The sequence below is a fragment of the Streptomyces sp. NPDC059454 genome, assembly GCF_042749965.1.
Classification (GTDB): Bacteria; Actinomycetota; Actinomycetes; order Streptomycetales; family Streptomycetaceae; genus Streptomyces.
Map to the genome: position 1 here is coordinate 1 of NZ_JBHYVC010000005.1, position 54,476 is coordinate 54,476.

Annotated in this window: 56 protein-coding genes and 1 pseudogene (1 of these 57 running past the window's edge); 25 read left to right on the forward strand and 32 right to left on the reverse strand. The window is 72.1% G+C overall.

The window, feature by feature from the left end; all coding sequences use genetic code 11:
- The first annotated feature begins 32 nt into the window (after window positions 1-32).
- Together ACFXAE_RS04685 and ACFXAE_RS04690 are read left to right on the forward strand one after the other, a co-directional pair.
- Complete coding sequence (locus tag ACFXAE_RS04685; protein WP_384707953.1) at window positions 33-458, forward strand: CBS domain-containing protein; 426 nt, start codon at window positions 33-35, stop codon at window positions 456-458.
- Window positions 459-479: 21 nt separating this feature from the next.
- A complete protein-coding gene (locus tag ACFXAE_RS04690) occupies window positions 480-1,025 on the forward strand; it encodes a type 1 glutamine amidotransferase domain-containing protein (RefSeq protein ID WP_384707956.1) in 546 nt (181 codons plus the stop codon).
- 18 nt (window positions 1,026-1,043) lie between these two features.
- Here the strand turns inward: ACFXAE_RS04690 and ACFXAE_RS04695 are convergent, their stop codons facing one another.
- The gene (locus ACFXAE_RS04695; RefSeq protein WP_384707959.1) at window positions 1,044-1,331 is read right to left on the reverse strand and encodes a DUF6158 family protein; all 288 of its coding nucleotides are present in this window, start codon (window positions 1,329-1,331) and stop codon (window positions 1,044-1,046) included.
- A gap of 61 nt (window positions 1,332-1,392) precedes the next feature.
- Here ACFXAE_RS04695 and ACFXAE_RS04700 point away from each other — a divergent pair, with 61 nt between their 5' ends.
- Window positions 1,393-2,505, forward strand: coding sequence for a Vms1/Ankzf1 family peptidyl-tRNA hydrolase (locus ACFXAE_RS04700; protein WP_384707962.1), 1,113 nt, complete (start codon window positions 1,393-1,395; stop codon window positions 2,503-2,505).
- A gap of 7 nt (window positions 2,506-2,512) precedes the next feature.
- On the opposite strand, the gene ACFXAE_RS04705 is transcribed toward ACFXAE_RS04700, so the two are convergent.
- The gene (locus ACFXAE_RS04705; protein ID WP_384707965.1) at window positions 2,513-4,132 is read right to left on the reverse strand and encodes an ABC-F family ATP-binding cassette domain-containing protein; all 1,620 of its coding nucleotides are present in this window, start codon (window positions 4,130-4,132) and stop codon (window positions 2,513-2,515) included.
- Between the two features lie 144 nt (window positions 4,133-4,276).
- On the opposite strand from ACFXAE_RS04705, the gene ACFXAE_RS04710 reads away from it, so the two are divergent.
- Both ACFXAE_RS04710 and ACFXAE_RS04715 read left to right on the forward strand, forming a co-directional pair.
- Complete coding sequence (locus ACFXAE_RS04710) at window positions 4,277-5,098, forward strand: methyltransferase domain-containing protein (protein WP_384707968.1); 822 nt, start codon at window positions 4,277-4,279, stop codon at window positions 5,096-5,098.
- Window positions 5,099-5,140: 42 nt separating this feature from the next.
- On the forward strand, window positions 5,141-5,311 hold the full coding sequence (locus ACFXAE_RS04715; RefSeq protein ID WP_073931265.1) for a hydrophobic protein: 171 nt from the start codon (window positions 5,141-5,143) through the stop codon (window positions 5,309-5,311).
- A gap of 99 nt (window positions 5,312-5,410) precedes the next feature.
- Here ACFXAE_RS04715 and ACFXAE_RS04720 read toward each other — a convergent pair whose 3' ends face one another.
- The 13 genes from ACFXAE_RS04720 to ACFXAE_RS04780 form a co-directional block, all read right to left on the reverse strand.
- A complete protein-coding gene (locus ACFXAE_RS04720) occupies window positions 5,411-5,731 on the reverse strand; it encodes a gas vesicle protein K (protein ID WP_384707971.1) in 321 nt (106 codons plus the stop codon).
- A complete protein-coding gene (locus ACFXAE_RS04725) occupies window positions 5,728-5,916 on the reverse strand; it encodes a gas vesicle protein (RefSeq protein WP_030819115.1) in 189 nt (62 codons plus the stop codon). Before ACFXAE_RS04725 ends, ACFXAE_RS04720 begins: the two co-directional genes overlap by 4 nt.
- Window positions 5,913-6,692: a GvpL/GvpF family gas vesicle protein gene (locus tag ACFXAE_RS04730; RefSeq protein ID WP_384707974.1), complete on the reverse strand. Its 780-nt coding sequence runs from the start codon at window positions 6,690-6,692 to the stop codon at window positions 5,913-5,915. The genes ACFXAE_RS04725 and ACFXAE_RS04730 overlap by 4 nt, the downstream gene beginning before the upstream one ends.
- Complete coding sequence (locus ACFXAE_RS04735; RefSeq protein WP_217135918.1) at window positions 6,689-7,030, reverse strand: gas vesicle protein; 342 nt, start codon at window positions 7,028-7,030, stop codon at window positions 6,689-6,691. The genes ACFXAE_RS04730 and ACFXAE_RS04735 overlap by 4 nt, the downstream gene beginning before the upstream one ends.
- Window positions 7,027-8,187 (reverse strand): SRPBCC family protein, encoded by a 1,161-nt coding sequence (locus ACFXAE_RS04740; RefSeq protein WP_384707977.1) that lies wholly within the window; start codon window positions 8,185-8,187, stop codon window positions 7,027-7,029. Before ACFXAE_RS04740 ends, ACFXAE_RS04735 begins: the two co-directional genes overlap by 4 nt.
- Window positions 8,187-8,747 carry a DNA primase gene (locus tag ACFXAE_RS04745; RefSeq protein WP_384707980.1) on the reverse strand — a complete coding sequence of 187 codons (561 nt, stop codon included), beginning with the start codon at window positions 8,745-8,747 and terminating at the stop codon, window positions 8,187-8,189. Before ACFXAE_RS04745 ends, ACFXAE_RS04740 begins: the two co-directional genes overlap by 1 nt.
- Window positions 8,744-9,010 (reverse strand): gas vesicle protein GvpG, encoded by a 267-nt coding sequence (locus ACFXAE_RS04750; protein WP_384707983.1) that lies wholly within the window; start codon window positions 9,008-9,010, stop codon window positions 8,744-8,746. The genes ACFXAE_RS04745 and ACFXAE_RS04750 overlap by 4 nt, the downstream gene beginning before the upstream one ends.
- A 4-nt stretch (window positions 9,011-9,014) precedes the next feature.
- Window positions 9,015-9,788, reverse strand: coding sequence for a GvpL/GvpF family gas vesicle protein (locus ACFXAE_RS04755; RefSeq protein ID WP_384707985.1), 774 nt, complete (start codon window positions 9,786-9,788; stop codon window positions 9,015-9,017).
- Window positions 9,785-10,219 carry a gas vesicle structural protein GvpA gene (locus ACFXAE_RS04760; RefSeq protein ID WP_149550888.1) on the reverse strand — a complete coding sequence of 145 codons (435 nt, stop codon included), beginning with the start codon at window positions 10,217-10,219 and terminating at the stop codon, window positions 9,785-9,787. Before ACFXAE_RS04760 ends, ACFXAE_RS04755 begins: the two co-directional genes overlap by 4 nt.
- 46 nt (window positions 10,220-10,265) lie before the next feature.
- Entirely contained in the window at window positions 10,266-10,637 is a 372-nt protein-coding gene (locus ACFXAE_RS04765) for a gas vesicle protein (protein WP_384707988.1), read from the reverse strand.
- Between the two features lie 108 nt (window positions 10,638-10,745).
- Window positions 10,746-11,672, reverse strand: coding sequence for a non-homologous end-joining DNA ligase (gene ligD, locus ACFXAE_RS04770; protein ID WP_384707991.1), 927 nt, complete (start codon window positions 11,670-11,672; stop codon window positions 10,746-10,748).
- A complete protein-coding gene (locus tag ACFXAE_RS04775) occupies window positions 11,669-13,516 on the reverse strand; it encodes a transketolase (RefSeq protein WP_384707994.1) in 1,848 nt (615 codons plus the stop codon). Before ACFXAE_RS04775 ends, ligD begins: the two co-directional genes overlap by 4 nt.
- Window positions 13,513-15,021: an NAD(P)/FAD-dependent oxidoreductase gene (locus ACFXAE_RS04780; protein WP_384707997.1), complete on the reverse strand. Its 1,509-nt coding sequence runs from the start codon at window positions 15,019-15,021 to the stop codon at window positions 13,513-13,515. Before ACFXAE_RS04780 ends, ACFXAE_RS04775 begins: the two co-directional genes overlap by 4 nt.
- Window positions 15,022-15,163: 142 nt before the next feature.
- Between ACFXAE_RS04780 and ACFXAE_RS04785 the strand changes: the two genes are divergently transcribed.
- Window positions 15,164-16,126, forward strand: coding sequence for an LLM class F420-dependent oxidoreductase (locus ACFXAE_RS04785; protein WP_384708000.1), 963 nt, complete (start codon window positions 15,164-15,166; stop codon window positions 16,124-16,126).
- Window positions 16,127-16,149: 23 nt separating this feature from the next.
- On the forward strand, window positions 16,150-17,241 hold the full coding sequence (locus ACFXAE_RS04790; protein WP_384708003.1) for an enolase C-terminal domain-like protein: 1,092 nt from the start codon (window positions 16,150-16,152) through the stop codon (window positions 17,239-17,241).
- A 140-nt stretch (window positions 17,242-17,381) separates the two neighbouring features.
- Here ACFXAE_RS04790 and ACFXAE_RS04795 read toward each other — a convergent pair whose 3' ends face one another.
- Window positions 17,382-17,816, reverse strand: coding sequence for a phage holin family protein (locus ACFXAE_RS04795; RefSeq protein ID WP_384708007.1), 435 nt, complete (start codon window positions 17,814-17,816; stop codon window positions 17,382-17,384).
- Window positions 17,817-17,924: 108 nt separating this feature from the next.
- Here ACFXAE_RS04795 and ACFXAE_RS04800 point away from each other — a divergent pair, with 108 nt between their 5' ends.
- Window positions 17,925-18,272: a VOC family protein gene (locus ACFXAE_RS04800; RefSeq protein WP_384708010.1), complete on the forward strand. Its 348-nt coding sequence runs from the start codon at window positions 17,925-17,927 to the stop codon at window positions 18,270-18,272.
- A gap of 111 nt (window positions 18,273-18,383) precedes the next feature.
- Here ACFXAE_RS04800 and ACFXAE_RS04805 read toward each other — a convergent pair whose 3' ends face one another.
- The 9 genes from ACFXAE_RS04805 to ACFXAE_RS04845 all read right to left on the reverse strand — a co-directional run bounded on the left by ACFXAE_RS04805 (window position 18,384) and on the right by ACFXAE_RS04845 (window position 30,688).
- A complete protein-coding gene (locus ACFXAE_RS04805) occupies window positions 18,384-18,938 on the reverse strand; it encodes a GNAT family N-acetyltransferase (protein ID WP_384708013.1) in 555 nt (184 codons plus the stop codon).
- A 40-nt stretch (window positions 18,939-18,978) separates the two neighbouring features.
- Window positions 18,979-19,911 (reverse strand): LD-carboxypeptidase, encoded by a 933-nt coding sequence (locus ACFXAE_RS04810; RefSeq protein ID WP_384708016.1) that lies wholly within the window; start codon window positions 19,909-19,911, stop codon window positions 18,979-18,981.
- Entirely contained in the window at window positions 19,908-21,914 is a 2,007-nt protein-coding gene (locus ACFXAE_RS04815) for a prolyl oligopeptidase family serine peptidase (protein WP_384708019.1), read from the reverse strand. The genes ACFXAE_RS04810 and ACFXAE_RS04815 overlap by 4 nt, the downstream gene beginning before the upstream one ends.
- Window positions 21,915-21,930: 16 nt before the next feature.
- Window positions 21,931-23,235 carry a M20/M25/M40 family metallo-hydrolase gene (locus ACFXAE_RS04820; protein ID WP_384708022.1) on the reverse strand — a complete coding sequence of 435 codons (1,305 nt, stop codon included), beginning with the start codon at window positions 23,233-23,235 and terminating at the stop codon, window positions 21,931-21,933.
- Entirely contained in the window at window positions 23,228-24,061 is an 834-nt protein-coding gene (locus ACFXAE_RS04825) for a M55 family metallopeptidase (RefSeq protein ID WP_384708025.1), read from the reverse strand. The genes ACFXAE_RS04820 and ACFXAE_RS04825 overlap by 8 nt, the downstream gene beginning before the upstream one ends.
- Before the next feature lie 103 nt (window positions 24,062-24,164).
- On the reverse strand, window positions 24,165-24,890 hold the full coding sequence (locus tag ACFXAE_RS04830; protein ID WP_384708028.1) for a methyltransferase domain-containing protein: 726 nt from the start codon (window positions 24,888-24,890) through the stop codon (window positions 24,165-24,167).
- 141 nt (window positions 24,891-25,031) lie between these two features.
- A complete protein-coding gene (locus ACFXAE_RS04835) occupies window positions 25,032-27,518 on the reverse strand; it encodes a SpoIIE family protein phosphatase (protein ID WP_384708031.1) in 2,487 nt (828 codons plus the stop codon).
- A 144-nt stretch (window positions 27,519-27,662) separates the two neighbouring features.
- Complete coding sequence (locus ACFXAE_RS04840; RefSeq protein WP_384708034.1) at window positions 27,663-30,089, reverse strand: MFS transporter; 2,427 nt, start codon at window positions 30,087-30,089, stop codon at window positions 27,663-27,665.
- 155 nt (window positions 30,090-30,244) lie between these two features.
- Window positions 30,245-30,688: an SRPBCC family protein gene (locus ACFXAE_RS04845; protein WP_384708037.1), complete on the reverse strand. Its 444-nt coding sequence runs from the start codon at window positions 30,686-30,688 to the stop codon at window positions 30,245-30,247.
- Window positions 30,689-30,859: 171 nt separating this feature from the next.
- Here ACFXAE_RS04845 and ACFXAE_RS04850 point away from each other — a divergent pair, with 171 nt between their 5' ends.
- The 4 genes from ACFXAE_RS04850 to ACFXAE_RS04865 all read left to right on the forward strand — a co-directional run bounded on the left by ACFXAE_RS04850 (window position 30,860) and on the right by ACFXAE_RS04865 (window position 34,593).
- Window positions 30,860-31,897, forward strand: a complete 1,038-nt coding sequence (locus tag ACFXAE_RS04850; RefSeq protein ID WP_384708040.1) for an Rv2578c family radical SAM protein — start codon at window positions 30,860-30,862, stop codon at window positions 31,895-31,897.
- Between the two features lie 138 nt (window positions 31,898-32,035).
- Window positions 32,036-33,616 (forward strand): alpha/beta hydrolase, encoded by a 1,581-nt coding sequence (locus ACFXAE_RS04855; RefSeq protein WP_384708043.1) that lies wholly within the window; start codon window positions 32,036-32,038, stop codon window positions 33,614-33,616.
- A gap of 54 nt (window positions 33,617-33,670) precedes the next feature.
- Window positions 33,671-34,069: a RidA family protein gene (locus tag ACFXAE_RS04860; protein WP_384708046.1), complete on the forward strand. Its 399-nt coding sequence runs from the start codon at window positions 33,671-33,673 to the stop codon at window positions 34,067-34,069.
- 20 nt (window positions 34,070-34,089) lie between these two features.
- Window positions 34,090-34,593, forward strand: a complete 504-nt coding sequence (locus ACFXAE_RS04865; RefSeq protein WP_384708485.1) for a GNAT family N-acetyltransferase — start codon at window positions 34,090-34,092, stop codon at window positions 34,591-34,593.
- Between the two features lie 6 nt (window positions 34,594-34,599).
- On the opposite strand, the gene ACFXAE_RS04870 is transcribed toward ACFXAE_RS04865, so the two are convergent.
- On the reverse strand, window positions 34,600-35,175 hold the full coding sequence (locus ACFXAE_RS04870) for an adenylosuccinate lyase (protein ID WP_384708049.1): 576 nt from the start codon (window positions 35,173-35,175) through the stop codon (window positions 34,600-34,602).
- A gap of 352 nt (window positions 35,176-35,527) precedes the next feature.
- Between ACFXAE_RS04870 and ACFXAE_RS04875 the strand changes: the two genes are divergently transcribed.
- From ACFXAE_RS04875 to pssA, 9 genes are all read left to right on the forward strand, one after another.
- Window positions 35,528-37,333, forward strand: a complete 1,806-nt coding sequence (locus tag ACFXAE_RS04875) for a 3-hydroxyacyl-CoA dehydrogenase family protein (protein WP_384708052.1) — start codon at window positions 35,528-35,530, stop codon at window positions 37,331-37,333.
- 163 nt (window positions 37,334-37,496) lie between these two features.
- The gene (locus ACFXAE_RS04880; RefSeq protein ID WP_384708055.1) at window positions 37,497-38,309 is read left to right on the forward strand and encodes a TetR family transcriptional regulator; all 813 of its coding nucleotides are present in this window, start codon (window positions 37,497-37,499) and stop codon (window positions 38,307-38,309) included.
- A 406-nt stretch (window positions 38,310-38,715) separates the two neighbouring features.
- On the forward strand, window positions 38,716-40,059 hold the full coding sequence (gene ccrA, locus ACFXAE_RS04885; protein WP_384708059.1) for a crotonyl-CoA carboxylase/reductase: 1,344 nt from the start codon (window positions 38,716-38,718) through the stop codon (window positions 40,057-40,059).
- A gap of 7 nt (window positions 40,060-40,066) precedes the next feature.
- On the forward strand, window positions 40,067-42,094 hold the full coding sequence (locus ACFXAE_RS04890; RefSeq protein WP_384708062.1) for a protein meaA: 2,028 nt from the start codon (window positions 40,067-40,069) through the stop codon (window positions 42,092-42,094).
- Window positions 42,091-43,050 (forward strand): HpcH/HpaI aldolase/citrate lyase family protein, encoded by a 960-nt coding sequence (locus ACFXAE_RS04895; RefSeq protein WP_384708065.1) that lies wholly within the window; start codon window positions 42,091-42,093, stop codon window positions 43,048-43,050. The genes ACFXAE_RS04890 and ACFXAE_RS04895 overlap by 4 nt, the downstream gene beginning before the upstream one ends.
- Window positions 43,051-43,055: 5 nt before the next feature.
- Window positions 43,056-43,568, forward strand: a complete 513-nt coding sequence (locus ACFXAE_RS04900) for a MaoC family dehydratase (RefSeq protein ID WP_384708068.1) — start codon at window positions 43,056-43,058, stop codon at window positions 43,566-43,568.
- 2 nt (window positions 43,569-43,570) lie between these two features.
- Window positions 43,571-44,776 (forward strand): acyl-CoA dehydrogenase family protein, encoded by a 1,206-nt coding sequence (locus ACFXAE_RS04905; RefSeq protein ID WP_384708071.1) that lies wholly within the window; start codon window positions 43,571-43,573, stop codon window positions 44,774-44,776.
- 170 nt (window positions 44,777-44,946) lie between these two features.
- Window positions 44,947-45,603 carry a phosphatidylserine decarboxylase gene (locus tag ACFXAE_RS04910; protein WP_384708074.1) on the forward strand — a complete coding sequence of 219 codons (657 nt, stop codon included), beginning with the start codon at window positions 44,947-44,949 and terminating at the stop codon, window positions 45,601-45,603.
- Window positions 45,604-45,625: 22 nt separating this feature from the next.
- Window positions 45,626-46,444: a CDP-diacylglycerol--serine O-phosphatidyltransferase gene (pssA, locus tag ACFXAE_RS04915; protein ID WP_145826599.1), complete on the forward strand. Its 819-nt coding sequence runs from the start codon at window positions 45,626-45,628 to the stop codon at window positions 46,442-46,444.
- A gap of 212 nt (window positions 46,445-46,656) precedes the next feature.
- Here the strand turns inward: pssA and ACFXAE_RS04920 are convergent, their stop codons facing one another.
- Complete coding sequence (locus ACFXAE_RS04920) at window positions 46,657-47,775, reverse strand: glycerate kinase (protein ID WP_384708488.1); 1,119 nt, start codon at window positions 47,773-47,775, stop codon at window positions 46,657-46,659.
- A 196-nt stretch (window positions 47,776-47,971) separates the two neighbouring features.
- Here ACFXAE_RS04920 and ACFXAE_RS04925 point away from each other — a divergent pair, with 196 nt between their 5' ends.
- From ACFXAE_RS04925 to ACFXAE_RS04935, 3 genes are all read left to right on the forward strand, one after another.
- A complete protein-coding gene (locus ACFXAE_RS04925) occupies window positions 47,972-49,045 on the forward strand; it encodes an ADP-ribosylglycohydrolase family protein (protein ID WP_384708077.1) in 1,074 nt (357 codons plus the stop codon).
- 125 nt (window positions 49,046-49,170) lie between these two features.
- Window positions 49,171-49,674 carry an NUDIX domain-containing protein gene (locus ACFXAE_RS04930; protein WP_384708080.1) on the forward strand — a complete coding sequence of 168 codons (504 nt, stop codon included), beginning with the start codon at window positions 49,171-49,173 and terminating at the stop codon, window positions 49,672-49,674.
- A gap of 59 nt (window positions 49,675-49,733) precedes the next feature.
- Complete coding sequence (locus ACFXAE_RS04935) at window positions 49,734-50,459, forward strand: NAD-dependent deacetylase (RefSeq protein WP_384708083.1); 726 nt, start codon at window positions 49,734-49,736, stop codon at window positions 50,457-50,459.
- Here the strand turns inward: ACFXAE_RS04935 and ACFXAE_RS04940 are convergent.
- The 3 genes and pseudogenes from ACFXAE_RS04940 to ACFXAE_RS04950 all read right to left on the reverse strand — a co-directional run.
- Window positions 50,456-50,938, reverse strand: a complete 483-nt coding sequence (locus ACFXAE_RS04940) for a methylated-DNA--[protein]-cysteine S-methyltransferase (RefSeq protein WP_384708085.1) — start codon at window positions 50,936-50,938, stop codon at window positions 50,456-50,458. The two genes, ACFXAE_RS04935 and ACFXAE_RS04940, sit on opposite strands and share 4 nt — an antisense overlap.
- A gap of 32 nt (window positions 50,939-50,970) precedes the next feature.
- Window positions 50,971-52,452 (reverse strand): AlkA N-terminal domain-containing protein, encoded by a 1,482-nt coding sequence (locus ACFXAE_RS04945; RefSeq protein ID WP_384708088.1) that lies wholly within the window; start codon window positions 52,450-52,452, stop codon window positions 50,971-50,973.
- Between the two features lie 56 nt (window positions 52,453-52,508).
- Window positions 52,509-53,072, reverse strand: a pseudogene (locus tag ACFXAE_RS04950) (HAD-IC family P-type ATPase); the annotation flags it as partial.
- Between the two features lie 75 nt (window positions 53,073-53,147).
- Between ACFXAE_RS04950 and ACFXAE_RS04955 the strand changes: the two are divergent.
- The gene (locus ACFXAE_RS04955) at window positions 53,148-53,507 is read left to right on the forward strand and encodes an ArsR/SmtB family transcription factor (protein WP_384708091.1); all 360 of its coding nucleotides are present in this window, start codon (window positions 53,148-53,150) and stop codon (window positions 53,505-53,507) included.
- Here the strand turns inward: ACFXAE_RS04955 and ACFXAE_RS04960 are convergent.
- Complete coding sequence (locus ACFXAE_RS04960; RefSeq protein ID WP_384708094.1) at window positions 53,488-54,342, reverse strand: DUF72 domain-containing protein; 855 nt, start codon at window positions 54,340-54,342, stop codon at window positions 53,488-53,490. The two genes, ACFXAE_RS04955 and ACFXAE_RS04960, sit on opposite strands and share 20 nt — an antisense overlap.
- 39 nt (window positions 54,343-54,381) lie before the next feature.
- Window positions 54,382-54,476 carry the 3' end of a glycoside hydrolase family 2 TIM barrel-domain containing protein gene (locus tag ACFXAE_RS04965; protein ID WP_384708097.1) on the reverse strand. It continues 3,829 nt past the right edge of the window, so the window shows 95 of its 3,924 coding nt (coding positions 3,830-3,924); its start codon lies beyond the right edge, outside the window; the stop codon is at window positions 54,382-54,384.

Sequence of the window (54,476 nt, forward strand, 5' to 3'; positions counted from 1 at the left end):
CCCGGCGACCGGGATCGGAGGGAGGCCTCGGCATGGCCGGGCTCGTCAAGGACGTGATGACTCCGGGCGTGGTCGCCGTGCGCCCGGACGCCTCGATCGTCGAGGCGGCGCGGCTGATGCGCACCCAGAACATCGGCGACGTGGTGGTGGCCGACGGACGGCGGGTCGTCGGCGTGCTCACCGACCGTGACATCACGGTCCGCGCGGTCGCCCGGGGCACGGATCCGCTCGGCGTGAGCGCGGAGTCGGTGTGTACGCCGGACCCATTGACGCTCGCCCCGGACGACCCCGTGTCCTCGGCCGTCGCCCTGATGCGTGAGCACGCGATACGCCGGATTCCGGTGGTCGAGGGCGGTCTGCCGGTCGGGCTGGTGAGTCTCGGCGATCTGGCCGAGGCCCGGGAGCCCGGCTCGGCACTGGCCGACATCAGCCGTGCCGAACCGGACGGGAACAGCTGAACGAAGGGACGTAGTGCCATCATGCGAATCGCATTCCTGACCGCGCCCGAGGGCGTCGAGCAGGTGGAACTGACCGAGCCGTGGCAGGCGGCCGTGGACGCCGGTCACGAAGCGGTGCTCGTGTCGACGGGTCCGGGGAAGATCCAGGCGTTCCACCATCTCGACAAGGCGGACACCTTCCCCGTGCAGGAGGTCGTCGGCGAGACGTCGGCCGACTCCTTCGGCGGGCTGGTGCTGCCGGGCGGGGTCGCCAACCCCGACTTCCTGCGCATGGACGACAAGGCCGTCGCGTTCGTGCGGGACTTCTTCGAACAGGGCCGGCCGGTCGCCGCGATCTGCCACGCCCCCTGGACCCTGGTCGAGGCCGACGTCGTCCGGGGCCGGGTGCTGACCAGCTGGCCCAGCCTGCGGACCGACCTGCGCAACGCCGGCGCCACCTGGGTCGACGAGCAGGTGAAGGTGTGCGACCACGGACCGAACGAACTGGTCACCAGCCGCAAGCCGGACGATCTGAAGGCGTTCTGCGAGGCGTACCTCAAGGTGTTCGAAGCCGGGAAAGCCGCGTAAGCGGCCCCCGGCTCACGTTCAGGTGCCCGGAGTCGTAGGTGTCGTGGTGTCCGCCGCGCCCCGCTCCCGGGCACCTTCGCGTGTGCGGCCCGCGGCCACCGGGCGGCGCGGATTGCGGCGCAGGTACTCGCCCTCCAGCTGCGCCATCCGCTCGTTGTGGGCGCGCAGCGCGTCGTTGGAGCCGTACAGCAGTGCGTCGTGGCGCGTGCGGTGGATGGTCTCCAGTTCCTTCATGAGCTGCTGGTCGTCCAGGCGGTCCGGCTCGACTCCGGTCATCGTGGTGCCCCGCTCGTCGTGTGCGTTCATGGGGTCCGGGTACCCGCCCGGCGGCACAAGCACTACCCCGAACGGCAACCGGGAGGGAGCCATGGAACTCGCTTTCCTGCATCCACTCTACGAACGTCCCGGCCCGTGGGCCTCCGTCTACGTCGACACCTCCCGGCACACGGAGCACACCCCTCGGGAACGGCGGCTGACGGCGCAGGCGATGGCCCGGGAGCTGGCCGGCCAGGGTGCGGACGAGGCGACCTGCCAGGCCGTGCGCCGCGCGCTGGAGGATCTGCGGCACTCCACCGAACCGCACGGCCGCGCGCTGTTCGCCCGGGACGGCGAGGTGGTGCTCGACCCGCCGCTGGCCCGGTCCCCGCAACGCGACCGGGCCCAGTGGGCGCCGCTGCCCCGGGTCGCCCCGCTGCTGGAGCTGGCCGGTGAGGATCCCGTGTGCATCGTCGCCTACGTCGACCGCAGGGGTGCGGACTTCGAGCTGCGCAGCGCGCTCGGCCGGGACGACGCAGGCGGTGTCACCGGGCGGCAGTGGCCGCTGCACCGGACCGGTTCCGTGGACTGGTCGGAGCGCCATTTCCAGCTGCGGGTGGAGAACACCTGGGAGCACAACGCCGCGGAGATCGCCGACGCGCTCGCCGTCTGCCACGAGGAGACCGGTGCCGATCTGCTGGTCCTCGTCGGTGACGACCGGGAGCAGCGCTCCGTGCGCGAGCGGCTGCCGCAGCGGCTGCACGACCTGGTGGTCGAGGCCTCGCACGGCGCCGGCAGCCGCCTGCTCGACGAGGACGTCGAGCGGATCCGCGCGGAGCACATCCGTGACCGCGCCGCCGCCGAACTGGAGCGGTTCCTCGCCGCCCGCAGCCCCGACGACGAGGGCCGCGCGGGTGCCGTGGAGGGCGTGCCGGCGCTGGTCGAGGCCGCGCGCGAGCACCGGATCGACGAGTTGCTGATCCGGCCGGACTCGGCCGACGCGCACCGTGAGGTGTGGATCGGTGAGGATCCGGACCAGCTGGCGGTGCGGCGTACGGACCTGAAGGTGCTCGGTGAGCAGAACTCCTGGTCGGCACGGGCGGACGACGCGCTGATCCGCTCGGCGGTCGCGACGGACGCGCCCGCTCTGTCGGTGTCCCTGGCACCGGGCGCGGGAGCCGACACGCCGGCCGGCGGGCTGGGCGCGCTGCTGCGCTGGAAGTGACCCGCCGCTAGCGAACTCGTTCCACCCGTCGTTCGTCCCACACCGGTTCGGGGGTCTCCCTGACGCGGCCGTCGCTGCCGAAGACCAGGAAGCGGTCGAAGGAGCGGGCGAACCAGCGGTCGTGGGTGACAGCGAGAACCGTGCCCTCGAAGCCCTCCAGGCCTTCCTGGAGGGCTTCGGCCGATTCCAGGTCGAGGTTGTCGGTCGGCTCGTCGAGGAGCAGGGCCGTGACGCCCTGGAGTTCCAGGAGCAGGATCTGGAAGCGGGCCTGCTGGCCGCCGGAGAGGCGGTCGAAGGTCTGCTCGGCCTGCTGGGTCAGTTCGTAGCGGCGCAGGCGTGACATGGCGGCGCCCCGGTCCTGGGAGTGTTCGGTCCACAGGATGTCGAGGAGGGTGCGGCCCAGCAGTTCGGGGTGGGCATGGGTCTGGGCGAAGTGTCCGGGCAGCACGCGCGCGCCGAGTCTCCAGTTCCCGGTGTGGGCCACGCCGTCGCCGGCGAGCAGGCGCAGGAAGTGGGACTTGCCGGAGCCGTTGGAGCCGAGCACGGCGACCCGTTCGCCGTAGAAGACCTCCAGGTCGAAGGGTTTCATCAGGCCGGTGAGTTCGAGCCGCTCGCAGGTGACGGCGCGCACCCCGGTACGGCCGCCCTTGAGACGCATCCTGATGTCCTGCTCGCGCGGGGGCTCCGGCGGCGGTCCCGCCTCCTCGAACTTGCGCAGCCTGGTCTGGGCGGCGCGGTAGCGGGATGCCATGTCGTGGCTGTTCTCGGCGGCCTGGCGCAGCGTCAGGACCAGCTTCTTCAGCTGGGCGTGCTTCTCGTCCCAGCGGCGGCGCAGTTCCTCGAAGCGGGCGAAGCGTTCCTGCCGGGCCTGGTGGAAGGTGGCGAAGCCGCCGCCGTGCACCCATGCGTCGGCGCCCGCGGGGCCCGGTTCCAGGGAGACGATCTTCTGGGCGGCGCGGGCGAGGAGTTCGCGGTCGTGGGAGACGAAGAGGACGGTCTTGCGGGTCTCGGCGAGCCGCTCCTCCAGCCAGCGCTTGCCGGGCACGTCGAGGTAGTTGTCCGGCTCGTCGAGCAGCAGCACCTCGTCGGTGCCGCGCAGCAGCGCCTCGAGGACCAGGCGCTTCTGTTCGCCCCCGGAGAGGGTGCGGACCTCGCGCCACTGCGCCTTCTCGTACGGCACGCCCAGCGCGGCCGTGGTGCAGATGTCCCACAGCGTCTCGGCCTCGTACCCGCGCGCCTCGGCCCAGTCGGCGAGGGCCTGCGCGTAGGCCAGCTGGGCGGCCTCGTCGTCCACCGTCATGAGGGCGTGCTCGGCGGCGTCGACGGCACGGGCGGCCTCCCGGATCCTGGGCTGCGCCACGGACACCAGCAGGTCGCGCACGGTCGTCGCGTCCCGTACGGAGCCGACGAACTGGCGCATGACGCCGAGTCCGCCGGTGACGGTGACGGAGCCGCCGTGCGGCTTCAGCTCGCCGGCGAGGAGGCGCAGCAGGGTGGTCTTGCCCGCGCCGTTGGGTCCGACGAGGGCCACGACGGCCCCCTCCCCCACCCGGAAGGAGGCATCGCCCAGCAGCGCCCTCCCGTCGGGGAGGTAGTACTCGAGGTGCGCGGCTTCCAGGTGACCCATGGTGGGGATTGTGCGGGGTCGTCGGTGCAGGTGGCAAACGGTTTTCAACAGGAGTGTTCCAGAATGCGGAACGCCGGTCTCACCATGCGGCCGACGGGCGTAACGTGGGCGCCCTCCTACGAGAGCGGAAGGGGTGGGTTCGTCATGCCGGAGGCACGGGAGACCGCCGTCTACACGCACGGCCACCACGAGTCGGTGCTGCGGTCGCACACCTGGCGGACCGCCGAGAACTCGGCGGCGTACCTCCTCGGGGTGCTCGAGCCCTCCATGCGGATCCTGGACATCGGGTGCGGGCCCGGCACCATCACCGCGGATCTGGCGGGGCTCGTTCCCGACGGGCACGTCACCGGCCTCGACCGGGAGCCGGCGGTCCTGGAGCAGGCCCGGGCGGTGGCCGGCGAGCGGGGGCTGACGAACACCGGCTTCGCGGTGGGCGACGTGCACGCGCTGGGCTTCCCGGACGACACGTTCTGCGTGGTCCACGCCCATCAGGTGCTCCAGCACGTGGGTGATCCGGTGGGGGCGCTGCGCGAGATGCGGCGGGTGACCAGGCCGGGCGGGTTCGTCGCCGTCCGGGACTCGGACTACGCGGCGATGACCTGGTACCCGCCGTCACCGGGCATGGACGACTGGCTGGACCTCTACCGGCGGGTGGCCCGGGCCAACGGGGGCGAGCCGGACGCCGGGCGGCGGCTGAAGTCCTGGGCGCTCGCCGCGGGCTTCACGGACGTCACCGCGACCTCGGGCACCTGGACCTTCTCGACCGCCGGGGAGCGGGCCTGGTGGAGCGGCCTGTGGGCGGACCGCACGGTGGCGTCGGCCTACGCCGAGCGGGCGGTCGACGGCGGCCACGCCACCCGGCGGCAACTGCGGGACGTGGCCGGGGCGTGGCGGGAATGGGGCGGCCGGGACGACGGCTGGTTCAGCGTGCTGCACGGGGAAATTCTCTGCCGCAAGAAAGCCTGAACCACGTTTTCCGGGCAACCAGGATGTCAGGAGGTTGACATTATGGTCCCCATTCTTCTGGTCCTGTTGCTGGCCCTGATTCTTTTCGGTGCCGGATTCGCGGTAAAGGTTCTCTGGTGGATTGCCCTGGCGGTTCTCATCGTGTGGCTCCTGGGATTCTTCATGCGCAGCACGTCGGCGGGCGGAGGCAGGGGCCGCTGGTACCGGTGGTGAGATGACGGAGCCGCTGGTACCGGTGGTGAGATGACGGGAGATCCCCGGGACTCGGTCCCGGGGATCTCCCGTCTTTTCCGTCCCGGTCCGTCCCGGGAGTCAGTCCCGGGGAAGCAGCGGTCCGAGCGGCCCGAGGTCCAGATTCAGGTCCTCGGGCCGCAGTCCGTAGCGGTCCCGCAGTTCCGCCATGCGGTCCTCGAGCAGCATGAGGGTGAGCCCGACCCGTTCCTCCTGCTCCTCGCTCAGGTCTCCCTCGTCGAACCGGCGCAGCGCCTGCCGCTCCATGAGCTGGCGCAGCAGTTCCACGACGGTGAGCACCAACTTGATCAGGTCGCGTTCGACCGTGTCCGGCTCCAGGTCCAGGCTCCTGCGCCGGCTGCCGTGCGGTTCGACGTGCCGCTCGTCCGGGCCGGCCGTCACCGCGACTCCTCGAAGGGCGAGGGGACCCGCGCGTTCACGGAGCTGATGAGCGCGTTGAGGTCGATACGGACCAGGTCGACGTCCGCGATGCGCAGCGTGATGTCACCCTTGATGACGACCCCGCCGGCCAGGAGCCGGTCGAGCAGGTCCACCAGGGCTATTTCGCGGCGTTCGACGACGGTCACGGCCCCTCCCCCCCGGCGATTTCCTCACCGGCGAACGAATAGGCCGCCCAGGGGCCGGTGAGTTCGACACGCATTCCGGACACGTCGTTCTTCGTGCGGTCCACCTCTTCCACGAATTCCTCGGATTTCACACGGGGCACGAGGTAGGCGGCATTGAGTACATTGCGCCCGGAGGCGCCGGAGAGCGTGGGGTTCTGCGGTGCGTGCAGCCGGGAGTCCTCGGCGGCCCCGGAAAGGGTCTCGTGCAGCCGGGTCGCGAACGTCTCGGCCCGCTGCCACAGATCGTCCTGCGATTTCGTCTGCATCCGCCGCTGCCGCAGATAGTCCCGGCCGGACGCCGGTTTCGGCGCGGGCGCTGCGGGGGTCTCCTGCGCCCGGTCCGCCTCTACGTAGACCTTGACGCCCCACTCGACCCGGCCCTCCAGCCGGTCCAGGGTGCGCAGGAAGCTCTCCTCGCGCGCCTCCATCATGGTCCGTACGCCGCTGTCGTCGCGGAACACGGTGCCGAGCCGCAGCGGCAGCGGGGTCGTGACGGTGGTGAGCGCGTCGATCACGCCCTGGTGGGCGCGGGCGACCGCGGTCAGCCAGTCGAGGTCCTCCAGATGCGCGTGCAGCGGTTCCTCCGCGAAGTCCGCCTCGGGCACGTGGCTGACGACGGCCACCAGGCCGTGATGGGGCAGCAGCCGGGGCGGATCGCCTCCGACCCCGGTCAGTTGTGCCTGGAGCGGCGTGCCGTAGGGGCGGCAGACCGCGTAGACGTACCGCAGTCCGGTCACGGGCTCTCCTCCTGTGCGCGGCGGGGCTCCAGTCCCAGTTCCTCCAGCCGGGCCAGCCGCTCACGCAACTCCGCGTTCTCCCTGGCCAGTTCGTCGCGCCGGGCGCGCGAGGACAGCGCCGGGTCGGACTCCCACCAGTCGATCCCCATCTCCTTCGCCTTGTCGACGGAGGCGACGACGAGCCGCAGCTTGATGGTGAGGAGTTCGATGTCCAGCAGGTTGATGCGGATGTCACCCGCGATCACGACGCCCTTGTCGAGCACCCTTTCCAGGATGTCGGCGAGGTTGGCACCGCTGCCCTGGCCGTACGGCTCGGGAAGCCGGCTGGGGGTCGTCATCGGCGGCTCCGGCTTTCGGGCTGCTCTTCCTCAGCCTCATCCTCGTACTCGTCCTCCGGGTACTCGTCCTCCTCGTACGCGTCCTCGGGCTCCTCGGCTCCTTCGGCCCCGGTCTCCTCGTCCTCCTCGGGTTCCGTACCGGCTTCGTCCTCGGCCTCGGCTTCGTCCTCGGCCTCGGTCTCGGCTTCGGCTTCGTCCTCGGGTTCGGCCTCGTCCTCGGGTTCCTCGTCGTACTCGTCCGAAGGGGCCTCGTTCTCCTCCTCGGAGGGGCCTTCGTTCTCCTCCTCGGCGAGGGCGTCCTCGTGGCTGCGGACGACCTCGCCGTCGCGGATCTCGCCCCGCCAGCTGTCCTGGGCCTCGCCCTTGATGGTGATGAAGCGGGCGAAGTGCTTCAGGTCGAGCCGGGCGCGGCGGCCCTGGGCACGCCAGATGTTGCCCGTCTTCTCGAAGAGGCCCGTCGGGTAGTACTCGATGACCAGCAGGACCCGGGTGAGGTTGTCGGCGAGGCGGTGGAAGGAGACGACGCCCCTCGTCGTACCCTTGGCGCCCTCCGAGGACCAGGCGATGCGGTCGTCGGGGACCTGCTCGGTGGTCTTCGCCTTCCAGCTGCGGTTGGACCACCAGATCTTCGCCTGCCAGTCCGACGTGGTGTCGTCGGACTTGTTGGCGCTCTTGACGCCCTTGGCGAAGGTGCTGAAGTCCTGGTACTGGGTCCACTGGTCGTACGCGGTGCGCAGCGGGACCCCGACATCGATGTACTCCATGATGACGGTGGGCTTCTGACCGGCGGAGCTCTTGCGCTTGCCCTTGCCGCCCAGGCCCTTCAGCGCGCCCATCACGTTGTCCTTGGCCCGTGAGACACCTAGTTCGACGGCGCTGCGCAGAGGGCTCTTGCCTTCGGCGATCTTGCGGCCGCCGTCGAGGGCGAGCTTGGCGAAGCCCGGGCTGTTGCCCTCGGCGATGTCGTTGAGCTTGTTCGTGGTCTCGCCGAGCTTGTGGCCGAGACCGGTCAGCAGCCGGGTGGCCTGCGCCGCGAGGTAGTCCTGCAGTTCGCCCTTGAGCCGGTCGGCGGCCTCGCTGTGGGCCACGTCGGCGAGCGGGTTCCTCCCCGCTCCGTTCTGTGCGGCGGAACCGGCCCGTCCGAGGGTCTCGGTCATCACTCACCGCCTCCCTTCGACGTACGGGAGCGGGCGCCGCGGGACGCGGCCGCGGTCTTCTTGGCGGGAGCCGTCCTCTTCGCCGCCGCCTTCTTCACGGGGGCCGCCTTCTTCCCCGGCGCCTTCTTGGCGACCCCCTTCCTGGCCGGCCGCTCGGCGGCCGGCTCGTCCTCGTCCGGCGACTCCCGGTCCTCCGCCTCCGCGTCCTCGGCGTGTTCCTCGTCGGCGTCGTCCTTCGGACCGCTGCCCGTCAGCCGGTCCCGCATGTCGGCGGTACGGCCGTGCAACCGGTCGGCGAGGGAGTCGAGCTGCCGCTCGACCAGCGCTCCGGAGGCCGCCTTGCCGACGCCCCGCAGATCACCGCGCAGCTGGTCGCCGATCTCCTTGAACTGCGGATTGTCCCGCAGCTGCTGGGACACCAGGTCGGCGACCGCGCGCGGGCTGAGGTTCAGCTTCTTGCCCGCCACCAGGCCTCCGACGGCGAGCGCCATCTTCAGCTTCTTGGTCCGTCCGAGGAGATATCCGGCCCCGATCGCGAGGCCCATTCCCGTTCGATTCACTGTCCTGCCGTCCCGTCCCCTGTACCCGCGCCGGTGCGCGTTGCGGTTTCCAACCGGTCGAGGAGTTCGTCCTCCTGCCGGTCGAACTCCTCCTCGGTGATCTCTCCGGCCTCCAACTGCTCCTCCAGCCGAGCCAGTTCGGCCCGTATCGTGGCGGGGTCGTAGTAGATGCGTTCCGCTTCCCGGAGCACCTGCCGGATGGCCCAGCCGCTGCCGCGCACCGGAGCGAACGGCAGCAGCAGGACCTCGGAGATCAGCCCCATGTCGTCACCCCGCTCCGGCGTCCGTTCCGCCGGCTGCGGCGCCCGCCGGCTCGGCCGGGCCGGGCTCGACGAAGCTGTACGGCGGCAGCGGGCCGTTCAGACGCACTTCGAGGTGGGGCAGGTCCTTGCGGGCCTGTTCCACCGCTTCCAGGAACTCCGCCGCCGTCTCCCGCTTCACCAGGTACGACACATTGGCGAGCCAGCCCGTGGACTCGGGGCCGACGCTCACCGCGTCGGCGGCCGCTTCCAGGGCGCGCTCCAGCGCGGTGGCGTCCTCGGCCTCCTTGGCCTTGACCGCGGCGGCGACCATCTCGCCGAGCTGGATCTTCTGCTCGTAACTGCCGCCACCGGACTTCCGGTTGGCCTCCGCGAGGGCGCGGATCTCCGGGTTGCCGGCCATCACGTGGTGCAGGACGGCGTCCTCGACGTGGTTGGCCTTGACGTTGTACTCGACCCGGCCGTCCAGGGCCCGCAGCCGCTCCCCGTAGTGCTCGGCGCGCTCGGCCAGGACACCGGTGACGGCGTCGTCGTCCGGGGCGACGCTGCCGAAGCGCATGGGCAGCACACAGCCGGCCGCGCCGGCCTCGCTGAGCACGTTCTGGTGGGCGAGCAGTTCCCTGCGCTTGGGCCGCAGGCCCTCGGGGGCGTCACTGACCAGGGCCGCCAGTTCACCCTCGCGCAGGACACGCACCGGCAGCGACGGGTCACCGACGCCGCCCACACCCTCGGGGAGCCCGGGGTGCGAGACCGCCGTGATGCCGTAGATGTACGTGCTCACTCCTGCTCCTCCTTCCGGCGGGCCGCGGTGCTCTTGCGGGCCCGCGGACGGGACTCGGTCTCGCGCTCCGAGTCGCCCTCACGCGCCTGCTTGAAGGCGCCGGAGATGGTCTCGGCGGCACCGGACAGCGCCCCCTTGGACTTGCCGCGGGCGCCGGACTCGGTGACCTCCCCGACGATCTCGGGCAGGCCCGGGCTCTTGCGGGGCCCCGCCTCCAGGTCGAGGCGGTTGCACGCCTCGGCGAAGCGGAGATAGGTGTCGACGCTGGCGACGACGACACGGACGTCGATCTTGAGAATCTCGATGCCGACCAGGGACACGCGCACGAAGGCGTCGATGACGAGCCCCCTGTCCAGAACAAGCTCAAGCACGTCGTAAAGGCCGCTGCTGCCGCCTCCACCACCGGTCTGCTGTGCCGGTACGACTGTCATGCCGACTGTCCCTCCTTGTCTGTGAGTGTGGATTCGGCCGGGCGGCCTACCGGCCGCCGGGCCTGTGCGAGTCGGCCCGCCCGCGCTCGTAACGGCGGACGCGCCGGTACCCGGTGAGCTCACCGTCGGGATCCAGCTCGACCTGGTAACTCGCCATCAGGCTCATCGTGTCGGGCACCCGCTCGAGTTCGAGGACCTCGACCTCCAGCGACCAGCCCTCCTCCGTCTGCTCGAAGGACGACACGGACTCGGCTTCCATTCCGGTGAGCTCCGCGAGCTGGCCGCGCGCCTGGCGCAGCAGCTCCATCGGGCTCGGCCGCTTGGTGCTTTTGTTGCTGTCCGTTGATTTGTGGGATTCCTGTGAGTCATGGGTTTCCTGTGAACCCTGTGGCTCTTCGGTGTTCTTCGTGTTCGACATGGCCACCTCCCCCTTCGTGTGGCCGCAAGTGTGTTCGCCAAACCTCCGTATGCTCAGCCGTTGCCCACGGCCGGGCATCGTGCCCGGTCGGAAAGGTGCCGACGCCGTTCAGTCGCGCAGTGCCGCCAGCCGGCGACGGGCGGGGCCCAGGGCGCGTCCCCGGCGCGGCAGGCCCGCCCACGGATCGGTGCGGGCCTGCTCGACGGCGTCGGCGACGGTCCAGCGGCGGGCGTGCAGGTCCGGATCGTCCAGCTGGTCCCAGGAGACGGGCAGGGCCACGGGGGCGCCGGGCAGGGCCCGGACCGTGTAGGGGGCGACCGCGGTCTGCGCGTAGGCGTTGCGCTGCACGTCGAGGTAGAGCCGGTCGCCGCGGTCCTTCTTGCGGGCGGCGGTGGTGAGCCGGTCGGGGTGGGCGGCGGCGAGGGTCTCGGCGACCTCGCGGGCGAAGGCGCGCACGTCGTCGAAGTCGTGGGCGCCGGTCAGCGGCACGATGACGTGCAGGCCCCGGGAGCCGGTGGTCATCAGCGCCGAAGGCAGGTCCAGCCCGTCCAGCAGCTCCCCCAGCAGCCGCGCCGCCTCCCGCACCGTCTCGAAGTCGTCGCCGGAGGGGTCGAGGTCGAAGACCAGCCGGTCCGGCCGGTCGATCCGACGGGCGCGGGACAGCCAGCGGTGCAGGGTGATGCCGGCCTGGTCGACGAGGTAAAGGAGGGTGGCGGTGTCGTCGCACACGGTGTGCGTGACGGTGCCGCCCTCCTTGGCGACCTCGGCGCGGGTGATCCAGTCCGGGTAGCTCTCCGGGGTGTTCTTCTGCATGAACGCCGGGCCGTCGATGCCGTCCGGGCGCCGGTCCAGCATCAGCGGGCGGCCCCGCAGGTGCGGCAGCATGAACGGGGCGACGGCCCGGTGGTAGTCGACGAGGTCGCCCTTGGTGTACTCCCCGGCGTCCTGGCCGCCGGGGAAGAGCACCTTCCCCGGCCGGTGGATCTCCACCGTGCGACGGCCCGCCCGGACGGTGCGCGCACCGTCGTCACTCACGACACGATCGCCTCCCCCACCAGCAGCCGGCCGGCCGCCGCGATCGACTCGGCGTCGATGCCGGCGGCGTGCAGCTGCTCCTCCGGGGAGGCCGAACCCGGCATGGTGCGGACGGCCAGCCGCACCAGGCGCGGTACGGGACTCCCGTCGGCGAAGGCCTCCGCGACCGCGTCCCCGAGGCCGCCCTCCGGGTGGTGGTCCTCCACCGTCATCAGACAGCCGGTCTCCTCGGCGGCCGTGCGCAGCGTCTCCCGGTCGACCGGCTTCACCGAGTACAGGTCGATCACCCGTACGGCGATGTCCTCCCCCTCCAGGGCCTCCGCGGCGGCCAGCGCCTCGGACACGGTGACGCCCGCCGCGACGAGGGTGAGCCGGTCGCGGGCGGAGGAGCGCAGCACCTTGCTGCCGCCGACGGGGAACTCCTCGTCGGGGCCGTAGATCACCGGGCTCGCACCGCGCGAGGTGCGCAGGTAGCGGATGCCGTCCAGGCCGGCCATCGCGGCGACCAGCCGCGCGGTCTGGTTGGCGTCGCACGGGTACAGCACGGTCGAGCCGTGCACCGCCCGCATCATCGCCAGGTCCTCCAGGCCCATCTGGCTGGGGCCGTCCTGGCCGATGGCGACGCCCGCGTGCGAGCCGACGAGGTTGATCCCGGAACCGCTGACCGACGCCATGCGGATGAAGTCGTGGGCGCGGGTGAGGAAGGCCGCGAAGGTGGCGGCGTACGGCGTCCAGCCGCGCGCGGCCATGCCGACCGCCGCGGCGACCATCTGCTGCTCGGCGATGTAGCACTCGAAGTAGCGCTCGGGGTGTTCCTTGGCGAAGGCCTCCGCACGGGTGGAGTCGCCGACCTCTCCGTCGAGGGCGACGACGTCGCCGCGCGCGGTGCCGAGGGCGGTCAGGGCCTCACCGAAGGCGTTCCGGGTGGCCACCTCCTCGCCCTTGTCCCAGCGGGGCAGTTCGGGCCGGCCGGTGTGCCGGGCGGGCGGCGCCCCGTCGGCGGACGGCCGCTCCACCCGGATGCGCAGGTCGCGGGGGCCGCCCAGCTCGGCGATCGCCTCCTCGGCCTCGGGCAGCGGTTTGCCGTGCAGGCCCTCGCGGTCCTGGACCGCCTCGACGCCCTTGCCCTTGAGGGTGCGGGCGAGGACCGCGGTGGGCCGGCCCTTGGTGGAGAGGGCCTCCCCGTAGGCGCGGTCGACGGCGTCCACGTCGTGACCGTCCACTTCGACGGTGTGCCAGCCGAAGGCCTGGAAGCGGCGGGCGTAGGCGTCCAGGTCGTGGCCGTGCCGGGTGGGGCCGCGCTGCCCGAGCCGGTTGACGTCCACGATCAGCGTGAGGTTGTCCAGGTTCTCGTACGCGGCGTGCTCGGCGGCTTCCCAGACCGAGCCCTCGGCCAGTTCGCTGTCGCCGCACAGCACCCACACCCGGTGGTCGGCGTGGGCCGGCCGCTTCCCGGTCAGCGCGATGCCCACGCCGACGGGGAGGCCCTGGCCGAGGGAGCCGGTGGCCGTCTCCACCCAGGGCAACCGCCGTGGGGTGGGGTGCCCTTCGAGGCGGCTGCCGTTCTTGCGGAAGGTGAGCAGTTCCTCGTCGTCGATGGCACCGGTCGCCTTGTAGGTGGCGTACATCAGGGGTGAGGCGTGACCCTTGGAGAGAACGAAGCGGTCGTTGCCCGGGTGGTCGGGGCGCTCGAAGTCGTAGCGGAAGTGACGGGCGAACAGCACGGCCATCAGGTCCGCCGCCGACATCGACGACGTGGGGTGCCCGGAGCCCGCGGCGGCCGCGGCACGGACACTGTCCACCCGCAACTGCTGTCCGAGCTCGACGAGTTCACCGGTGTTCATGAGTCTCCTTCGGTGGGTCGGTCGGTGCGTTTGACGGGGCCGGGCGCGACGTCGGGACCGGGTGGCGGCTGATCGGGGGGCGGGGTGACGGCGGGCCGGTTCTTGGCGGGCCGGTTCTTGGCGGGCTCGCCGCCCGGCTGACTCTTCGCCGGCTCACCGCCCGGCTGACTCTTCGCCGGCTCCGAACCCGGCCGCCCCGGCTTGCCCGGCACCCGCGCCAGCTCCGGCGACGCCGTGTCCAGCGGCACCGACCAGGACCGTACGAGCCCCAACTGGACGGCCTGGCGCGGCAGTACGGCGTCGAGGAGCCAGTCGGCGGCCACCCGGACCCGGTTGCCCGGCATCGCCGCGAGGTGGTAGCCGCGGGTGACCGCACCCGCCGCCACGCCGGACAGGTTCACGCCGAGCGGGTTGGCAGCGGCCTTGACGCCGCCCAGGTCCACCACGAACCCCATGTCCTTGTGCCGGTAGGCGCGCCGCTCGCCGTCACCGAACGACGCGGCGACGTTGTGCGCACACACCTTGCCCTGCCGCCAGGCGTGCTGCGCGGTCATCGGGGTGTACGAGCCGGGCTTCTCCAGATCGGGCACCGCGGCCGCGTCCCCACAGGCGAACACCTCCGGCCGGCCCGGCACTCGCAGGTGCGGGTCGACGAGCAGCCGGCCGCGTTCCATGGGCAGTCCGAGGGACTCGGCGAGCGGGTCGGGGCGTACGCCCACGCACCACACCAGGGTGCGGGTGTCGACGAACTCCCCGTCGGTCAGCAGCACTCCGTCGTGCGTGGCCTCCTTCACGGAGGTCCCCATCCGCACGTCCACGCCCCGTTCCCGCAGCACGGTGTCGGCGGTGCGGGAAAGCCGTTCGTCCAGCTCGGGCAGGACCCGGTCGGCGATGTCCAGCAGCATCCAGCGCGGCCGCATCCCGGTCCGCATCGGGTGCCTGGCGACCTGTGCGTCGGTGAACAGCTGCCCGTGCGCGGCGACTTCGGTGCCGGTGTAGCCGGCGCCGACCACGACGAACGTGCAGCGGGCGGCGCACCGCTCGGGGTCGTCGGTGGCGGCGGCGAGTTCCACCTGCCGGGTCACGTGGTCGCGCAGGTACAGGGCTTCGGGCAGGCCGCGGAAGCCGTGGGCGTGCTCGGCGACACCGGGGATCGGCAGCAGTTTGTTGACGCTGCCGGCCGCGAGGACCAGCCGGTCGTAGCCGAGGGTGCCGCCCTCGCCCTCGGGGCCGGTGTAGTGGACCTGCCGCGCGTCGAGGTCGATGCGGTCGGACTCCCCCAGCACCAGCTTCACGTGCGGCAGCGTGCCGGAGAGGGAGACGGTGACCCGGCGCGGTTCCAGGATGCCGGCGGCGACCTGAGGCAGCAGGGGCAGGTACAGGAAGTAGTCGGTGGGGTTGAGCAGGACGATCTCGGCGCGGCCACGGGCCAGCCGGGAGAGTGTCTGCGCCGTGCGGTACCCGGCGAAGCCGGCACCGACGATCACAATGCGGGGTCGACTCACGGTTCGCCTCCGGCGCTGTCGCGTACGTCGGGAGACTTCCGCGTCCCCCTGACCGGGGCCGCCAAACGTCCGCCGGTTTCCGCCGGGCCCCCCGGGTACCCGGGCCCGGACCCGAACCGCCCACGTCGCGGAGGCAACCCCCATGCCCGAGTACGGCTACTTCCTCTCGTGCGAGCAGTACGGTCCCGCCGAGCTGATCGAGCAGGCGCGGATGGCCGAGCAGGCCGGATTCCACGCCCTGTGGATCTCGGACCACTACCACCCGTGGAACGACGAACAGGGGCAGAGTCCCTTCGTGTGGTCGGTGATCGGCGCGCTGTCCGAGGCGGTGTCGCTGCCGGTGGGGACGGCGGTGACCTGCCCGACCGTGCGGACGCACCCGGCGGTGGTGGCGCAGGCGGCGGCCACGAGCGCGGTGATGTCGCCCGGGGAGTTCCGGCTGGGCGTGGGCACGGGCGAGGCGCTGAACGAGCACATCCTCGGGGACGCCTGGCCGCCCGCGCACGTACGGCTCGAGATGCTGGAGGAGGCCATCCAGGTGATGCGCCGGCTGTTCACCGGCGAGGAGGTCAACCACCACGGCACGCACTACACGGTGGAGAACGCCCGCCTGTACACCGTGCCGGACGAGCCCGTCCCGATCGACATATCGGGCTTCGGTCCGGCGGCGACCAAGCTCGCCGCCCGGGTCGGCGACGGCTACATCACGATGATGCCGGACGCCTCGATGGTGGAGCAGTACCGCAAGGGCGGGGGTGGCGGGAAACCGGTCAGCGGCGGCACCAAGGTCTGCTACGGCACCGACCGTGACGCGTGCGTGCGCACCGTGCACCGGCTCTGGGCCAACGAGCAGCTGCCCGGCGAACTGGGTCAGGTGCTCCCGTCGCCGAAACACTTCGAGCAGGCGCAGACCCTGGTCACCGAGGACATGGTGCGGGAGAACCGGGTGTGCGGCGACGACGTGGACGAGCACGTCGCCGAGCTCCGGCAGTTCGCCGACGCGGGTTTCGACCGGATCTACGTCAACCAGATCGGCCCCGACCTGCGCGGCTTCTTCGACTTCTACCGCACCAAGGTGCTGCCGCAGCTCCAGCAGGCCGGCTGAGCCTGGGGGAGGACGGACCGACCATGGAACTGCACCGACCCGCCGTCTCCGTCTACACCGTGCCGGCCGACGCCCCGGAGGCCGACTCCACGCTGGCCTGGGACTCCACGACGGTGGTGATCGCCGAGGTGTCGGCGGGCGACGCGACCGGCACCGGCTGGACGTACGGTCCGCCGGCGGTCGGCGACTTCCTCAGCGGGCATCTCGCACCGCTCGCGGAGGGCATGAGCGCGCTGGACATACCGGCCGTGCACGACGCGATGAGCCGCTCGGTGCGCAACGCCGGCCGGCCGGGCATAGCGGGCTGCGCGATCTCGGCGCTGGACATCGCGCTGTGGGACCTCAAGGCGCGGCTGCTGGAGCTTCCGCTGGTGCGGCTGCTGGGGGCGTGCCGGGAACGGGTGCCGGTGTACGGCAGCGGCGGCTTCACCACGTATCACGACACGCACATGGCGGCACAGCTCAACGGGTGGGTGCACGGGCAGCACATCCCACGTGTGAAGATCAAGATCGGTGAGGGCTGGGGGCGGGAGGTGACCCGTGACCTGCACCGGGTGCGGGCCGCCCGGCACGTCATCGGCGAGCACGCCGAGCTCTACGTCGACGCGGGCGGGGGGTACACCCGCAAGCAGGCGGTGCGGGTCGGTCACGCGCTCGCCGAGCACGGGGTGGGCTGGTTCGAGGAGCCGGTGTCCTCGGACGACCTGACCGGTCTGCGGCTGGTGCGGGACGCCGTGGTGAGCGACGTGGCCGCCGGGAAGTACGGGTCCGACCTGCCGTACTTCGCCCGGATGATCACGGCCGGGGCGGTGGACTGCCTCCAGGTGGACGCGACGCGCTGCGGCGGGCTGACCGAGTTCCTGCGCGCGGCGGCGCTGGCCCGGGCGCACGGTCTGGAGGTGTCGGGGCACCGCGCCCCGCACGTCCACGCGGCGGTGGCGGCCGCCGTCCCGAACCTGCGGCATCTGGAGTGGCCCCATGACCACGTCCGGATCGAGGACATGCTCTTCGACGGCGCCCTGGACCCCACGGGCGGCACGATCAGCCCCACCGGGGGCCTCGGCCACGGTCTGACGCTGCGGACGGAGGACGTCGCGGAGTACAGGGTGGGCTGACCGGCCGGCTCCGCAGGAGACGGGTCGGCCTGCGGGCTGTCGCCTCCTCGCCGAACCGGCCGCGGACGCCGAAGTCCCGGTCACCACGACGGCCTTGCGGTTCCGCGACAGGAGCGGTGCCGTCGGCTTCCTCCAGCCGGTCAGTCCCGGCGGCGGGAGGCGTCGGGGTCGGAGGCCGGCCGCGGCGGTACGACGCCGGCGGTGGGCGGTGCGGACGGCACCGGCGGGACGGGGACCGACCGGCCGCCGGGCGCGGTGGCCCCCGCGGGAACGGTCCCGGACGCCGTGGGCCGGGCCGCGGCGCGCAGGACGAGGGCCAGCACGCCCAGGATCACGGCCGTGATCAGTGCGGCGGCCCAGCCCGGCAGGACCAGGGCGAGGGCGAGGCCCACGGCCAGCGACACGGCCGCGCCCGCGTACAGGGCGGCGGCGCCGGATCCGGCGTACAGGGCGGCCCTGCGGCGCTGTCCCCGCACCTGTGCGCGCAGTTCGTCGCGCACGGTCTCACGGGCCACCTGTGCCAGCTCGTCGACCAGGTGCTTGTCCAGATGCTCCAAGTGCTCCAAGCGCTGCATGGGCGTCGGGTACCCGTGCCCGGGGGTGCGTAACGCCCGTGGGCACGGGGTGTGGAGATCGTCCGCGCCGGAGGCCTGGCCGCGACCGCCCCAACTAGGCTCGTCCCCATGGAGATTCTGGGTGCCACACTGCGTGTCTGCGTCGACGACATCGAGACCGCCATCCCCTTCTACGAGCGACTGGCGGGCGGCAGGGCCCTCCGGTTCGAGCGGGGCGGCGTCCAGGTCGCCGCGGTCGGCTGCTTCCTGCTGATGAGCGGTCCCGCGGCCGAACTGGACGTGCTGCGCAGGGTCGCCGCGACCATCGCGGTCAAGGACGTCGAGGAGACCCGTCAGGTGCTCGCGGAGCTGGGCGCCGACATCCTCGCGGGCCCGCTCCCCACCCCCGTGGGCCGCAACCTCATCGCGCGGCACCCGGACGGGGCGGTCTACGAGTACGCGGACCGCCGCTCCTGACGCGCCCGGCCGGCGACCGCGTGGACAGGGGCGCCCCACGTCGGGTCCGGGCAGGGGCGGACAGCACCGTGCCGGTGAGGAGCGCGCCGGGGCCCACGGGGAGTCCGGGCGTCAACGCCCCCTCGTCATCTCGCTGGTGATCGCCCAGCGTTGGTGGTCGCGCCAGGCACCGTCGATGAAGAGCATCTTCGGCGAGAAGCCCTCCAGGCGGAAACCGCAGGCGCGGGCGAGGGCGATGGAGGCGGCGTTGCCGGGCTGTACGTTGATCTCCAGACGGTGCAGCCGCATCGGGCCGAAGGCGTACCGCACCACGAGGTCCAGGCCCTCGCGCATCAGCCCGCGCCCGGCCGCGTGCGCGAAGGCGCCGTAGCCCAGCACACCGCACAGGAAGCCGCCCTCGACGATGTTGTTGATGTTGATGAACCCGGCGAGGGCGCCGTCCGCCTCCTTCTCGCAGACCAGGAACCCCGCCTTGGTGGGATCCGCGATCAGCCGCCCCGCGTACGCGGCGTACGCGTCCTGGCTGTCCGGCGGGAACAGCCAGGGGTGGTGGAGGTCCTTGCTCTCCCGGGCGCGGGCGGTGAATTCGGCGCCGTCCGCGTGGGTGAAGTGACGGAGCCCCACGCGGCGGTCTTCGGCGAGGTAGCGGGAAGCGGTGTGCGGCACCCCGCCACCCTACGACGGGCCCGCGTGCGACGCGGGCCGGTCAGCTCAGCGCCGGTTCGTCCAGGACCAGCGTGCCCGCGGCGGCGTCGAGTTCGGCCGTGACACCGAAGGGAACGGTGAGCGCGTCGGCGCAGTGCCCGAACCCGAACTGCTCGGCCACCGGCACGCCGAGGCCGCCGAGCCGGTCGGCGAGCAGCGCCCGCACCCCGGCGTACGGCTCGCACTGCGCCCAGGAACCGAGCAGCAGCCCACAGACCCCGTCCAGCCAGCCGGCTCTCAGCAGCTGGGTGAGACAGCGGTCGAGCCGGTACGTCTCCTCACCCACGTCCTCCAGGCACAGCAGTCCGCCGCGCGCGGAGGGTCTGGCGTGCGGGGTGCCGAGGTCGGCGGCGAGCAGGGAGAGACAGCCGCCGAGGGTGACGCCGCGCGCCCGCCCGGGGACCAGTGCTGTGCCGTCGGAGGTGAGGGTGCGGACCGTCTCGGGGGCGAAGAGGGTGGCCCTGAGATGGTCCTGCGCCCGCGCGCTCTTCACGAAGTCGACGCCCGCGGCCATCGGCCCGTGCAGGGTGACCAGTCCGAGCCGGACCGCGAACGCCTCGTGCAGGGCGGTGATGTCGCTGAACCCGACGAACACCTTCGGCCCGGCCGCCCGCATCGCCTCCCAGTCGAGCGCGTCGACCATGCGCTGTACGCCGTAGCCGCCGCGGGCGCAGATCACCGCGTCGACGGCGGGGTCGCACCACGCGGACTGCAGATCGGCGGCCCGGTCGGCGTCGGTGCCCGCGAGATAGCCGAACCCGCCGTGCCGGCCGAGGACATGGGGGGCCACCACCGGATCGAGGTCCCAGCCGCGCAGCACGTCGAGCCCGGCCCGGAGCCGCTCCTCGGGCACCGGACCGCTGGGCGCGACCACGGCCACCCGGGCACCGGGGGCGAGGCGGGCCGGCCGCCGCAGCGGTTCGACCCGGCTCACGCACCCAGCTCCAGGGTCGGCACGCCGGGCGGTTTCATCCCGAACACCTGGGCGTACAGGGACAGTTCAGCCTCCAGAGCGCGCACCATGGTCTCCATCCGCCGGAAGCCGTGCCCCTCGTCCTCGAAGGTGAGGTAGGCGTGCGGCACGCCCCGGCCGGCCAGCCGGGCCAGGAAGCGCTCGCACTGCGCGGGCGGGCAGATCACGTCGTCCAGTCCCTGGAGCATCAGGAAGGGCACGGAGAGCCGGTCGGCGTGTTCGACGGGCGAACGCTCCACGTACCGCTCGGGCACCTCGGCGCGCGGGCCGATCAGGCTCTCCAGGTACTGGGACTCGAAGTCGTGGGTCTCCCCCGTGCCCCAGCCGGTGAGGTCGAGCACCGGGTAGCTGATGGTGCCGCAGGCGTAGACGTCGGTCGTGGTGAGCGAGGCGGCGGTGGTCCAGCCGCCGGCGCTGCCGCCCCGGACGGCGAGCCGGTCGCGGTCGGCGGTGCCCTCGTCGGCGAGGGCCAGCGCGACGGCGGCGCAGTCCTCGACGTCGACCACGCCCCACTGTCCGCGCAGCCGGTTGCGGTACTCCCGCCCGTATCCGGTGGAGCCGCCGTAGTTGACCTCGGCGACACCGATGCCGCGCGAGGTGAAGTAGGCGATCTCCAGGTCGAGCACGAGCGGCGCCCGGCCGGTGGGGCCGCCGTGCGCCCAGATCACGTACGGGGGACGCTCGTCCGCGGGGCCCGCGTATCCGGGGTGGTGCGGCGGGTGGACGTGGGCGTGGATCTCCCGGCCGTCCGGTCCGGTGAACGTGCGGACCCGCGGCTCGGGGTAGTGGGCCGGGTCCACGGCGTCCTCGTGGCGGGAGCCGATCACCCGGGCGTGACCCGTACGGGTGTCCAGCTCCACCACTTCGGGGGCGCTGCGCGGTCCGGCCCCCACGGCGACGACCCGCTCGCCGTGTGCCGCGAGGGTGGGCGTGAACTCGCTCCACGGGCCGACGGCGTCGACGACCTCGCAGGTCTCGGGGTCGAGGACGCCGAGCACGGGTGCGCCCCGGCCGTGCAGGACGGCGATCAGGCCGCTGTCCAGCGGGGCGAACCAGCTCAGACCCAGCTTCCACAGCGGTCCGCCGAACTCCTCCTCGCGCGGGCAGACCGGCTCCCCGTCCCGGTAGAGGTTCCACCAGCCGGTGCGGTCGCTCGCGTACAGCAGCCGGCCGTCGTGGGTCCAGTCGGCCTGGGCGACGGACTCCTCGGGTCCGCCGGCCACCGTACGGGCGTCGCGCAGGGTGCCCTCGGCGGCGACGTCGGCGACGAGCAGCTCGGTGCCGTCCCACGGCATGCGCGGATGGTCCCAGCCGAGCCAGGCGGCGCGCCGTCCGTCGGGCGAGAGCCGCGGCCCGGTGACGAACCGGTGCCGGCCGTCGCTCAGTTCCCGCACGGCGTCCCGGTCGTCCGCGGCGGAGCCGTCCAGCGGTACGGCGGCCAGGACGCGGCGTACGTCGCCGGGGCCGGCCCCGGTGAACTCCTCCAGGACGCACCACACCTCGCCGCGCTCCGGCAGCAGCACCGGTTCGGCCCAGCGCAGCCCCTGCCCGACCGGGGACACGGGGGTGAGCGGGCGGGGCTCGCCTCCGGGCTCGTACCGGTACAGGCGCTGGTCGGCGAAGTTCACGAACACCACGAGCGGGACGCCGTCCCGGACGGTCCCGGCCCAGGGGCGGCCGCCGTACTCGTGGACGCGGCTGCGCACGTTCCACGGCGCGGGCAGGACGGACTCCTCGCTGCCGCCCGCCCGTCTCCCGCCACCACCCTTCCGAGAAGGCGCTTCGCGCCCCACCTCCTCGATGTGCCGCCGCACCAGGGTGCGCCGGCCGCCCTCGGCGGGCCGGGGCTCGGTCCACCACACCTCGTCACCGACGAAGCCCGCGAACTCGGGGCCGCCGTCGTGTGCCGCGGCCGTGGCCGCGTCGATGGGCGAGGGCCACTCGCCGTACGCCAGGGTCCGCACCGTCTCCCCCACTCGCTCAGGCCGTCCGCAGGAACCGGTCGAGGACCCGGACACCGAAGTGGAGCGCCTCGACCGGGACGCGCTCGTCGACCCCGTGGAAGAGGGCCTGGTAGTCGAAGCCCTCCGGCAGCTTCAGCGGCGCGAATCCGTAGCCGGTGATGCCCAGCCGGGAGAACTGCTTGGCGTCCGTGCCGCCGGACATGCAGTACGGCACCACATGCCCCTCGGGTGCGAACTCCTCGACGGCGGCCCGCATCCGGGCGTACGTCGGCGAGTCCACCGGTGCCTGGAGCGCCACCTCGTGGTGCTCGAACTCCCAGTCGACGTCCGGCCCGGTGAGGCGGTCCATGGTCGCGCGGAACTCGGCCTCGGCGCCCGAGAGATACCGGCCGTCGACGTGTGCCACGGCCTCCCCGGGGATCACGTTGACCTTGTAACCGGCTTCCAGCATCGTCGGGTTGGCGCTGTTGCGGACGGTGGCCTCGACGAGCTTCCCGGCCGTGCCGAGCTTGTCGAGGAGCGTGTCCACGTCGGACAGGTCCGTCTGGATGCCGTACACGGCGGCGAGTTCGGTGAGCGCGGCGCGCACGGTCGGTGTGAGCCGCAGCGGCCACTCGTGCTCGCCGATGCGGGTGATGGCGGCGGCGAGGCGGGTCACCGCGTTCTCCCCGTTGACCTTGGAGCCGTGCCCGGCCCGGCCGCGCGCGGTGAGCTTCATCCAGGCCGTGCCGCGCTCGCCGGCCGCGATCGGGTACAGCTGCCGTCCGCCGCCGTCGTGGAAGGTGAACGCGCCCGACTCGCTGACGCCCTCGGTGCAGCCCTCGAAGAGCTGGGCGTGCCGGTCGGCGAGGAAGCCGGAGCCGTCCTCGGCGCTGGCCTCCTCGTCGGCGGTGAACGCGATGACGATGTCGCGCCGGGGCCGTACGCCCTCGCGCGCCCAGGCCCGCACCACGGCGAGGATCATCGCGTCCATGTTCTTCATGTCGACCGCGCCGCGGCCCCAGACCACCCCGTCGCGGACCTCTCCGGAGAACGGGTGCACGCTCCAGTCGGCGGCCTCCGCCGGGACGACGTCCAGATGGCCGTGGACGAGCAGCGCGTCGGCCGACGGGTCGGTGCCCTCCAGCCGGGCGACGACGTTGGCACGCCCCGGGGTGCGTTCGAGGAGCACCGGCTCGAGTCCCGCCTCGGCGAGCCGTTCGGCGGCGTACTCGGCGGCGGGCCGCTCCCGGCAGTCGCCCCCGCCCCTGTTGGTCGTGTCGATCCGGATCAGGTCGGACGTGAACGTCACGACCTCGTCCAGGGCCCGTTCGTCAGCCATACTGCTCCTCCACCGCGGCCGAGGCGATCGTGGTGACCGCCTTGAAGGTGCGGATCCCGTCGTACATGGTCCCGCTGGTGTACGCCACCTTGCGCTCGCCGGTGCGGGTCACGCCCGGTACGACGGTGACGGCCATCGCCAGGTGCTCGGCGTCGAACTCCACCGCGACGGTGAACGGCCCGCCGTCGACGGGCTCCCGGCGCACCGCCAGCGTGACCGCCTCCTCGGCCGCCGCGCGGATGTCCACGGCCGTCCGGGCCGGGGGGCGGCACACGGCCGCGTACCGGGACACATGGTCCTTGACGGCGACCTTCAGTGCCTCGGGCGCGTAGCCGAGCGCGTCCTCGCAGGCGACGTCGTCACCCGTCACCAGGATCACCGGCACCCCGTACTCGGCGACCACGTGCGCGTTGAGCAGGCCCTCGCTGGCCCGTACGTCGTCGACCCAGACCCCGGTGATGGAGTTGGCGAGGAAGGTGTGCGCGAGGACGCCCTCCATGCCGGCGCCGGCGTGGTAGCCGATGAACGCGATGCCGTCCACGTCGCCGTGCTGCACGCCCTCGACCATGGACAGGGACTTGTGGCGCCCGGTGAGCATCTCGGCCCGCTCGTCCAGCTGTTCCAGCAGCAGGTTGCGCATGGTCCAGTGGGCCTCGTTGATCAGCACCTCGTCGGCGCCGCCGTCGAAGAATCCCCGCACGGCGGCGTTGACGTCCGAGGTGAACATCGAGCGGCACCGCTCCCACTGGGGGGTCCCCGGCAGCACGTCGGCCGGCCAGGTGACACCGGTGGCGCCCTCCATGTCGGCGCTGATGAGGATCTTCATGCGGCACACGCTACGTGGTCCCGCCGAATCCCGGCCAGCCTGTGGACGACTCTCACCGGTCCGGGCCGGCGAAGGGGCTCATCGCTCCTCACCAGGCACTGCCTTACGTGGCGCGCCCCGTCACGCACCAGAGGGACGGCAGTTCGACACGGGTGCCGTCGGGGCCGTACTCCGTGGTGGTCAGCGGCAGGGTTCCGCTCGCCGGCACCGTCAGTCCGGCCGCGGTCAGGAACTCGGGCACGGCCGCGTCGTCGACCTCGCCGGGGGCTATACCGTGCCGCAGGACCGGCACGAGTTTGGGCGGCGGACCGCCGGGGCCGGCCGCGAGGCCCCGCAGGACCGCTCCGGCGGCCTCGGAGGGCTCGACGAGGAAGGCACGGCCGCGGTCGCCGACCAGCGTGGCGATGGCGTCCGCCAGTGCCTGCCGGTCGTCGGGCTCGCACTGGTGCAGCACCCCGCGCATGTACACGTTGGCGTCGCCGAGTTCGGCGTGCAGGGCCTGCGACTCGGCCTTGTCGACGGCGTCCAGCCGCCGGTACGCCGCCCGCCCGGCCGGGTCGGCGGCGCGGGCGCGGTCCAGGGCGGCGGCGGCCAGGTCGACGCCGATGACGTGCGGGAAGCGGTCGGCGAGGAACCGGGTCTGGGTGCCGTTGCCGCACCCCAGGTCCACCAGCGGCAGACCGGGGTCGGTCAGCTGCGGTTCGAACAGGGCGAGATGGCGGGCCACGGTCAGAGCGGGCTCCGCGTCCCAGAACACGGCCCCCGGCTCGTCCGGTGCCTCACGCCAGAAACCCTCCCAGGCCTCCCGGTACCGACTCGTCACGCTCATGACCGACTCCCCAGGGTGCGACGCCGGCCCGCCCCGTGTGACGGGCCAGTACGGTGTATCGCGCCCGGGGCGCGCGGACAAGCGCACGGCGCATTCCTTCACGGCTCGTTCGCCCCGGAGTGCGCCGTGTACCACCGGCGCTCAGCGTCGTCGCGGCAGCGTCAGTTCGCACCACACGCTCTTGCCGGCCGTCGTCCGGCTGGTGCCCCACTGGCGGGCGAGAGTGCTGACCACGCGCAGTCCGCGCCCGGACTCGTCCGCCGGCCGCGCGTCGATCAGCGTCGGCAGTTCGTGGTCGTCGTCCTCCACCTCGCACAGCAGTGTGTCGCCACGCACCAGCCGCAGGGCGACGGGACGCGCGTGGGAGTGCCGCACGGCGTTGGTGACGAGTTCGCTCACCAACAGCTCGGCACTGTCGGCGAGCTTCGGCAGACCCCAGTCGTACAGCTGCTCGCGGACCGCTGCGCGGGCCCGGCCGACCTCGGACGGCTCGGGAGCGATCCGCCATTCGGCGACGTCGTCGGGTTCGATGCCGCCGAGCCGGGCCATCAGCAGGGCCACGTCGTCCTTGCGGCCGCCGCGCCCCGCTTCCGAGAATGTCACAGCGAGCTCGCGGATGATCGTGTCGCAGGCGTCGTCCATGGAGGCGGCCGGGTGGGCGGCGGACTCGCACAGCGTGGCCAGCCCGACACCGATGTCCTCACCGCGCACCTCGACCAGTCCGTCGGTGCACATCACCAGCCGGTCGCCGGGCTCCACGGGCACACGCACCGCTTCGAAGGGCACCCCGCCGACGCCGATGGGCGCCCCGGTGGGCAGGTCGAGCAGCTCGCTGCGCCCGTCGGCGGCGCGGACCAGGACCGGTGGGATGTGTCCGGCGTTGGCGAGACGCAGCTCGCTCGCGATGGGGTCGTAGACGGCGTACAGGCAGGTCGCGAGGTAGGTGTCGCCGAGCCGCTGGGCGAGGTCGTCGAGGTTGCGCAGGAGTTGCGCGGGCGGCAGGTCCAGCGCGGCCATGGTCTGCACAGCGGTGCGCAACTGGCCCATCATCGCGGCCGAGTTCAGCCCGTGCCCCATGACGTCACCGACGACGAACGCGGTGCGGGCGCCGGGCAGCTTCACCGCGTCGAACCAGTCGCCGCCGATCCGCCCGAGCAGGGTGCCCGGCAGATAGCGGGTGGCGACGTCGCAGCCCGCCATGCGCGGCGGGATGTGCGGCAGCATGCTGTCCTGGAGCGTCTCGGCGACGTTCTCCTGGTACGTGTACATGCGCGCGTTGTCGAGCACGAGCCCCGCGCGGGCGGCGAGTTCGGCGCCGGTGACCCGGTCCATGTCGTTGAAGACCTGCCGCTCCGGATGGCGCAGCAGGATCATGAAGCCGAGGACGACATGGCGCGCCTTCAGCGGGACGACCAGCATGGACCGGCCGGTGATCAGCGGCCGGATGTCGCGCTTCTCGAACTGCGAGGCGACGGCGTGGCCCATCTCCTCGCTGATGCGCGGCACGAGGACGGGTTCACCGGTGGTCATGCACTGGAAGAACGGGGTGTGCGCCGGAAAGGGCATGGCCTCGCCGACGGGCACGACGTCGTCCCAGCGGCCGGGTTCGTCGGTGTGCTCCAGGGCGACCCGGTGCCACATGGTGGTGGTGTCCGGCACGCCCTCGTCGAATCCCTCACCGGCGACGACCTGTTCGCGCAGATAGGTGCCGGCCACGTCGGTGAAGCGGGGCACGACGGCCTTGCTGACCTCGACGATGGTGCGCGCCAGGTCGAGGGAGGTGCCGATCCGGGAGCTGACCTCGTTGAGGAACTCCAGATGCTCGCGGACGGCGGCGTACTCGAGGTCCTCGCCCTCGTCCCGCAGTTCCTCGGGCACCGGCTCACCGGCCGCGAGGGCACGGGCGGCCCGCTCCCGGCGCTTCCGGCGCTCGGCGCGCCGGGGCACGCCCCAGTCGGGGGTGACGGGCACCCGGTCGTTCTGGCTGAACTCAAGGACGGGGTAACCCAGTTCGAGGACCTGGGCGACGATACGGGCGCTGTCCCCGACACTCATGCTGGGGAGGATCTCGGGGAGCCGGCGGGCGAGGTCCTCGGAGCCGGGGAAGTCGGTGTGCAGGGCGAAGCCGGGCGCGATGTGTTCGTACCCCCCGGCCCCGTCCGTGCGCAGCAGCCCGTCCGTGTCGGCGGCCAGCACCAGCAGCCGCTCGCGTCCCGGGCCCACCAGCGGGTAGGCCCACCACAGCATGTCGACACGGCCGTTACCGGAGGCCGCCAGCCGGGCGCGGCCCGCGGCCGGGTAGGACAGGCCCCCGCCGAGGGAGGCGCCGAGGCCGGGCCCCAGACCGTCGTAGGCGGCATACGCCCCGTCCGGGGCGGGCCCCTCGTCCTCGGACTCCTCCGGCAGGGCTCCGGTCACGGGCAGCAGGTCGACCGCCGGGCGGCCGAGCGCGTCCTCCTTGGCGAGGGAGAACAGGCGCCGCGCGCCCCTGCTCCAATGGGAGACGAGCCCGTCGCGGTCGACCACGACCACGGCCAGCGGGATACGACCGGCGCCGCCGTGTCCGGCCGCCGCGCCGTCCCCCGCACGGCTGTCCGGAGGTGCGTCCTGCTCAGTGCCACGGTCCATGGCCCAGGCCCTCTCTCCCCCGGCTGCGCAAGATCTGTACCGCCGTCACCACGGTACGACCACGGCCGGTTGCGATGTGCGGCAATGCACGAATTGCCCGCCGGTGCTCGCCCCGGCGTGTTTTCCCGCGCGTGACGGACCGTTTCAGTCCTCGTGCCCGAGCTGGAGGTCGCGTTCCGTACGGCCCCCGCCGGCCACCTGGAGCACGGTCGCGACCGGCGGGTAACCGGCGGCGATGACGGTGTACTCGCCGGAGGACAGGTCGACGAACCGGAAGGTGCCGTCGGGTCCGGTGGTGAGGGTGTCGACCACGTTGCCCGCCGCGTCCAGCAGGGTCACACGCGCCTCCTCCACGGGCCGTCCGCCGCCGGCCCGCACGGTGCCGCGCAGCACGGCGCCGCCGGCCAGCTCGACGTCCTGGCGGGTCTCGCGGGCGGCCTGGACGGTGACGGGGAGGGCGGCCGGGCGGAAGGCGGGCGCGCTCGCGGCGACGGTGTACTCACCGGCCACCAGCTCGCTGATGACATAGCCGCCCTCCCGGCCGCTGCGGGTGCCGGCGACCACTTCCCCGTGGACGTTGGTGAGGGTGACGGCCGCGTCCCGCACCGGTGTGCCGTCGGCGGTGACGACACTGCCGGCGAGACGGCCCGCGCCGCCGAGGACCACGTCGAGTTCGACGGGCCGCTCGCCGACGGTCACGGAGACCGCCTGCGGCTGGTGACCGCCCGCGGCGGCGATCAGGACGTACGCTCCCGGGCCGGGCGTGGCCAGCGCGTACCGCCCGTCCTCGCCGCTGGCGCCCCGTCCGGTCTGCTGTCCGGTGACGTCGATGAGGGTGAGCGCGGCGCGCGGTACGGCGGTCCCGTCGGGGTGCTGCACGGTTCCGCAGACGGGGACGCCGCCGGTGTGCGGGGAGCGGAGCGGGGTGGGGGTCCCCCCGCTCGGGGAGTGGGGGCGTGCGTGCGGCACCTGTGCCGTGAAGTGGGCCGGGTCGGCGGTGGGGGCGTGGTGGGACACCAGTGGTCTCTCCTTGAGGAAGAAGGCGATGAGCAGGCCGAGGACGAGCACCGGCACCAGGTGGAGGAAGATGCGCGGCATGACGTCGGCGTAGGCCTGCACGTAGGCGTCGCGCAGCTCGGGCGGCAGCGCGTGCACGAGCTCGGGGGTGATCGACCCGGTGCCGGGCGCGGTGCCCGCGCCGGCGGGCAGGCGGTCTTCGAGCGCGTCGGCGAGCCGGCCGGCGAAGAGGGCGCCGAAGACGGCGGCGCCGACGCTGCCGCCGATCTGCCGGAAGTAGTTGTGGGCGCTGGTGGCGGCGCCGAGGTCGGCGGGGCGCACGGAGTTCTGCACGGCGAGGATCAGCACCGGCATCACCATGCCGATACCGGCGCCGAGGACGGCCGTCCAGAGGCTGTAGTGCAGCCGGGGTGTGCCGGTCTCCAGGCGGGACAGCAGCCACATGCCGACGACGGAGAGGGCCGCGCCGACGACGGGGTGCAGCCGGTAGCGGCCGGAGCGGCTGATGAGCTGCCCGGAGATGACCGAGGCGCCGACGATGCCGGCCGTCATGGGCAGCATCAGCAGTCCGGACTCGGTGGCCGAGGCCCCCTCGACCATCTGCAGATACGTCGGCAGGTAACCGGCGGTGCCGAACAGGGCGACGCCGATCACCAGCCCCATCAGGCCGGTGACGTTGAAGACGGAGTCCCGGAACAGCCGCAGCGGGATGAGGGGTTCGGCGGCGAAGCGCTCGACGACGAGGAAGAGGACGCCGGCCGCGACGGCGCCCGCGCCGAGTCCCAGGACGACCCGGGAGTCCCAGGCGTACTTGGTGCCGCCCCAACCGGTCAGCAGCACCAGGCAGGTGGAGGCGGCGGACAGCAGCAGGGTGCCGAGGACGTCGAAGCGGCCCCGGGCCGCCGGCTTGGGGAGTTCGAGCACCAGGGCGACGACGGCCATGGTGACGATGCCGAAGGGGACGTTGATGTAGAAGCACCAGCGCCAGGAGAGGTGGTCGGTGAAGTAGCCGCCGAGCAGCGGTCCGGCGACGGACGCGAGACCGAAGGCGGCGCCGATCAGCCCCATGAACCGGCCGCGCCGGCGGGCGGGCACGATGTCCGCGATGATCGCCTGGACGCCGGTCAGCAGGCCGCCCGCGCCGACACCCTGCACCGCGCGGTAGGCGATCAGCTGGTCCATGGTCGACGCGCGGCCCGCCAGCGCGGAGCCGACGACGAACACGAGGATCGCGAACTGGAAGACACCCTTGCGGCCGAGCAGGTCGCCGAGCTTGCCGTAGACCGGCAGTCCGACGGTGGCGGTGAGCAGATAGGCGGTGATCGCCCAGGACATCCGGTCCAGGCCGTGCAGCTCGCCGACGATCCTCGGGAGCGCGGTGGCGACGATCATCTGCTCCAGGGCGGCGAGCAGCAGCGCCGGCATCAGCGCGAGGAAGACCAGCCGGACCCGGCGGGGGCTCAGGCCCGGCTCGACGACCGGTGCCGGGGGCGGTGGGCCCCCGGCCGGCGGTGCCGTGACCGGCTCGTCCTGCGTCGAAGTGATCCCGCCCACGTGCCGCTCCCCTCGTCGCACCGCCGGACAATTCCCGCGTGAAAGCGACAACTACGGGCAAGCACGGCAAGTTACGGGACAGGGGAAGGTCGTAACGAGATCACTCGAACCGGTGAGAAGCCAACTCCGCACCGTTTACGGGAGATTGCCGCCCCTCACTTCTCGACCTCCACGGCCAGCCTGGCCAGCAGGGCGTCGTGGATACGGGCGAGGCCCTTGGGCGCGAAGGTCTTCTCGAAGAAGCCGCCGATGCCTCCGGCGCCGTTCCACACGGTGGTCACGACGACCCGGGAGCGGCCCTCGCCGGCCGGGGTGACCTGCCAGGTGGTAACCATGGAGGAGTTGCGGTCCTTCTCGACCAGTTCACCGTCGGTCGGCTCGGTGACCTCCAGGAGGCAGTCGCGCACGCGCTTGCTGGTGGCCTGGAGCTTCCAGTGCACGAGGGTTCCCTCGCCGTCGCCGCCCTCGCGGACCTCGTACTCGCTGTACTGCTCGGGCAGCAGTTTCGCGCGGGTGCCACTGTAGTCGGCGAGTGCGTCGAACACCGTTTCCGCGTCCGCCGCGACGATCCGCTCCGTAGTGGCTTCGACCTGCGCCATCGCTTACCTCCAGGGCATGGGTTCTCAGGGTCGGGCCAAGCCAATCACCCCCGTGCCCGGCCGCCCAAATCGGGGCTTCGGATGTGATCGGGAGGGTGACCGAAGATGCCACTCGCACGATCAAGGGAACACTTGTTCTATTCTGTGCCGCAGCGACACCGAGGAGGCGTCATGCGCTGGGAGAACCTCTCGCCGGGCTCCGAACACAGCCGGGCCGACACCGCGCTGTTCGGCGCGGAGACGGTCACGACCCGCACCTTCGACACGCCCGAATTCGCCGGCATCACCTTCCACGAGATCCGGGCACGCTCCATCGTCAACCGGGTGCCGGGCGCCTCCCGCATGCCGTTCGAGTGGACGGTGAACCCGTACCGGGGCTGCACGCACGCGTGCGTCTACTGCTTTGCGAGAAAGACCCACAGCTATCTGGACCTCGACACGGGGCTCGGCTTCGACAGCCAGATCGTGGTCAAGATGAACGCGCCCGAGTTGCTGCGCCACCGGCTGGCCTCCCGCGGCTGGCAGGGCGAGCACATAGCGATGGGCACGAACGTCGACTGCTATCAGCGCGCGGAGGGCCGCTACCGGCTGATGCCGGGCCTCCTCGCCGCCCTGCGCGACCACGCCAACCCGTTCTCGATCCTCACCAAGGGCACGCTGATCCTGCGGGACCTGCCGCTGCTGAAGCAGGCCGCCGAGGTGACCGACGTGGGCGTCTCGGTCTCGGTGGGGTTCACCGACGAAGAGCTGTGGCGGACGGTCGAGCCGGGCACGCCGGCACCGGAGCGGCGGCTGGACGTGGTCCGGACGTTCACCGGGCACGGCATCGGCTGCGGGGTCCTGATGGCGCCGGTGGTCCCGTTCCTGAGCGACCGCCCGGACCAACTGCGGGCGGTCGTGCGGGCCGTCGCGGCCTCGGGCGCCGCCTCCGTCACCCCTCTGGTGCTGCATCTGCGGCCGGGCGCCCGCGAGTGGTTCATGTCCTGGCTCGGGCAGCACCATCCGCACCTGGTGGCCCGCTACGAGCGGCTGTACGCGGACGGCGCCTACGCGCCGAAGTGGTACCAGCGCCGCATCACGCGTCAGGTGCACGAGCTGGCCCGGGAGTACGGCATCGGCCCCTCCCCCGCGAAGACGCCCCGCCGGATCCGCGCCGCCGGGCCGGCCGAGTCCCCGGCGGTCACGCCGACCCAACTGACGTTCCTTTAAGAGCGTTCGAGCGCATCCGGCGACCCGATCGGGTCAAGAATCGACAGAACATGTTCGGATGCGGCCCCACACCGGGACGATGCCGCGTGAGCCGTGAGCCCCGCGGCCCGCAGCACCTCCGTCCTGGGAGAGCCCTCTATGAGAAAACGCGCAGCCGTGCTGTGCGGTGCCGCCGTCGTCCTGGCCGGAAGCCTCACGGCCGCGCCCGCCGAGGCCGGCACCCCGCGCGCCGCGGAGACCTTCCACGCGGCGAAGCCCGTGTGGAAGAAGTGCGGCACCGACGACTATCCGACGCTGCAGTGCGCGTCCGTCGAGGTGCCGCTCGACCACACCGACCCCGCCGGGCGGAGGATCACGCTCGCGCTGTCCCGCGTCCCGCACACCGCGAAGCGGTACCAGGGCCCGCTGCTGGTGAACCCGGGCGGCCCCGGCGGCAGCGGTCTGACGCTCGCCGGGTTCGTCGCGGCGGCACTGCCGAAGGAGGTGGCCGCCCAGTACGACGTCATCGGCTTCGACCCGCGCGGGGTGGGCGCGAGCGAGCCGGCGCTGGACTGCGCGCCGGGTCACTTCGGCCCGGTGCGCCCGGACCCGGTGCCGGCCTCGTCCGAGGCCGAGCGGGCCAACCTCGCGCGCGTGCGGTCCTTCGCCGCGGCCTGCGGCCGCAAGTACGCCGGTCTGCTGCCGTACATCGACACGAACAGCACGGTGCGCGACCTGGACGTGATCCGGCGGGCGCTGGGCGCGAAGAAGCTCAACTACTTCGGCTACTCCTACGGCACCTACCTGGGCGCCGTCTACGCCAAGCTGTTCCCGGAGCGGGTGCGGCGCCTGGTCCTGGACTCGGTCGTCGACCCCACCCAGGTCTGGTACGACGCCAATCTGAACCAGGACCACGCGTTCAACGACCGCCACCGCGCCTTCATGGCCTGGGTCGCCCGGTACGACACGGCGTACGGGCTGGGCACCGACCCGGAGAAGGTCGAGGCCGCCTGGTACGCGATGCGCGCGGCCCTGAAGAAGGACCCGGCCGGCGGGAGGGTGGGCGCCGCCGAGCTGGAGGACACCTACCTCCCGGGCGGTTACTACAACGGCTACTGGCCCTATCTCGCGGAGGCGTTCTCGGCGTACGTGAACGAGCGGGACACCGGGCCGCTGGTCGAGGCGTACGAGGACTTCGGCGCCATCGACGCCTCCGGCGACAACGGCTACAGCGTCTACACCTCGGTGCAGTGCCGGGACGCCGCCTGGCCGCGTGACTGGCGGCAGTGGCGCAAGGACAACTGGGAGGTGTACGAGCGGGCGCCCTTCATGGCCTGGAACAACGCCTGGTACAACGCGCCGTGCGCGTTCTGGCCGACCGGGTCCCTGCGGCCGGAGCGCGTCCGCAACGGCAAGCTGCCGCCGGCGCTGCTGTTCCAGGCGACGCACGACGCGGCGACCCCGTACCAGGGCGGTGTCACCGTCCACCGACTGCTGGCCCGCTCCAGCCTGGTGGTCGAGTCGGGCGGCGGCAACCACGGCGTCACGCTGAGCGGGAACGCCTGTCTGGACCGGCACCTGGCGGCCTATCTGGCCGACGGGACCGTGCCGCGCGGGAGCGGCGGCGAGGCCGACGCGGTGTGCGCGGCGCTGCCCGACCCCAAGCCGCTGACGTCGAAGGCGGCGCCGACGTCGGCGCGCGGTTCGACGCTGCACGGTCTGCTCGGCTTCCGGAGCTGAGGCCTGACGGCCCGTCGGGGACGGGCTGTCGTACCCGTGGTCCATCATGAACGCATGAGCGACTTGACCCGCATCCCCGCCCCCGACGGCGTGGCCCCCGCCGCCCAGTACACCCACGTGGTGGCGGGCACGGGCCGCTTCGTCGCCGTCTCCGGCCAGCTCGCCCTGGACGAGGACGGCGAACTCGTCGGCGAGGGCGACGCCGGGGCCCAGGCCCGCCAGGTGTTCGAGAACCTGCGGCGCTGCCTGGCCGCCGCCGGGGCGACCTTCGACGACGTCGTGAAGCTCACCTTCTTCGTGACCGACATGGCGCACATGCCGGCCATCCGCGCGGCCCGCGCCGAGCACATACCGGACGACCGGCTGCCGGCCGCGTCCGCCGTGCAGGTCGCCGGGCTGGTCCGCCCGGAGTTCCTGATGGAGATCGAGGCCTTCGCCTTGGTGGGAGCGTGAGCGGGCTCGTACTGCGGTTCATGACCGCCGACGACTGCGAGGGCGTCGCCGGGATCCGGATACGCGGGTGGCAGTACGCGTACCGGGGACTCGTCCCGCAGCCGTATCTCGACGGTCTCGACATCGGGGCCGACGCCGAGCGGCACCGCGCCCGTCTGGCCGACGGTGACGGCCGCGTGGTGAACCTGGTCGCCGAGACGGACGGCGGCGAGCTCGCCGGGTGGGCGGCCTTCGGTCCGTACCGGCACGGCGACGTGCGCACCGACGACGCCGAGTTGTACGCGCTGTACCTGCCGCCCGAGCGCATCGGCCGGGGTGTGGGGCGGACGCTGCTCACCGAGGCGGTCCGCCGCTGCGCCGCCGCCGGTCATGAGCGCATGTATCTGTGGGTCCTGAAGGGCAACGCCCGCGCCCGCCGTTTCTACGAGCGGGCGGGGTTCGGCGCGGACGGGGCGGAGGAGCCCTTCGAGGTGGACGGGGTGGTGGTGCCCGAGGTGCGGTACGCGCGGGAGCTCACCGGCTGACAGGCCTCAGCGCGGCCGGGGGATCCGGGCCAGCGCGTGCACCGCCGCCTCGGCCAGCGCCGGATGGGCCAGGGCCTCCTTGAGCACGGGCTCGGCGCGCGGGTCGCCGAGCTCGCCCAGCCCTTCCACACAGGCCAGCGCGACCCGGCGGTACGGGTCATGGGGGCGCAGCCGCCGCCGCAGCGTGGTGATCAGGGCGGGGACCGCCTCGGGGGCGCGCAGTTCGGTCAGCAGGCGGACCGGGTGCAGGGCGTAGGCGACGCGGAGTTCGTTGGTGGCGAGGGTGGCGGCGGCGCGGGCGGTGCGCGGGTCGCCGAGGCGGGCGAGGGCATGGGCGGCGGCGGCACAGCGCGGCGGGTCGCGGTGGTTGAGGAGGAGGACGAGCGCCTCGAAGGCCCTGCGGTCCCCCGCCGCCCCCAGCCGGAAGGCGGCCAGTTCCCGCGCCCACAGTGGCTGCCCGGCTTCGGTGAGGACGCCGGCCAGGGTGTCGGGGTCGTCCGTGGCCAGGAGGCGGTCGTACGCCGTCGATCCGCCCGACTCCGCCCGTAAGCGCTCCGTGAGCGATCGCAACTCTTCGTCCATGGTTCAGAGGTTAGGGGGTGCGGGGGCCGCCCGGGACGTACCTCACAAAGCCGGGGACTGGCGCGCTCGTTACCCGCGGGTTAAGCTCAGACGAGCGAGTTACCCACTCGCCACCCTCCTCATGACGGTCTGGTGACGCGGCCGCCGTGAGTCGCAGTCGGTTCGGTACCCCGTGTACCGCAGTACGGCTCGGCCCCGGGACAGGGCCGGTCGGATCGGCCGTCGTTCACCGACGGCGCCGGGCGTGTGCGCTCGCAGCCCGGTCCACACCCGCATCCCGCACGCACCCGGTGCGCCCTTCGGCGCACTCGGGCGTGTTTCCCGTCGTCACCCTCATTCCTGGAGTCCCGCGATGGCCACTCCCTTCTCCGACACCCCTCTGTCCCCGATCCGGACCGTCGCCGTGGTCGGCCTCGGCACGATGGGCACCGGCATCGCCGAGGTCCTGGCCGGCGCCGGCCGCGACGTGGTCGGCATCGACATCAGCGAGGCGCAGGCCGCCCGGTGCGCCGCCGCCCTGGAGACCTCGACCGCCCGCGCCGTGGAGCGCGGCCGGCTGACCGGGCAGCAGCGCGCGGACCTCCTCGCCCGCGTGACCACCTCCACCGACCTCGCGGCGGCCGCCGACGCCGATCTGGTGATCGAGGTGGCGCCGGAGTCGTACGAGATCAAGCAGCAGATCCTCCGTGAACTCGACGGGATCGTGCGGCCGGAGGCCATCCTCGCGACCGGTACCAACGCCCTGTCCGTGACGCGTCTCGCCGCCGACTCGGCCCGCCCCGAGCGGGTTCTGGGCATGCACTTCTTCAACCCGGCGCCGGCGATGAAGCTGGTCGAGATCGTCTCCTGTGTGCTGACCGCGCCCGCGGCCGTCACCGCGGTCACCGACCTCGCGCTGGACCTGGGCAAGGAGCCCGTGGCGGTCGGCGACCGGCCCGGATTCGTCGCCGACGGGCTGCTGTTCGGCTACCTCAACCAGGCCGCCGCGATGTACGAGGCGAACTACGCCTCCCGTGAGGACATCGACGCCGCGATGCGGCTGGGCTGCGGACTGCCCATGGGCCCGCTGGCACTGCTCGACCTGATCGGCGTGGACACGGCGCGCACGGTCCTGGAGGCCATGTACGCCGAGTCCCGTGACCGGCTGCACGCTCCGGCCCCGATCCTCAAGCAGCTCAGCGAGGCCGGCCTGACGGGCCGCAAGGCGGGGCGCGGTTTCTACACGTACGAGGCGCCCGGCGGCAAGACCGTCGTGCGCGATGCCCTCACCCCGCTCGAAGACGTCTTCACGGCCCCCGGCCGTACGGTGCGTTCGGTGGGTGTCGCGGGCTCGGGCACCATGGCCTCCGGTATCGCCGAGGTCTTCGCCAAGGCCGGCTACGAGGTGGTCCTGGCCGCCCGCAGCGAGGAGAAGGCACAGAGCGCCAGGGCCCGGATCGGGAAGTCCCTGGCACGCTCCGTCGACAAGGGGCGGATGACCGCCGAGGCCGCCGCCCAGACCCTGGAGCGGGTGCGTCCGACGGGCACGTACGACGACTTCGCCGACGTCGATCTCGCCGTCGAGGCGGTCGCCGAGGACCTGGAGGTCAAGCGGCAGCTGTTCGCGACGCTGGACAAGGTCTGCAAGCCGGGCGCGGTCCTCGCCACCACCACGTCCTCCCTCCCGGTCGTCGCCTGCGCCCGCGCCACCTCGCGCCCGCAGGACGTGATCGGCATGCACTTCTTCAACCCCGCGCCGGCCATGAAACTGGTCGAGGTGGTCCGCACCGTGCTGACCGCCGACGACGTCCACGCCACCGTGCGCGAGGTCTGCGGCACGATCCGCAAGCACGCCGTGGACTGCGGCGACCGGGCCGGCTTCATCGTGAACGCGCTGCTGTTCCCGTACCTCAACAACGCGATCAAGATGGTGCAGGAGCACTACGCGTCCCTCGACGACATCGACGCCGCGATGAAGCTGGGCGGCGGCTACCCGATGGGGCCGTTCGAACTCCTCGACGTCGTCGGCCTCGATGTCTCGCTCGCCATCGAGAAGGTGCTGCACCGCGAGTTCCGCGACCCGGGTCTCGCGCCGGCGCCGCTGCTGGAGCACCTGGTGGCCGCGGGCTGCCTCGGCCGCAAGACAGGCCGTGGCTTCCGCGAATATGCCAAGCGCTGAGCGGCACCCCGGCGACCGGTTCGAGGGCGGCGCGCAGTGGGGCGGACTGCTCGGCCCCGACCGGTTCCCGCCACCGGCCCACAGCGCCGCTCCCCCGCCCGCCGAGGGCGGGGGAGCCCCCGGTCGTGCGCACCGAGCTGCGCACATGCAGTACGTTCAGGGCATGTCCCAGCCCGCCAAGTCCGCACGTACACCCGCCACGACCGAGCCGCCGGAAAGCGCCGCAGGCTCTCGCGCCGCCGCCCAGCGGCTCAAGATGCGCCGGGAACTGGCGGCCGCCGCGATGGAGCTGTTCGCGACCAAGGGGTACGAGGCCACCACCGTCGACGAGATCGCGGCCGCCGCCGGGGTCGCCCGCCGCACCTTCTTCCGCCACTTCCGTTCCAAGGAAGAGGCGATCTTCCCCGACCACGACGACACCCTGGTCCGCGCCGAGGCGGTGCTCAACGCCGCCCCCGCGCACGAGCATCCGCTCGACACGGTGTGCCGTGGCATCAAGGAGGTCATGAAGATGTACGCGGCGCGGCCGGAGATCTCGGTCGCCCGCTACCGGCTGACGCGCGAGGTGCCCACCCTGCGCGAGGCGGAGATCGCGTCGGTGGCCCGCTACGAGCGCCTCTTCACCCGCTATCTGCTCGGCCACTTCGACGAGCACGCGCACGACGACGACGCCAACGACGACCCGCTGCTGGCGGAGGTCGCCGCGTCCGCCGTGGTCACCGCGCACAACCACGTGCTGCGGCGCTGGCTGCGGGCCGACGGCCAGGGCGATGTCGAGGCACAGCTGGACCACGCCTTCGCGATCGTCCGCAAGACCTTCGGCAGCGGGATCATGGCGGGCCGGCGCACCGCGCCGCCGAAGCCGTCCGCGTCCTCGGCGTCCGCGCACGGCGAGGTCCTGGTGACGGTCGCCCATGTGGACGCCCCGCTGGACGAGGTGATGCGGACCATCGAGCAGGCGCTCAAGGAGCGCTGAACAGCCCCGCCGAGGAGTGCTCATCGGCCCGCTCACCGCTGTGATGACGGCCACCCCACCGGGTGGCCGTTTTGCCATGTCAGGGGCCCTTTTCCCACCCGTCTCCGGACCGGTTCGATCGATCATCGCTCATCTGATGGGTAAAGATTTCACCTGAGCTCAGGTTCTGACACTCAGTGCCTTGCGAGCTGACACGGCGTGCCATACGTTGAAGGAGTCCGGGCGAGTCCCGGCGGGCCCACCGCCCGCACGTCCGGACGCCTGCGTCACAGGCAACCTCCCGCGCACACCAAGCGCCGCCGAAGCACCACCGCCGAACCGACGGCACACCCCTCGACCCTCAGCAGCACACCGACGTAACCCCCAGCGCCCCTCCCTCAGGGCGCTCATCGCCGGAGGCAACACCGTGACCGTGAAGGACATCCTGGCCGCGATCCAGTCGCCCGACTCCACGTCGGAGGACTTCGCCGCCCTGCCGCTCCCCGAGTCGTACCGCGCGATCACCGTGCACAAGGACGAGACGGAGATGTTCGCGGGCCTCGAGACCCGCGACAAGGACCCCCGCAAGTCGATCCACCTCGACGACGTGCCGCTGCCCGAACTGGGCCCGGGCGAGGCCCTGGTGGCCGTCATGGCCTCCTCGGTCAACTACAACTCGGTGTGGACCTCGATCTTCGAGCCGCTGTCCACCTTCGGGTTCCTCGAGCGCTACGGCCGCACCAGCGAGCTGGCCAAGCGGCACGACCTGCCGTACCACATCATCGGCTCCGACCTCGCGGGCGTCGTCCTGCGCACCGGTCCCGGCGTCAACTCCTGGAAGCCCGGCGACGAGGTGGTCGCCCACTGCCTGTCCGTCGAGCTGGAGTCGTCGGACGGTCACAACGACACGATGCTCGATCCCGAGCAGCGCATCTGGGGCTTCGAGACCAACTTCGGCGGTCTCGCCGAGATCGCCCTGGTCAAGTCCAACCAGCTGATGCCGAAGCCGGATCACCTGAGCTGGGAGGAGGCCGCCGCCCCGGGTCTGGTCAACTCCACCGCGTACCGCCAGCTGGTCTCCCGCAACGGCGCCGGCATGAAGCAGGGCGACAACGTCCTCATCTGGGGTGCGAGCGGCGGACTCGGCTCGTACGCCACCCAGTTCGCGCTGGCCGGCGGCGCCAACCCGGTCTGCGTCGTCTCCAGCGACCAGAAGGCGGAGATCTGCCGGTCGATGGGCGCCGAGGCGATCATCGACCGGAGCGCCGAGGGCTACCGGTTCTGGAAGGACGAGAACACCCAGGACCCCAAGGAGTGGAAGCGCTTCGGCAAGCGCATCCGTGAACTCACCGGCGGCGAGGACATCGACATCGTCTTCGAGCACCCCGGCCGCGAGACCTTCGGCGCCTCGGTCTACGTCACGCGCAAGGGCGGCACCATCACCACCTGCGCCTCGACCTCGGGCTACATGCACCAGTACGACAACCGCTACCTGTGGATGTCGCTGAAGCGCATCATCGGCTCGCACTTCGCCAACTACCGCGAGGCCTGGGAGGCCAACCGGCTGATCGCGAAGGGGAAGATCCACCCGACGCTGTCGAAGGTGTACTCCCTGGAGGACACCGGCCAGGCCGCCCACGACGTGCACCGCAACGCGCACCAGGGCAAGGTCGGCGTGCTCTGCATGGCGCCCGAGGAGGGCCTGGGCGTGCGCGACCACGAGAAGCGCGCGCGGCACATCGACGCCATCAACCGCTTCCGGAACATCTGAGGTCCACATGAGTGAGCGTCAGAAGGACCGTCCGTGGCTCATGCGGACGTACGCCGGTCACTCGACCGCCGAGGCGTCCAACGAGCTGTACCGGCGCAACCTCGCCAAGGGCCAGACGGGTCTGTCGGTCGCGTTCGACCTGCCGACGCAGACCGGCTACGACTCCGACCACGTCCTCGCCCGCGGCGAGGTCGGCCGGGTCGGGGTGCCGGTGGCCCACCTCGGTGACATGCGCCGGCTGTTCCAGGACATCCCCCTGGAGCAGATGAACACCTCGATGACGATCAACGCCACCGCCATGTGGCTGCTGGCGCTCTACCAGGTCGTCGCGGAGGAGCAGGGCGCGGACATCACCAGGCTCCAGGGCACGACCCAGAACGACATCGTCAAGGAGTACCTGTCCCGGGGGACGCACGTCTTCCCACCGGGACCCTCGCTCCGCCTGACGACGGACATGATCGCGTACACGGTCTCCCACCTCCCGAAGTGGAACCCGATCAACATCTGCAGCTACCACCTGCAGGAGGCCGGTGCCACGCCGGTGCAGGAGATCGCGTACGCGATGTCCACCGCGATCGCCGTGCTCGACGCGGTGCGCGACAGCGGCCAGGTGCCGCAGGAGCGCATGGGTGACGTGGTGGGCCGTATCTCCTTCTTCGTCAACGCGGGCGTCCGCTTCGTCGAGGAGATGTGCAAGATGCGCGCCTTCGGCCGCATCTGGGACCAGGTCACCCGCGAGCGGTACGGCATCGAGAACCCCAAGCACCGCCGCTTCCGGTACGGCGTCCAGGTGAACTCACTCGGCCTGACCGAGGCGCAGCCGGAGAACAACGTCCAGCGGATCGTGCTGGAGATGCTGGCCGTTACCCTCTCCAAGGACGCACGCGCGCGTGCCGTGCAGCTGCCTGCCTGGAACGAGGCCCTGGGCCTCCCCCGCCCCTGGGACCAGCAGTGGTCGCTGCGCATCCAGCAGGTCCTGGCCTACGAGAGCGACCTGCTGGAGTACGACGACATCTTCGAAGGCTCGAAGGTGATCGAGGCGAAGGTGGAGCAGCTGGTCGCGGACTCGTTCGCGGAGATGGAGCGGATCGAGGAGATGGGCGGCGCGATGGCCGCCGTCGAGTCCGGCTACCTCAAGTCGCAGCTGGTCGCCTCGCACGCCGAACGCCGGGCCCGGATCGAGTCCGGCGAGGAGAAGATCATCGGTGTCAACGCCTTCGAGGGCACCGAGCCCAACCCACTGACCGCCGACCTGGACACCGCGATCCAGACGGTCGACCCGGCGGTGGAGGCCCGCGTGATCGCCTCGCTGCAGAACTGGCGCGACACGCGCTACCAGCCCCCGTTCAACCATCCGCGCCCCTGCAAGGCGCTGGAGAAGCTGAAGGAGGCCGCGCGCGGCACCCACAACCTCATGGAGGCCACCCTGGAGTGCGCCCGCGCCGGCGTCACGACCGGTGAGTGGGCCGGGGCACTGCGCGAGGTGTTCGGCGAGTTCCGGGCGCCGACCGGTGTCTCCTCCGCCCCGGTGGCGGTGGCCGCCCAGGAGGGCTCGGCGCTGTCGGCGGTCCGCCGCAAGGTGGAACTGACGGCCAAGGACCTCGGCGTCGGCAAGCTGCGCTTCCTGGTCGGCAAGCCCGGCCTGGACGGCCACTCCAACGGTGCCGAGCAGATCGCCGTGCGGGCCCGAGACGCCGGGTTCGAGGTGGTCTACCAGGGCATCCGGCTCACCCCGGAGCAGATCGTGGACGCCGCCCTCGCGGAGGACGTGCACGCGGTGGGCCTGTCCATCCTGTCCGGCTCGCACGCGCAGCTCGTGCCGGACGTACTCGAACGGCTCCGTGTGGCCGGCGCCACAGACATCCCGGTGATCGCCGGTGGCATCATCCCGAACGGTGACGCCGAACAGTTGCGGGCCGCGGGAGTGGCCGCGGTCTTCACACCGAAGGACTTCGACATCACCGGCATCATCGGCCGCATCGTCGACGAGATCCGCACAGCGAACAAGCTCGACCCCCTGGAGGTCCCCGCATGACCGTCAACCGTCTGCGTCCCCGCCGCTCCTGTCTCGCGGTGCCGGGAAGCAACCCGCGCTTCCTGGAGAAGGCGCAGGGCCTCCCGGCGGACCAGGTCTTCCTCGACCTGGAGGACGCGTGCGCGCCGCTCGCCAAGCCCGAGGCGCGGCACACCATCGTGAAGTTCCTCAACGAGGGCGACTGGACCGGCAAGACCCGCGTCGTGCGCGTCAACGACTGGACGACGGAGTGGACGTACCGGGACGTCGTGACGGTCGTCGAGGGCGCCGGCCAGAACCTCGACTGCATCATGCTGCCGAAGGTGCAGACGGCCCAGCAGGTCGTCGCCCTGGACCTCCTGCTGACCCAGATCGAGAAGACCATGGGCTTCGAGGTCGGCAGGATCGGCATCGAGGCGCAGATCGAGAACGCGCAGGGCCTGAACAACGTCAACGAGATCGCGCAGGCCTCCCCGCGCGTCGAGACCATCATCTTCGGCCCGGCCGACTTCATGGCGTCCATCAACATGAAGTCCCTGGTCGTGGGCGAGCAGCCGCCCGGCTACCCGGCGGACGCCTACCACTACATTCTGATGAAGATCCTGATGGCCGCCCGCGCCAACAACCTCCAGGCGATCGACGGCCCCTACCTCCAGATCCGCAACGTCGAGGGCTACCGCGAGGTCGCGCAGCGCGCCGCCGCCCTCGGCTTCGACGGCAAGTGGGTGCTGCACCCGGGCCAGGTCGAGGCGTCCAACGAGATCTTCTCGCCGTCGCAGGAGGACTACGACCACGCCGAGCTGATCCTGGACGCGTACGACTACTACACGTCCGAGGCGGGCGGCAAGAAGGGCTCGGCGATGCTCGGCGACGAGATGATCGACGAGGCCAGCCGCAAGATGGCCCTGGTCGTCTCCGGCAAGGGACGCGCCGCCGGCATGCGGCGCACGTCGAAGTTCGAGATCCCGGAGGCCTGAGCGCGATGCAGTTCGGACGCACCTACGAGGAGTTCGAGGTCGGGGCGACGTACAAGCACTGGCCGGGCAAGACGGTCACCGAGTACGACGACCACCTGTTCTGTCTCCTCACCATGAACCACCACCCGCTCCACATGGACAGCAATTACGCCGAGAAGACGACGGACTTCGGCAAGAACGTGGTGGTCGGGAACTACATCTACTCCCTGCTGCTCGGCATGTCGGTGCCCGACATCTCCGGCAAGGCGATCGCCAACCTGGAGATCGAGTCGCTGAAGCACGTGGCGCCGACCTTCCACGGCGACACCGTCTACGGCCAGACGACCGTCCTCGACAAGTGGCCGTCGAAGTCGAAGAACGACCGCGGCATCGTGTACGTGGAGACCAAGGGCTACAAGCAGGACGGCACGCTGGTCTGCGTGTTCCGCCGCAAGGTGATGGTGCCGACCGAGACGTACATCAAGGAGCGCGGCGGCGAGCAGCCGGGCCGCCCCGAGCTCGAGGAACAGGGGAAGTAGTCATGGCGCGCCTCGCCCAGACCGCCGGTCTGACCGACGTCCAGCAGGAGATCCTCTCCACCGTCCGCGACTTCGTGGACAAGGAGATCATCCCGGTCGCGACCGAGCTGGAACACCGCGACGAGTACCCGCAGGTGATCGTCGACGGCCTGAAGGAACTCGGCCTGTTCGGCCTGATGATCCCGGAGGAGTACGGGGGTCTGGGCGAGTCGCTCCTCACCTACGCGCTGTGCGTGGAGGAGATCGCCCGCGGCTGGATGTCGGTGTCCGGCATCATCAACACGCACTTCATCGTGGCGTACATGCTCAAGCAGCACGGCACGCAGGAGCAGAAGGACCACTTCCTGCCGAGGATGGCGGCCGGCGACATCCGCGGCGCCTTCTCGATGTCGGAGCCGGGCCTCGGCTCCGACGTCTCGGCGATCACGTCGAAGGCGGTGCAGGACGGCGACTCGTACGTCCTGAACGGCCAGAAGATGTGGCTGACGAACGGCGGCACGTCGTCGCTGGTGGCCGTACTGGTCCGGAGTGACGAGGGTCACCCTGACGGCACCGCGCCGCACAAGTCGATGACCACCTTCCTGGTGGAGAAGGAACCCGGCTTCGGCGAGGTGCGACCCGGCCTCACCATCCCGGGGAAGATCGACAAGATGGGCTACAAGGGTGTCGACACGACCGAGCTCATCATGGACGGCCTGCGCGTTTCCGCTGATCGGGTGCTCGGCGGGACCACCGGACGAGGTTTTTACCAAATGATGGACGGGGTCGAGGTCGGCCGCGTCAATGTGGCGGCGCGTGGCTGCGGCGTCGCTCAGCGTGCCTTCGAGCTCGGCGTCCGGTACGCCCAGCAGCGTCACACTTTCGGCAAGCCGATCGCCCAGCACCAGGCCATCCAGTTCAAGCTGGCGGAGATGGCTACCAAGGTGGAGGCCGCGCATGCGATGATGGTGAACGCAGCGCGCAAAAAGGACTCCGGTGAACGAAACGACCTTGAAGCAGGGATGGCGAAGTACCTCGCCTCCGAATACTGCAAGGAGGTCGTGGAGGACGCCTTCCGGATCCACGGCGGCTACGGCTTCTCCAAGGAGTACGAGATCGAGCGCCTCTACCGGGAGGCGCCGATGCTGCTGATCGGTGAAGGCACCGCCGAGATCCAGAAAATGATCATCGGCCGCCGACTGCTCGAAGAGTATCGATTCCAGGGTTAGATGTCCGGATACGGGGTGTTTTCTTGGAGAAGAGGATCACACCCCGTATGCATTCCTCGGCCCTCGACTCGGCTGACTGGCTTACCCAGTTACGGCCCGGAGCCGCTACGATCGCCGGAAAGCCGCCGTCCCCCGCAAGTGCGCGGCATCATCCGCTACGAAGGTCATCCATGCCCCACAGCCAAACCTCTGCACACCGCGACAGCCTCGCCGGCGTACGCCTCGCGCGCGGAGCATCGCCGTGGCTTCTGCCGACCGTCGCCACCGCAGCCGTCAGCCTTCTGCGCGCCCGCCGCTCGGGTGCCGCCAAGGCCGTCGCCGTTCCCGTCACCGCGCTGGCGGCGGGGATGCTGTGGTTCTTCCGCGACCCCGAGCGCGAGATCGCCCAGGGCCGGGTCATCTCGCCCGCCGACGGTGTGGTGCAGAGCATCATGCCGTGGAAGGACGGCCGCACCCGCGTCGCGATCTTCATGAGCCCGCTCAACGTCCACGTGAACCGGGCCCCGCTGTCCGGCACGGTGACGTCGGTCGAGCACATCCCCGGTGGCTTCGTTCCCGCCTTCAACAAGGAGAGCGAGAACAACGAGCGCGTCGTGTGGCACTTCGACACCGAGCTCGGCGACATCGAGATGATCCAGATCGCCGGCGCGGTGGCCCGTCGCATCGTCCCCTACGTGCCGCAGGGCACCAAGGTCGAGCAGGGCGAGCGCATCGGTCTGATCCGGTTCGGCTCGCGCGTCGACATCTACCTGCCGGAGGGCGTGGAGGTGGCCGTCGAGGTCGGTCAGAAGACCGTGGCTGGGGTGACTCGCATTGACCGTGGTTGATCCCGAGACACAGACCGGCTGGGTGCCGGAGGCCGACGAGGCGGACGACGACGAGGAGATGCCCCTCTCGCTCCGCCTGTCGATAGCGGACACCCTCACCCTGGGCAACGCCACCTGTGGCTTCATGGCGGTGTACTTCACCACCACCGGCATCCTGATCCCGCACCTCCAGGGCAGCCAGGAGACCGGCATGGCCCGCCACAGCGCGGCCACCGCCGTCATCCTGATGCTGTGCGCGGCGGTCTTCGACCTGTTCGACGGCCTGGTGGCGCGCAAGCTGCGCTCCTCGCCGATGGGCGCGGAGCTGGACAACCTGTCCGACCTGATCAGCTTCGGCCTGGCGCCGGCGTACTTCGTCCTGGTCTACGGCATGGTCGCGGACGACGCGCACCAGAGAGTGGCCGCGGTCGGGGCGATCGTGGTGCTGCTGGCGGTGGTGCTGAGGCTGGCGCGGTTCTCCTGCGTCACGGTGAAGGACGGCACCTTCCAGGGCATGCCGTCGCCGTTCGGCGCGCTGACCGTCGTCTCGATCGTGCTGCTGGAGCTGCCGTTCGTGGCGACGCTGCTGGCGATCATCGGTACGGCGTGGCTGATGGTGAGCCGGGTGGAGTACCCGAAGCCGCGGGGCCGTCTCGCGGTGGCGATGCTGTCGTGGATCGTGCTGTCGATGGGGCTGCTGGCGGCGTGGGCGTTCGACGCCCCGAGCGGTCAGCTGCTGCTGCAGACGGGCTGTGCGCTGCAGCTGGTGATGGGTGCGGTGATTCCGCTGTTCGCCACGGCTCGCCGTGTGAACAACTTCCGCGACAACCGTCGCGAGGCGCGGGCGGCGCAGTTGCCGTAACGCGTGCGTCTGGTTTGGGCCCCGGACCCGGGTCGGGTCCGGGGCCCGTTTGTTTCGCCCCCGCCGCCCCTTCCCGTCCCGTCCCCAGGGGCTGCGCCCCCACAGACCCCCTTTCGGCCCTGGACGGGCCTCGTCCTCACACGCCGGACGGGCTGTCTTCAGCCCCTCCGGCGTGTGAGGAGCGGGGTCCGGGGCGGAAGAAGGCCCCGGCCTCAGCTCAGGAAGTCCCGCGCGATCCGCTCCGCCGTACGTTCCAGAATCGGCCCCGCATCGGCGATGCACGCAGCCACGTCCGGCTCGAGGTCCGTCAGCGCGTACGCCCGCCGGATCCCCGCCCGCCCCAGCACCTCCGGAGGCAGCGCCAGCCGCCCGCACACCGCGACGACCTCCTTGTCCGCCGCCCGCGCCGCCGCGGCGACCCCCGCGGGGGCCTTGCCGTGCAGCGTCTGCTCGTCCAGCGACCCCTCCCCCGTGATCACGAGATCCGCCCGCTCCAGCGCCGGCGCGAACCCGAGCACATCCAGCATGACCTCGATACCGGGACGGAAACCGGCCCCGAGCAGCAGGGCTCCGTAGCCGATGCCGCCGGCCGCACCCGCGCCGGGGGACGCGGCGTATGCGGCGGCCTTCGCGCCCACCGTCCCCTCCAGCACCTTCGCGAAGTGCGCGAGCGCCGCGTCCAGCGTCTCCACGTCCTCCGGCGAGGCCCCCTTCTGCGGGCCGTACACCGCCGGCGCGCCCTTGGGCCCGGTCAACGGATTGTCGACGTCACTGGCGAGCACGAACTCGACCGAGGCGAGCCGCGGGTCCAGCCCGGACAGATCGGCGGACGCCAGCTCGGCCAGCCCGCCGCCCCCCGGCGCCACCGGCTCGCCGTCCGCCGTCACGAACCGCGCGCCCAGCGCGGACAGCATGCCCGCACCGCCGTCGGTGGTGGCACTGCCGCCCACCCCGAACACGATGCTCCGCGCCCCCGCGTCCAGCGCGGCCCGCAGCAGCTCCCCTGAGCCGTACGTCGACGCCGTGAGCGGCGCGAACACCCCGGCCGGCAGCCGCTGCAGCCCGCTCGCCTCCGCCATCTCCACGACGGCCGTGTCACCGCGCAGCGCGTACGCGGCGGTCACCTCGTCCCCGAGGGGACCGGCGACCCGTACCTCCCGCCGCTCGAACCCGGCCGCGACCGCCGCGGCCACGGTGCCGTCGCCGCCGTCGGCCACCGGCAGCGCCTCGACCTCCAGGTCCGGTACGACCCGGCGCAGCCCGGCCGTCACCCGCTCGGCGACCTCGACGGCCGTCAGCGACCCCTTGAACTTGTCCGCGGCGACGAGCACCCGCTGTGCCGACCGCGTCGTACGAGTGCCGCTCCCTGCAGCGTCCGCCACGTGCATTCCCCTCGTTCTCCGGGCCTCGCGCGCACGCCGAGGCCAGTCGCGCCGCTGCGACCCTAACCGCAGGGCACGGCCGCCGCCATGCCCTGCCCACCCCGTGAAACGGCCCGGAACCGGGTAGACCCGTCCCATGACCGCCATGAACGCTGTGGACACGGAGCCGGGACTCGCCGACCGCATCCTCGGAGGCTGGCTGGGCCGGATCGCGGGCAACATGCTCGGCAAACCGGTGGAGCAGGGCGAGGTGTGGACCCGCGAACGCATCGACCACTACCTCCGCCGGACGGACGCACTCCCCCTCACCGACTACCTCCCCGAGCCGCTGACCGAGAACGAGGGCATCGACCTGCGCCCCGAGTGGCGGTCCTGCGTCCGCGGCCGCATCCAGGGCAGCTGCCGGGACGACGACATCGACTACGCGATCCTCGGCCTCGACCTGCTGGAGACCCACGGCTTCGCCTTCAGCACCGAGCAGGTGGGCGACCTGTGGCTGCTGCGGCTGCCGTACCTGCAGACCTTCACGGCGGAACGGGCGGCCTACCGCAACCTCGCGAACGGCCTCAAACCACCGCTCACGGCCACCTACGACAACCCCTACCAGGAGTGGATCGGCGCCCTCATCCGCGCGGACATCCACGGCTGGACCTCCCCGGGCGCCCCGCGCCGCGCCGCCTCGCTGGCCCGCAGGGACGCGGTGCTGTCCCACACCGGCAACGGGGTGTACGGCGCGATGTGGGCGGCGGCACTCGTCTCGGCGGCGTTCACGGCCCCCACGGTGCGACACGCCGTGGACGAGGCGCTGACGGTGATCCCGGCGAGCAGCCGCCTCGCCCGTACCGTGCGCCGGGTGGCGTCCCTGCACGAGACCGGGCTGGCCTGGGAGGACACGCTCACGACGCTCGCGGAGGAGACGGCGGGCCTCGGCTGGATCCACACGCTCCCGAACGCGGCCGTCCTCACCGCCGGTCTGCTGTACGGCGACGGCGACTTCACCCGGACCATCGCCCTGACCGTGCGCGGCGGCCTGGACACCGACTCCAACGGCGCGACGGCGGGCTCGGTGGCGGGCGTCCTGTGCGGCGCGACGGCCGTCCCTGCCCAGTGGAAGGACCCCCTCCAGGACACGGTCCGCAGCGCGGTCTTCGGCTTCGACGGGGTACGCATCAGCGAGCTGGCGGAACGGACGCTGCGGCTGGCGCGGGCGGAGGCCTGACCCGGCCCGTGCCCCGGAGCGCGCGCCGTTCCGTGTCGATCATGGGACGGCGCATGCTGCCGTGCGCCCGGCCGGGGCGCCCGCCGGCGCCGAACGCGGGCCCGGGGCCGCCGTACCCTCTCCCCATGACCACCACTCAGCCCGTCCAGGACTTCGCCGCCTACGTCGCCTCCCTCCCCCGTGTCCTCGCCGGCGCCGCCGTTCTCTTCCGGGACGAGGAGGGGCGGGTGCTGCTCGTCGAGCCGAACTACCGGGAGGGGTGGGCACTGCCCGGCGGGACGATCGAGTCGGACGACGGGGAGAGCCCGCGGGAGGGGGCTCGGCGGGAGACGGCCGAGGAGATCGGTCTGGACCGGGAGCTGGGGCGGCTGCTGGCGGTGGACTGGGTGCGGGGGCCGGGCCGGCCGCCGGTGGTGGCGTATCTGTACGACGGTGGCGTGCTCGGCGCGGACGACCTCGCGGCGATCCGGCTGCAGGAGTCGGAGCTGCTGTCGTGGCGGCTCGTGCCGCGCGGGGAACTGGCCGAGTACCTCCAGGGCTCGCTGGGGCGCCGGGTGCCGGCCGCGCTGGACGTCCTCGCCGACGGTTCGGGCACCGCTGAGCTGGAGGACGGGTACCGGGTGCACTGAGCCGGCGCGGGGCGATATCCGCTCGCCGGACCGGCGCCCGGCGGCCTACCCTCGGCCGCATGAGCAAGCCCCTCGTCGCCCTTCTCACCGGTGCCGGTGTCAGCACGGACTCCGGTGTCCCGGACTACCGCGGACCGAACGGACTGTGGCGCCGCGATCCCGAGGCCGAGAAGCTGGTGACGTACGAGTACTACATGGGCGACCCGGAGATCCGCCGCCGCTCCTGGCGGATGCGGCTCGAGAACTTCGCGCTCGCCGTCGAGCCGAACGCCGCGCACCATGCCGTGACCGAGCTGGAGCGCTCCGGGGTGCCGGTGCGGGTGATCACGCAGAACGTCGACGGGCTGCACCAGCTCGCCGGGACGCCGGACCGCAAGGTGCTCGAACTCCACGGCACGGTGCGGAGCGTGGTGTGCACCAAGTGCCACGCGCGGGGTTCGATGAAGGACGCCTTGGCCCGGGTCGAGGCCGGTGAGGACGATCCGCCGTGTCCGGACTGCGGCGGCATCCTCAAGTCGGCGACGGTGATGTTCGGTGAGCGGCTCGACCCGATGGTGCTCGGCGAGGCGGCGGCGATCAGCAAGGCCTGCACCGTCTTCATCGCCGTGGGCACCAGCCTCCAGGTCCACCCCGCCGCCGGGCTCGCGGAGGTGGCCGCCGGCCACGGGGCCCGCCTGATCGTCGTCAACGCGGAGCCCACCCCGTACGACGATCTCGCCGACGAGGTGATCCGCGAGCCGATCGGCACCTCGCTGCCCGGGCTGCTGCGCCGGATCGCCGCCTAGAACAGGACGGTTCCGCGTTCGAAGTCCAGCAGGCGCCGCTTCCGCTCCAGGCCGCCGCCGTAGCCGGTGAGGCCGCCGCTCGCGCCGATGACGCGGTGGCAGGGGACGATGATGCCGATCGGGTTGCGGCCGTTCGCGAGACCCACCGCGCGGGAGGCCTTGGAGTTGCCGAGGATGTCGGCGAGTTGGCCGTAGGTGCGGGTCTCGCCGTACGGGATGCCGGTCAACTGGTCCCAGACGCGGCGCTGGAACGGGGTGCCGTGCAGCCGCAGTTCGAGGGTGAACTCCTTCAACTCGCCCGCGAAGTACGCCGATAGCTGCTCTCGTGCCTCGGCGAAGGGGGTGTCGTCGGGGGAGCCGAAGGTCTCCTCGGGCGGTCGGTGGCGCTGGTCGGTCATGTAGAGGCCGCACAGGACGCCGTCGTCGGCGACGAGCGTCAGCGGGCCGTAGGGGCTGTCGGTCACGGTGTGCTGCTTCATCGGCGGGGAGTCCCTGGTTTCTTTGTACCGGCTCATACCGGCAGGAAGTTGATGGGGTGGCTGTCCGTCGCCCACAGGTACTGGACCGCGTACGCCCGCCAGGGCCGCCAGGCCGCCGCGCGTGCGGTGAGGGCGGCCGGGGTGGAGGGCAGGCCCAGTTCGCGGGCGGCGCGGCGGATGCCGAGGTCGGTGGGGAGGAAGGCGTCGGGGTCGCCCAGGGCTCGCATGGCGATGACATCGGCCGTCCAGGGGCCGAAGCCGGGGAGGGCGAGGAGCCGGGCGCGGGTCTCGGGCCAGTCGCTGTCGGCGCCCAGGTGGAGGTCTCCGTCGGCGAGTTCGCGTACGAGCGTGGTGAACGTGGTGCGGCGGGTGCGGGGCATGGCGAGGGTCTCGGGGTCGAGCGCGGCCAGTGCCCCGGGGGACGGGAAGAGGTGGGTGAGGCCGCCCTCGGGGTCGTCCACGGGTGTGCCGTGCGCGGTGACCAGGCGGGCGGCGTGGGTGCGGGCGGCGGCCGTGGAGACCTGCTGGCCGAGGACGGCCCGGACGGCGAACTCGGCCGCGTCGACCGTGCGCGGCACGCGGCGGCCGGGTGCCTTGTCGACGAGGGGTGCGAGGACCGGGTCCGCGCGCAGCTGCTCGTCGACGGCGACCGGATCGGCGTCCAGGTCGAGCAGGCGGCGGCAGCGGGTGATGGCGACGGTGAGGTCGCGGGGGTCGCCGAGGGTGAGGCGGCAGGCGATGTGGTCGGGGTGCGGGGTGAGCGCCACGATGCCGTGGCCGTACGGCAGGCGCAGGGTGCGCCGGTAGGCGCCGTCCCGCCACTCCTCCACGCCGGGTACGGCGGTCGCGGCGAGGTGGCCGAAGAGGTTGTCGGGGTTGAGCGGGGTGCGGAACGGCAGGCGCAGGGAGAGCACTCCGGGGGTGGTGCGGGCGGGGTTCTTCGGTGCCCGGGTGCGCAGGTCGCCCGGGGCGAGTGCGTAGACCTCGCGGACGGTGTCGTTGAAGGTGCGGATGGAGGAGAAGCCGGCCGCGAAGGCGATCTGTGCCATCGGCAGGTCCGTGGTCTCGATGAGGAGCCGCGCGGTCTGGGCGCGCTGGGCGCGGGCGAGCGCGAGGGGGCCCGCGCCCAGCTCGGCGAGCAGCTGGCGTTCGACCTGCCGGGTGCTGTAGCCGAGCCGGGCGGCGAGCCCGGGGACGCCCTCGCGGTCGACGACGCCGTCGGCGATCAGTCGCATGGCGCGGGCCACCGCGTCGGCCCGCTGGTTCCACTCCGGTGAGCCGGGGCTGGTGTCGGGCCGGCAGCGTTTGCAGGCCCGGAACCCGGCCTGCTGGCAGGCCGCCGCGCTCGGGTGGAAGACCATGTTCGCGGGTTTGGGCGGGACCACCGGGCAGCTGGGCCGGCAGTAGATGCCGGTGGTCAGGACGGCGGTGAAGAACCAGCCGTCGAACCGCGCGTCCTTCGACTGCACGGCGCGCACGCAGCGCTCGGTTTCGGTGTGCATCCCCTTCTGCATGCCTCAAGGATCGGGCACGGCCGGCGTCCGGGTCTGGCAGGAATCCGACATCGACGTCATGTGTCCTGCGGCTGTCCGGATCGCCATGCCGACTCGCGGAGCAGCCGCAGCCCGTTCAGGCCGACCAGCACGGTGGAGCCCTCGTGGCCGGCGACGCCGAGCGGCAGGGGGAGGTGGCCGATGAGGTCCCACAGGACGAGGCCGGTGATGGCCGTGCCCGCGATGACGAGGTTCTGCGCCACGAGCCGGCGGGCGGTGCGGGAGAGCCGCACGACCGCGGGGACGGCCGCGAGTTCGTCCCGCACGACGACCGCGTCCGCCGTCTCCAGGGCCAGGTCGGAGCCCGCGCGGCCCATGGCGATGCCGGCGTGGGCGGCGGCGAGGGCGGGCGCGTCGTTGACGCCGTCGCCGACGAACAGCACCTTGCGGCCGGCCGCCTGGAGGTCCCGTACGGCGTTCACCTTGTCCTCGGGGAGGAGGCCGGCGCGGAGGTCCGTGAGGCCGGTCGCGGTGGCGACGCGGGCGGCGGCGTGGGCGTTGTCGCCGGTCAGGAAGATGGGGGCGGCGCCGGTGAGGGTCGTCAGGGCGGAGGCGGCGGCCGGGGCGCGGGGGCGGGAGTCACGGACACCCGGCCACCCTACAGGAACAGATGAAGACATATTCATCTGTTCATATGTGATGAGTAGGATGTCCGCATGGGTCATGGAGCCGTCGTCCCGCGGGACGACACGGAGCGGGTGCGCCTGGACGCGGACAACGTCGCGAAGGTCGCCACCACGCTCCAGGCCCTGTCCACGCCCTCCCGGCTGCTGATCCTCGCCCGGCTGCGCGAGGGCCCGCTGCCGGCCACGGAGCTGGCGGCGGAGGTGGGCATGGAGCAGTCGGCCTGCTCGCACCAGCTGCGGCTGCTGCGCAACCTGGGCCTGGTCATCGGCGAGCGCCGGGGCCGTTCCGTGGTGTACGCGCTGCACGACGACCATGTCGCCGAACTGCTCGACCAGGCCGTCTACCACGTGGAACACCTGCGGCTGGGGCTCAGCGACACCGCGGAGTGAGCAGCCCCCGCATGGTCTCGGCGGCGCGCACGGCGGCGTCCGCGCAGCAGTTGTTGAACAGCACGTGCAGTTCGTCCGTCCGCTCCGCCGCGCGGCGCAGCCGGGGTACCCAGGCGGCGAGTTCGGCCACGTCGTAGTCGTGGCGGAAGCGGTCCTCCTTGCTGCCCCTCCCCCAGGCCCTGCTGCGCCCGTGGAACCGTACGACGGCGAGGGCGGGGCGGCTGACGGGCGCGACGGGCGGCAGGGAGCCGGTGAGTCCCTGGGCCATGTCCACGCCGACGGCCGTCGCGCCCAGCCCGGACAGCAGCGCCAGGGTGTCCTCGGCCCGCCCCGCCTCCCACCACGCCGGGTGCCGGAACTCGACCGCGAGCGGCCAGCCGGCCGTGCGCTCCGCGCACTCCTCCAGTGCCCGCTCGGCCGGGGCTCCGGGCGCGAACCGGGGCGGGAACTGGAACAGCACGGCACCCAGCCGCCCGGCCTCGCGCAGCGGCCCGACCGCCTCCGCGAACCTCGCCCACACCTCGTCCAGCAGGGCGCCGTCCACCGGCCGGTCCCGCAGGTCGGCGGGGAGTGCCTCCGGCCGGGTGGGGTGGCCGGTCAGCAGCGAGAACGCCTTAACGTCGAAGCGGAAACCGTCCGGTGTGCGCTCCACCCACAGCTCGCTGTTGCGGCGGCGGGGCAGCGCGTAGTAGCCGGAGTCCACCTCGACGACGGGCAGCCTGGAGGCGTAGTGCCGCAGCCGGCCCTCGGCGTCCCGCCGCCCGCGCGGGTACCAGCCGCTCGTCACGAGCATGCGGTCCGTCCACGAACAGGCCCCGACCAGAATGTCACCCATGGGAGCCCGGTTACCCCGGGCTCCCGGGAGTGTGTCCCCCTACTCGGTCGCCGTGGGCCGGCGCGAGGCCGCCGTCGCCTCGTCCACGTCCGTGAGCGGGCGCAGACGGTAGGTGTACGCGTAGTCGCGGTCGG

Bases quoted from the DNA above. Each gene is read 5' to 3' on its own strand.
- ACFXAE_RS04685 (WP_384707953.1), top strand. From the start codon at position 33: ATGGCCGGGCTCGTCAAGGACGTGATGACTCCGGGCGTGGTCGCCGTG.
- ACFXAE_RS04690 (WP_384707956.1), top strand. From the start codon at position 480: ATGCGAATCGCATTCCTGACCGCGCCCGAGGGCGTCGAGCAGGTGGAA.
- ACFXAE_RS04695 (WP_384707959.1), bottom strand. From the start codon at position 1,331: ATGAACGCACACGACGAGCGGGGCACCACGATGACCGGAGTCGAGCCG.
- ACFXAE_RS04700 (WP_384707962.1), top strand. From the start codon at position 1,393: ATGGAACTCGCTTTCCTGCATCCACTCTACGAACGTCCCGGCCCGTGG.
- ACFXAE_RS04705 (WP_384707965.1), bottom strand. From the start codon at position 4,132: ATGGGTCACCTGGAAGCCGCGCACCTCGAGTACTACCTCCCCGACGGG.
- ACFXAE_RS04710 (WP_384707968.1), top strand. From the start codon at position 4,277: ATGCCGGAGGCACGGGAGACCGCCGTCTACACGCACGGCCACCACGAG.
- ACFXAE_RS04715 (WP_073931265.1), top strand. From the start codon at position 5,141: ATGGTCCCCATTCTTCTGGTCCTGTTGCTGGCCCTGATTCTTTTCGGT.
- ACFXAE_RS04735 (WP_217135918.1), bottom strand. From the start codon at position 7,030: ATGACGACCCCCAGCCGGCTTCCCGAGCCGTACGGCCAGGGCAGCGGT.
- ACFXAE_RS04740 (WP_384707977.1), bottom strand. From the start codon at position 8,187: ATGACCGAGACCCTCGGACGGGCCGGTTCCGCCGCACAGAACGGAGCG.
- ACFXAE_RS04750 (WP_384707983.1), bottom strand. From the start codon at position 9,010: ATGGGGCTGATCTCCGAGGTCCTGCTGCTGCCGTTCGCTCCGGTGCGC.
- ACFXAE_RS04760 (WP_149550888.1), bottom strand. From the start codon at position 10,219: ATGACAGTCGTACCGGCACAGCAGACCGGTGGTGGAGGCGGCAGCAGC.
- ACFXAE_RS04765 (WP_384707988.1), bottom strand. From the start codon at position 10,637: ATGTCGAACACGAAGAACACCGAAGAGCCACAGGGTTCACAGGAAACC.
- ACFXAE_RS04775 (WP_384707994.1), bottom strand. From the start codon at position 13,516: ATGAACACCGGTGAACTCGTCGAGCTCGGACAGCAGTTGCGGGTGGAC.
- ACFXAE_RS04785 (WP_384708000.1), top strand. From the start codon at position 15,164: ATGCCCGAGTACGGCTACTTCCTCTCGTGCGAGCAGTACGGTCCCGCC.
- ACFXAE_RS04790 (WP_384708003.1), top strand. From the start codon at position 16,150: ATGGAACTGCACCGACCCGCCGTCTCCGTCTACACCGTGCCGGCCGAC.
- ACFXAE_RS04795 (WP_384708007.1), bottom strand. From the start codon at position 17,816: ATGCAGCGCTTGGAGCACTTGGAGCATCTGGACAAGCACCTGGTCGAC.
- ACFXAE_RS04800 (WP_384708010.1), top strand. From the start codon at position 17,925: ATGGAGATTCTGGGTGCCACACTGCGTGTCTGCGTCGACGACATCGAG.
- ACFXAE_RS04820 (WP_384708022.1), bottom strand. From the start codon at position 23,235: ATGGCTGACGAACGGGCCCTGGACGAGGTCGTGACGTTCACGTCCGAC.
- ACFXAE_RS04825 (WP_384708025.1), bottom strand. From the start codon at position 24,061: ATGAAGATCCTCATCAGCGCCGACATGGAGGGCGCCACCGGTGTCACC.
- ACFXAE_RS04830 (WP_384708028.1), bottom strand. From the start codon at position 24,890: ATGAGCGTGACGAGTCGGTACCGGGAGGCCTGGGAGGGTTTCTGGCGT.
- ACFXAE_RS04835 (WP_384708031.1), bottom strand. From the start codon at position 27,518: ATGGACCGTGGCACTGAGCAGGACGCACCTCCGGACAGCCGTGCGGGG.
- ACFXAE_RS04845 (WP_384708037.1), bottom strand. From the start codon at position 30,688: ATGGCGCAGGTCGAAGCCACTACGGAGCGGATCGTCGCGGCGGACGCG.
- ACFXAE_RS04850 (WP_384708040.1), top strand. From the start codon at position 30,860: ATGCGCTGGGAGAACCTCTCGCCGGGCTCCGAACACAGCCGGGCCGAC.
- ACFXAE_RS04855 (WP_384708043.1), top strand. From the start codon at position 32,036: ATGAGAAAACGCGCAGCCGTGCTGTGCGGTGCCGCCGTCGTCCTGGCC.
- ACFXAE_RS04860 (WP_384708046.1), top strand. From the start codon at position 33,671: ATGAGCGACTTGACCCGCATCCCCGCCCCCGACGGCGTGGCCCCCGCC.
- ACFXAE_RS04865 (WP_384708485.1), top strand. From the start codon at position 34,090: ATGACCGCCGACGACTGCGAGGGCGTCGCCGGGATCCGGATACGCGGG.
- ACFXAE_RS04870 (WP_384708049.1), bottom strand. From the start codon at position 35,175: ATGGACGAAGAGTTGCGATCGCTCACGGAGCGCTTACGGGCGGAGTCG.
- ACFXAE_RS04875 (WP_384708052.1), top strand. From the start codon at position 35,528: ATGGCCACTCCCTTCTCCGACACCCCTCTGTCCCCGATCCGGACCGTC.
- ACFXAE_RS04880 (WP_384708055.1), top strand. From the start codon at position 37,497: ATGTCCCAGCCCGCCAAGTCCGCACGTACACCCGCCACGACCGAGCCG.
- ACFXAE_RS04890 (WP_384708062.1), top strand. From the start codon at position 40,067: ATGAGTGAGCGTCAGAAGGACCGTCCGTGGCTCATGCGGACGTACGCC.
- ACFXAE_RS04895 (WP_384708065.1), top strand. From the start codon at position 42,091: ATGACCGTCAACCGTCTGCGTCCCCGCCGCTCCTGTCTCGCGGTGCCG.
- ACFXAE_RS04900 (WP_384708068.1), top strand. From the start codon at position 43,056: ATGCAGTTCGGACGCACCTACGAGGAGTTCGAGGTCGGGGCGACGTAC.
- ACFXAE_RS04905 (WP_384708071.1), top strand. From the start codon at position 43,571: ATGGCGCGCCTCGCCCAGACCGCCGGTCTGACCGACGTCCAGCAGGAG.
- ACFXAE_RS04910 (WP_384708074.1), top strand. From the start codon at position 44,947: ATGCCCCACAGCCAAACCTCTGCACACCGCGACAGCCTCGCCGGCGTA.
- ACFXAE_RS04925 (WP_384708077.1), top strand. From the start codon at position 47,972: ATGAACGCTGTGGACACGGAGCCGGGACTCGCCGACCGCATCCTCGGA.
- ACFXAE_RS04930 (WP_384708080.1), top strand. From the start codon at position 49,171: ATGACCACCACTCAGCCCGTCCAGGACTTCGCCGCCTACGTCGCCTCC.
- ACFXAE_RS04935 (WP_384708083.1), top strand. From the start codon at position 49,734: ATGAGCAAGCCCCTCGTCGCCCTTCTCACCGGTGCCGGTGTCAGCACG.
- ACFXAE_RS04940 (WP_384708085.1), bottom strand. From the start codon at position 50,938: ATGAAGCAGCACACCGTGACCGACAGCCCCTACGGCCCGCTGACGCTC.
- ACFXAE_RS04945 (WP_384708088.1), bottom strand. From the start codon at position 52,452: ATGCAGAAGGGGATGCACACCGAAACCGAGCGCTGCGTGCGCGCCGTG.
- ACFXAE_RS04955 (WP_384708091.1), top strand. From the start codon at position 53,148: ATGGGTCATGGAGCCGTCGTCCCGCGGGACGACACGGAGCGGGTGCGC.
- ACFXAE_RS04960 (WP_384708094.1), bottom strand. From the start codon at position 54,342: ATGGGTGACATTCTGGTCGGGGCCTGTTCGTGGACGGACCGCATGCTC.